Raw genomic sequence first — 56580 nt, 5'->3', positions numbered from 1 at the left:
GCTCCCGCCGGGCTGCGCGGCAGCCCCTGGATCAATCAAAGCAGCGTGGCTGCACACATACCCCTGTGGGAGCGAGCTTGCTCGCGATAGCGGAGTGTCAGTTAACGATGATGTCGACTGGTCCACCGCCATCGCGAGCAAGCTCGCTCCCACGGGGCGCTCAGCGCTTCATCCCATTGAAGACAGTCATCTCGCTCAAGCGCCCTTGATCACCCCTTTGAGCACTTGCTTGAAATGCTCGACCTGTTCCTCGCTGAACTGGCCGAACACTTTGTCCTGCTGCTCCTTGGCAATCGCCCAGAGCCCCTCAGTCTCATCGATTCCCTTGACCGTCAGGCGTACCCGCTCGCCTTCATCGCTCACCAGGCCCTTGCGCTTGAGGTTGGCCACGGCTTCTTCGATCTCGCGCACCGGCATTGCCACTTCCCGCTGCAGGTCGCACAGGTTCAGTCCGGCGTCGTTCTCCAGCACCATCAACATCCGCGCTTCGCTGGTGCGCAAGCCGGTGGACAACTGACGCGGCTGGTAGCTGGCCTGGTAGGCTCGCAGCGCCTGGGTCATCAGGTAATACAGATTGTGGCTCAAGCGGCCTTGGAAATGACTGCTGGGGGACTGCCCCTCTTCCCGTCTGGTCATGCGGGTGTGGGGCAGCACCATCGAGTAGGCGCCCTGGTGGTAGAGCAACGGCGAACGGCCGAAATCATCAAAGGCCACGACCTTGCCGATCATGATCCAGTGATCGCCACCATCGACCTGCTGGAATTTTTCGCAGTGAAAACGCGCCGAGCAGTCCACAAACACCGGGGCACCGCCTTCGCCGGCCTCGAATTCGATTTCAGCGAAGCGATCATCCTTGGGTCGGGCGAAGTTGTTTGACAGGTCGATCTGGTCGGCGGCCAACACGTTCACCGCGAAATGGCTGGCGGCCTCGAACACTTCGTGGCTGCTGGAGCGCTTATCGATGCTCCACAGGATCAACGGCGGATCCAGGGACACCGAGTTGAAACTGTTGGCCGTCACCCCGACCTTGCGGCCATCTTCAGTGGCGGCGGTGACCACGGTCACGCCGGTGGCGAAGTTACCCAGGGCCCGGCGGAACGCGCGGGTGTCGAAAGCGGTATCACAAAGACTGGACATGCAAGACTCCCGGCCGCCTCAAGGGGCGGCCTCGATTATTGTTCTAGGGACAGGCGGTCAAACCATGGAAGGATCGGGATCGAGCCCCATCAGCTCACGACCGAGGATCTGCGCGCAGACGTCGTAGTCGGTGTAGGCATGGGCCCCGGTCAGGTGGGCGTCGCGAAACAGCCGTTGCAACTCGTTGCTCTCGAACCAGGCGCCGCCGCCGGCCGCCTCCATCAAGCGGTCGACGGCCTGGATGCACATCTTGGTGGCGTAACCCTGGTTGGTCCGCCAGAACGCCAGGGTTTCCCGGCTGGGGTACTCGTGGCGCTCGCCGTGTTCGGCGTGCTCCTGCCAGGTTTTTTCCAGGAAAGCACGGGCTGCCGCCACCTGATGGGTAGACTCGGCCAAGCGCATCAACGCCGGGGTGGCGGCACCGACGGCCGCGCCGGTGTAGGCCCGCACGCGGTTGCGGGTTTTCTCGCGAAAGACTTCCAGCATGCGCTCGGCCACACCCAGGCTGACCGTGGAGAAACCACTGGCGAAGTACGGCCGGTACGGCGAGTAGAAAATCTTGCTGTCCGGGTAGAGGCCGAACCCACCGGACTTGCCTTCCATCATGTCCTTGGCTTTCTGGATCCGGTGTTCCGGCACGAAAGCGTTGTCGATTATCAAGGTCTTGCTGCCACTGCCGCGCATGCCCACCGCGAACCAGTCATCGCGAATGTCATAGTCGCTGCGCGGCAGCACCGCAAAGCAATAGTCCTGGGTGCCTTCGGTGTTTTTGCGGCGGAACCCCACGATCGCCCATTCGGCATGATCGCAGCCGCTGCTCCAGCCCATTTCACCGCTGAACATCACACCGCCGTCGGCCTCTTCGGTGCGGCCAAACGGTGCGATGCTGCTGCTGGCGGTGGCATCCGGGTCATCACCCCAGATTTCCTCCTGGGCCTTGGCCGGGAACATTGCCAACTGATGGCTGTGGGTGCACAACAGGCTCATGGCCCAGGCTGTGCTGGCACAGGCACCGGCCAGCAGCGCGATGCAATCGGCGAACTGCGGCAGGGAAACCTCCAGGCCACCGTAGGGTTTGGGCTGGAAGGCCCGGTGCATGCCGATGCTCTTGAGCAAGGCGATATTTTCGGCGGGCACGCTACGGTCTTTCTCCGCCTGGAAGGCGTTTGCGGCAATGGCCGGCAGGAGGGGCTTGAGGTCTTCGAGCAGCGGGTTTGGCTTTTTCATGGACGGGCTCTTTTATTATTGGCGTCTGCCGTTCCCGCCTTTGCCCGGCAACCCGGGGCGCACAAACAGCGGGATCAGTGATTAAGGCCGGTCCAGTATGGGCAATCGCGGGCAGGTGAAAAATGCACCTTCCAGATCCAAGATTGTACTTTTCATGGGGCAGGTTTCGGCTTCCGTGGCGCCCTCGGTCAAATCCCCCGGCACGGATGATCAAGACAAGCGCCTTGCCAAGGCTCTTAATAGGGCCATCCCTTGCCAAGCCTTGCGTAGACGTGGCAACGGCGTTTTCTTTCACTTTGTCAGGTTGCGTCATGATCACTATCGAAACGCCCACCTATTACACGGCCACCAAGAAATACAACCTCAGCTTCCCCACGTTGGAACAGGACGTGGACGCCGATGTCGTGATCATTGGCGGTGGTTTCTCCGGCATCAATACTGCGCTGGAACTTGCTGAAAAAGGCATCACCAACATCGTGGTGCTGGAGGCGCGTTACCTTGGGTTCGGCGGCACCGGGCGCAACGGCGGGCAGATCATGGCCGGCATCGGTCATGACCTGGAAAAGATCAAGAAGGACGTGGGTGAAGACGGCCTGCGCCAAGTCTTCGAGATCAGCGACCTGGGTGCCGACATCATCAAGGACCGCATCGCCAAGTACGCCATCGATGCCGATTTCTGCCACGGTTACGGCTACATGGGTTTCAACGCCCGCCAGGAAAAAACCCTGCGGGCCTGGGAAAAAGATTTCAAATCGATCAACAGCAAGCACGAGATCCGCTTCCTCGGCGGCTCCGACGTGCAGCAGATCATCGGTTCCAAAGCCTATGGCAGCGCCTTGCTGCACATGGGCGGCGGACACGTGCACTCGCTGAACCTGTTGCTGGGTGAAGCCAAGGCGGTGGTCAGCCACGGCGTGCGGATTTTCGAGAACAGCCCGGCCCTGGAAGTCAGCTATGGCGAGCGCATCACCGTGCGCACCGGGCGCGGCTCGGTCAGGGCCAGCAAGCTGCTTTGGGCCTGCGACAGTTTCCTCAACAAACTGGAACCGGAACTGCACCGCTCGACCATCAACACCTACGCCTTCCAGATGATGACCGAGCCGTTGTCGGACCAACTGATCCAGCGCATCAGCCCGATTCGCGGCGCCTACAGCGACATTCGCCCGGTGATCGACTATTACCGCGTCACCAACGAAAACCGCCTGCTGTTCGGTGCCGCGACGCCGTTGGTGGAACACATCCCCCAGGACCTCAAGGCCTGGAACCGGCGCCTGATGCTGAAAATCTTCCCGTACCTCAAGGACGTGAAGATCGACCTGGCGTGGGGTGGCCCGATGGCCTGCAGCCCGAACCTGTTCCCGCAGATCGGCACCCTGCCCGGGCGCAGCAACGCGTTTTTTGTCCAGGGCTACTCAGGCTTTGGCGTCACGCCGAGCCACATCATCTGCAAGGTGCTGGCCGAAGGCATGAGCGAAGGCTCGGCGCGCTACGACCTGGTCAGCTCGATCCACCGCCCGACCATTATTGGCAAAGACGCCATTCGCCCATTGTTGCTGACGGCCGGCAAGTCCTGGCACCAGCTGTCGGGCTACTGGAACGGCCGGCGCTGAAGGCCACGATGCCAGTCAGCCATGGGAAACCTTGTGGGAGCGAGCTTGCTCGCGAAGACGGTGCAACAGTCGACATCAATGCATCCTGGCCCACCGCTATCGCGAGCAAGCTCGCTCCCACAGGGTCCGGGGTTTGACTGACTGGTATTGGACACATCCACCTCTATTTTTTCAATCATCAGGAGTCACTGCCATGCCCCTTATCACCCTTGAAAAAGACATCCAGCTGTCCGACCTGGACGCCTGGGGCACCGTCGCCGATCTCGGCTCGCAGATTCTCGAAGGCGAGGTCAAGGCCTTCGGCAAGATGACCTTCGGCGCCCCCACCGACCCGGTCAGCAGCGCCTACTTCGGCACCACCCAAGGCAAGTTCCGGATGGTCTACCCCTTCGCCGAACAAGCCACCGTGGTCACCGGTGAAGTGGTCCTCACCGACGAGGCCACCGGCCAGAGCACCCGCTACAAGGCCGGCGACAGCTGGTTCGTGACCAAGGGCACGCCGGTGCTGTGGGAAGTGGTCAGCGAAAGTTTCGTCAAGCACTACTTCGCGGTAGCCTGACCGGACAGGGCTGCCGGCCCCACCGGCAGCCCATTTGCGAAGGTAGCGACCATGAACGTCATCCCGACCCAGGACATCGCCGGCCAGTGCCTGCACGCCTTCACCCAACTGGTCCCGGTCAGCCGGGCGGCGTTCTACTGCGTGGATCGACACCTGCAGGTCCATGACTTCAGCCTCCATGGGATGAGCGGCGAGATGCACCGCGACTACCTGGACAACTACCGCCAGTTCGACCCGCTGCACCCGCGCCGCTGTGCGCCCAGCGAACTGGCCGTGGTGCCGTTGGGCCTGGCGATGGCCCGCCAACCGCTGCGTGACAACCAGCGTTATCGCGACTTCCTGCAACGCTACGGCGTGGTCGACGTGGTGGAAGTCTTCGCCCATCGCGACGGTCAGCCGCAAGCGGCTATTTCGTTGCTGCGCACCGCCGAGCAAGGCGTCTTCACCCCTCAGCAGTTGAGCCAACTCAGCGCGTTGCAGGCCTTGCTGCAACTGGCCGTGGCCCATTTGCCGGCCCATGAGGATGCGCTGGCCGACCTGACACCCAAGGAGCGCCAGATCGCCTGGCTGCTGCGCCAAGGCGTCAGCAACAAACAATTGGCCCGGGAACTGGAAGTGGGTTTGCCGACCATCAAGACTCACCTGATCCACCTCTTCCGCAAAGTCGGCGTGAGCAGCCGCACCGAGTTGGTCAGCGCGCTGTTCCTCTGATCAACCATTCGGTTGATAGGCCGCCGTTGCCCGGCGCCTCATGATCCGAGTGGTCAATTCAACCACCGGAGCCTTGCAATGAGCACATCTTCAGACTGGATCACCGTCGGCGCCCTGGCCGATGGCTTTGCCCCCGAAGCCTTCATCCTGCCCAACCTGGCCGACCTGGACGGCAAGACCTTCACCCTGCATTTCGCCAATGGCTGGCAGATCGAGCATCGCTTCGAGCAGGACACCCTGACCTGGAACGCCGCCGATGGGCACTCCAGCGGCACCGCGCCCTACCGGGCCACTTCGGTGCGCCCGGGCCTGTACCTAGTGGACTTCATCAAGCGCGAAGGCGAGCTGACGTCGTCGATAAGCCTGGTGCTCGATACCGCCAACGCCGCGTTCACCGCCGTGATCGGCCGCATGCCCAGCCAGGAACAGACCGGCGAAGGCCTCTACCTCCGCGCGTTGGCCGGCAAGCCACTGACCTCGGTTCAAGCGCAGTTCCTCCACGGCAGCCTCGATCGTCCCTGGCAACCTGGCCTGTGCCCGCACGCGCCAACCACCGAACTGGTGGGGCTGCGCAACCTGTATCGCTACAGTCCGAGCGAAGTCTACGAACACATTTACCTCAACGACCAATTCTACTCCTGGCAGTGCCTGAAGGGCGTTGAACAAGGCCTGTGCGACACCGATCGCTGCGACACCTACAAGATCGCCGACCAGTTGTACCTCTTCGTCTGGCGGGAAAAGATCATCCCGACCCTGGGCCTGGTACTGATCGACCTGCAACAGCACCGCAGCGACGGCAAGATCTTCGGTTACGCCGGCGCGTCGTTCGATGAGTTTTCCAATTTCCCGGTCAGTTCCTACTGCCAAGTGCTCAATCAGACGGAGTATCCCGATGCCTGACTCACGCACCGTGGTGATCACCGGTGCCGGCACCGGCATCGGTGCCGCTTGCGCCCGGCTGTATGCCGGCGAAGGCGCCAACCTGGTGCTGATCGGCCGCCGCCGCGAGCCCCTGGAAGCACTCGCCGAGGACATTGGTGGCTTGGTATTGGTGGGCGATGCGGCCTGCCCGAGCACCTGGGACGGCTTCATCGAGCAGATTCATGCGCGTTACGGCCGACTCGACGTGTTGCTTGCCTGTGCCGGCGGCTTGGGTATGGGCAGCGCCACCGAGACTCAGCCATCGGCCTGGGAAGCCGCCCTGCGCAGCAATCTCGACAGCGCTTTCTATAGCGCCCGGGCGTGCCTGCCTCTGTTGCAGGAAAGTGCCGGCAACATCGTGCTGATCGCCTCCATCGCGTCATTGGCGGCAGGCCCCCACGTGTGCGGCTACACCACCGCCAAGCATGCGTTGCTCGGCCTCAATCGCTCCCTGGCCAGGGATTACGGGCCTCACGGCGTACGGGTCAATGCGGTCTGCCCAGGCTGGGTGCGCACGCCCATGGCCGATGAAGAAATGCAGGCATTGATGCAGTTCCATGGCGAAACGTTGCAGCAGGCCTACGACCGGGTCTGCGCCGACGTGCCGTTGCGCAGGCCGGCCAGCGCGGAGGAAATCGCCAACGTCTGCCGGTTCCTGGCCTCGCCTGATGCGTCGATCATCACCGGGGCGACGCTGGTGGCCGATGGCGGCTCCAGCATCGTCGACGTGCCGACCCTGGCCTTCAGCCGGATGGAGGCCCGCGATGCCTGACGATCTGGATTTCAGCGGCCAGACCGTACTGGTCACGGGCGGTGCCCAAGGTATAGGCCGGGCCATCGTTGAAGCGTTTGCCCTGCGCGGCGCTCGCGTGGTGATTGCCGACCTGGGCCTGGCCCGGGCCGAAGCAGTGGCCGGCGAATTGACCGCCGTGGGCTGTCAGGTACAAGCGGTGGCGGTTGACCTGGCCGACGCGACGGCGATCTTCGACATGATGACCGCGCTGGAACAACGCTTGGGGCGGCTGGATACCTTGGTGCACAACGCCGGGTATTTCCCGTTGACGCCGTTCGCCGAAATCACCCCGGCGATACTGGAACGAACGCTGGCGGTGAACCTGTCGGCGCTGTTCTGGCTGACCCAGGCCGCATTGCCGATGTTCCGGCGCCAGGGCCGAGGCTGCGTGCTGGTGACCTCCTCGGTCACCGGCCCGCGGGTGGCGTATCCGGGGCTCAGCCACTACGCGGCGTCCAAGGCCGGGGTCAATGGTTTCATTCGCAACGCCGCGCTGGAACTGGCGGCCGAGAATGTCCGCGTCAACGGGGTCGAACCGGGCATGATCGCCACACCGGCCATGGCCAACCTGGGCGACGACGAGGTCAACCAGGACATCGCCCGCCGGGTGCCGCTGGGTCGATTGGGCCAACCGAGCGACATCGCCGGGGCCATGTTGTACCTGGCGTCGAGCCTGGCTGGCTATGTGACAGGGCAGACGTTGGTGGTGGATGGGGGTTCGACTTTGCCGGAGGTTTGAACCTGTGGGAGCGGTACCTAGCTGACGAGGGTGGTGAATGTACTGCCGCCTTCGCGAGCAAGCCCGCTCCCACACTTTCCAATGTCATTCACAAATCCTGCTCATAACAACCCCCCTTGTGGGCGCGGGCTTGCTCGCGAAAGCGGTGGGTCAGACTGCAAAGCCATTGGATATATCCACTCAAGCCACCCCCTGCCCCACCTGCAAACGACTGGAACGAAACGCCTTGGGCGACTGCTCGAACTGCTTCTTGAACGAACGGCTGAAATGCGCCGAATCGGTGAAGCCCCACTTGTAGGCAATCGAGGTAATGGACTCGTCCCGCAGGAACGGGTTGATCAGGTCATCGGCGCTGCGCTTGAGCCGGGCTCGCTGGATGTAGCGGCACACGCTGTCATCCTGCTCTTCGAACAAACGATACAGATGCCGCACCGAAATATTCAGCCGATTGGCCAGGCCCACGGGGCTGAGGCCTGGCTGGGTAAGTGATTCGTCGATGACCTTCTGCACATAGCTGCGCAAATGGCTGCCCTGCAACGCCACCCCTTCGTCACGGCCATCGCTACCCTGTTCCAGGGCCGAGCCCAACAGCGAAACGAAGGCACTGTGCAAGGCTTCACCCTCGCCCGCCGCGCCCTCGCCGTCCGGTGTGTCCTTGCACAGTTGATCCATCAATACATGCAGCATCCGCCCACACGCCTTGCTGGACGAAACCTTGCCGAAGGTCTTGGTTTCCCCGCCCAGTTGCCGCGACACGTCCTGGCGAGACAAGGACAGCACCGCGTGCTCGATCAGGCCGAACGGGGTGATCTCAAGCGCGCCTGCCGAATCCATCAACAACAATTCACCGGGCGCCAACTGGATGCTCCGGCCGTTCTGGGTAATGCGGCAGTAGCCGCTGCGCTGGCTGACCAGGAGGCAATCCTGGTCATCATCATGATCGGCGTTGGGGGAGTGACGCTTGATGTTACCGGCATTGGTCCGCAGGTTGGCGAGGGCAAGGCCTCCCCGATGAAAATTCGACACTTCACCAATGAACAGCGCGCGATTGAAGGCCAGCTCGGTATCGAAGTGGCCGCAAGTCGCCCGCAGATCCCGGTTCCAGGTGTCCAGACCGTCCTGCCCAACCTGTTGCATGCTCATGGCATTCTCCGCAGTGGCTTTTTGTTTTTGTGCGGCAATAGTTAACATGTTATCTATATGCACGCAACAAGTACCTGATCGCCAGAGCCGTAGCAGGAATAATGCCAGGACAGCACAACAGAATCAGAGCGTTGCCAATACCCGCTGCAGGCCGCTCAAGGTCGCCAGCAGGACGCCGCGCTGCTCGCGGCTCAACGGGATATAACGACGAAAGGCCGGCATGCGATTGACCACTTCGCTACCGCCCATGTGTTCCAGGCGCACGCACCACCGGCGGCCCTGCAGATCGATGCGCAGCCGCTTGAAATCCAGCGGCATGAGGGCCTGATACAACACGCGGTCCTTCTCCACGGCCGCCTGCACCCTGGCCGCCAGGTCACTGCGCCCGTCTCGCTGCCGACAACGAATGCCGCTGCGCCGGACAGCCCCGCCGTGGTGCAACTCCAGGCGCGCAGTGCCCTCTCGGGAAGCAGGCACGCGTAGCACGAATTCGGTCATCACCAGGTGCATCAACAACTGCGATTCGGTGCGCTCGACAACTTCCAACTGCAAGCTGCCGTCGTCGGTGACTGCCGTGGCGACGGTCGGGCCTGTGACCTCGAATCGCGCCAATGCGAGGTTGCGCCGCACATGTTCCAAGGTCACCCCGGGCCGATAACCGGCCGGGGCGCGCTGGGCGCTGAATACCTCAGACAGCTTTTGCAGCAGGGTCGACAAACTCGCCCACAGGTTGCCCTGGCTCATGGGAAAACTCCTTGGCCAGTACGTCTTCCACCAACGCTGGCTTGAATGGATTGACCTTCTGCACCACCAGGGTCCAGAACAAGGCGTACGCCGCGGTGCCGCCGAGCATCACCGCGAAGGGCACGTAGATGTCCGCCGGATTCATGCCGGGCGGTGTGATGAACCACATCCCCAGCAGAATGCCGACACTGGACAGGATCTGCGGCAACGGGAACCACGGTGAGCGATAGGCCCGCGGCAGATCGGGGCGACGAATCCGCAGGCTGACCACCGACACGGTCACCAGCAGGTAGGCAAAACTCCAGGCGCACACCGCCGCCAACACCAGGTGCATGATGTTGTCGGGATTGCCGCCCAGCCACCACGCATGCAGGCAAGGAATCAGCATCGCCACCAAGATGCACAGCAACGGCGTCTTGAAGCGAGGATGCAAATAAGTGAAGACCTTCGGCAATGCGCCGTCCACCGCCATGCCGTAGAGAATCCGTGGCACGCCGGCCATCAGGGTGTTGATGGTCGCCGCACCGGCGAACAGAAAGCCGATGCCCAGCCACATCGGGCCGATATCGCCCATGACCTGTTCGGCGAACCGCGGAATCGCCATGGGGGTGTCCAGCAGATGCACGCCGCTGGTGGCATCGAGCAGCACGTTTTCCACCTGGCGCTTCATCGCCGCACCGTAGATGAACATGCAGGTGGCGACGCTGAACAAGCCCAGCATCATGGCCCGGGGCATGGTCCGGGCGGAATTGCGCAGGTCCGGTGCCAGGGGCGTGACGAATTCGCAGCCGACGAACATGAACATGGCCATGCCCACCAACGACAACACCGTGACCAGATCGGTGCCCACCACGGAGGCGCCGAACCAGCCCTCCAGCTCCACCGCCGGCGCGGCGATCAGGCCCAACACGCCGAACACCATCAGGGTGGTCCACATGCCGAATGTCAGGATGATCTCCGCCCGGCCAAAGGCGCTGACGCCGAACGCATTGAGCACCCCAAACACCACCACGAAGCCCACGCCCAGCAACCAGGAACCGCCCGCCGATTCGGCCAGGGTGTTGAGGTGCTCGAAGTTCACCAGGGCCATGACCCCGGCCAGGATGGTCTCGGCGGTGCCGGCGAACACATGGACAATCAGATAGGCCGACAAGGTGCCGGTAATCGCGAAGAAACGGCCCATGCCACAGTTGATGTAGTCATAGACCGAGCCGGTGGTGGGAAGAATCGACGCGGCCTCGGCGAACGTCGTCGCCTGGGCCAGCATCATCACCACGGCGATCAGCATCGCCATGGCAAAGGCGCTGCCGCCGATGCCAAAGCCCATGGTCGCGGTGAGAATCACGGGGCTTGCCATGATCAGGCCAATGGTGCTGGCCAACGCGGTGGGAAAACCCACCGAACCCCGGTTCAAGTGCTCGGTGAGCCTGTCATTGATCGACATGGTGCAAGGTCCTCGAAAGCGGATTTTTAGTATGGATGCCACAGCCGTCCAGGACCCGGCGATCATGCCTTCCCCAACCGGTCCCTGATCGAAACGGCGTTGCGTGCAGCCTTACTCTGCGCCGCCCCGCCCCAGGCGTCTTGCCCATGTCTGCCGGTGGTTTTGTTGCTGCCTGCCAACACCGCCACGCTGGCGGCCTGGGTCAACTCCTTGGCAGGCAGGTGAAAGACTTCCCCGGGGGCCGCTCCCTTTAATGCGCGCTCTGCTGTCCTATCACACTGGGGAATCCACCATGGAGCACACACGCCGTACACCTTTGCTGCGCAACGCCATCGGTTTGGGCATCGCCCTGCTGGTCGCCGACTCATCGGCCCAGGCCTATGAGCTTTACGCCGACGAAGACACTACCGTCACCGGTAACTTCCTGGCGGTCTACGGGCTGTTCAACAGCCGCAAGAACTATGACGGCACCACCGGTGGTTCGAGCTGGCGCGAAGGTTTCATCAAGTATGGCCTGAGTATCGACCAGACACTTGGCAGCCTGGGCAGTGTCTACGGGACGGCCAATCTGGTCAGCTCCGGCACTTGGGGCGATGGCGATGCGGCCGGCCTGAGCGACGGTTCCGAACGCACCACCAAGTTCGACGAAGCCTTTGCCGGCTGGCGCTCGGGGGACTTGTTCCCGGCATTGGGCAAGGACGGTGTCGATCTGTCCTACGGCCGCCAAGTGATTACCCTCGGCGACGGTTTCATCATCAATGACGATGGCCTGAACCTGGGCAAAGGCGTGGCCGATGGCGAACTCAACCGTGGCGGCGCCTATTACCTGGCGGCCCGGCATGCCTTCGACGAAACCGCCGTCGTACGCCTGGGCGGCAAGGACGGCGTGCATGGCAGCCTGATGTGGATCAAGTCCGACAACCGCGCCCAGGCCAACACTGAAATGGCCGCCGGCACCCTGGAATACACCGCCGCACCAGGCACCCTGGGACTGACCTATATCCATGGCCTCGATGTCGACGACCGCTACGCCAGCGATTTCCAGAAGCAACGCGACGGCATGGACATCTACAGCCTGCGTGGCGCCGGCAATGCCGGCATCGAAAATGCTCATTTCTCTTTCGAGTATGCCTGGCAGGACAAGGACGCGGGCCCGGAGAAGGCCTGGTACGCCGAAGCCGGCTACACCTTCGCCGACCTGCCCTGGACGCCGGACCTGACCTATCGCTACAGCCGCTATTCCAAGGATTGGGACTCGATGTTCAACGGCCAGAACCGTGGCTACGGCACCTGGTTCCAGGGTGAAGTGGCGGGCAACTACGCCGGGCCATTCAACAGCAACACCGCCATCCAGCACGTCGGCCTCAAGCTCAAGCCGGCGGAAAACGTGACCCTTGGCGCGCTGTTCTTCGACTACCAGACCCTGCACAGCCGCCATGCGCTGAACCTCGATGCCCGGGAGCTGGACCTGTACGTGGAATGGGCGGTGAATGAACACTTGATCGTCACGCCGCTGGTGGGTTTGTACACGCCTGAGAAGGATGCGGACAACGGGGGCAATCAGGTGGGCGGCAACGGCACCAACGTCTACAGCCAGTTGGTGGTGGCGGTTCCGTTCTAGACGACCGACGGTAGGAGCTGCCGTAGGCTGCGATCTTTTGATCTTTCGCTTTCGATGCAAGTGTCTTTGGGAAGATCGCAGCCTCGTTGCACTCGTCAGCTCCTACGGGATAGCGATTGGTCTGTTATCTGTGCTGATGCAACATGGTCTGGATCTGGTGGGTTGCCTGCCGGGTGCTTTGCGCCAGCTTGCGCACCTCATCGGCCACCACCGAGAAACCGCGCCCGACATCTCCGGCCCTGGCCGCCTCGATCGCGGCGTTCAAGGCGAGCAGATTGGTCTGGTCGGCAATGCCCTTGATCACCCCCACCACCGTGGCAATCTGGGCGTAGGTCACCTGGTTCTGTTCCAGCATGCGCTGGTGGGTGGACTGGGCCGAGCGCTCATCGCTGATATCACGCACCGCACCGATGACCCGCACCAGTTGCCCATGGGGGTCACGTACTGCCCGACCGCGCTCGCGGCACCAGATGTAATCCCGGCTCTTGTGACGCATGCGGTATTCGAAGACGTATTCGCCGCTGCCCTGGGAACCGAGAATCTCGCGGTCGAAAATGGCCATGATCTTCGGCAGGTCGTCCGGGTGGGTGATGCCGACCTGGGCATCCCAGCCGTCGGGCAGGTCGCCAGGACCGTACCCCAGCAGCGCACGGAACTGACTCGAAAAACGCATGCCACTGGCCGGGTGCTGGAGATCGCCGTCGACCACGGTAATGTCCCAGCAGCCTTCCGTCAGGGTCGACTGCAGCAGTTCCCAGATCTGCGTGTCCTGCCGATGCTGATGCAACCGCTGGCAGTGTTCGTCCAGGCGAACTTCAAGCACCTGCTCCCGCTCGCGGGCTTGCTCCAGTTGCTGGCGAGCCAGGTTCAACTCATGCTCGCTTTGCTGCCAGCGCAAGGTTTGCGCTTGCACTTGTGCCTCGGCCTGGTGCAACTGCGCGGCAACGCTCGCCATTTGCCCCGCATACTGTTCAAGGACCATCCGCAGTGGCGGATACGCGTCGAGCATCGGCGTGGCCTCCGTTTCGCCGGCCAGCACACGCTGCACCTGTTCGATCAGCGCCAATTTCTGTTTGTTGGTCTGGAGAAACATCGCCCACCCCTTTGCCCATCAATTCGAAACCGAATCTGATCGCAAACCGGCCAGGCTGGCTTGTCCCTGGCTGCACAGGGCCTTGCTCCTGGCTGCCAATCGCTCGGGCTGGCAGCCACAGACATACCGCGCGGCAGGCACAGTCAAGCCGGGCGGTGGCGCCGGGATTACCCTCGGGCTTTCCCTTGTTCGCGATCAGGAAACCCTCATGAGCGATATTGCCCTGCTGCCTCAGGTCGAAGCCTTCCTCGCTAGACATCACGCCCTGTTCATCGACGGTGGCTACGTCGAAAGCCAGAGCCGCCAGACGTTGGACGTCGTCAACCCCGCCACCGGCCAAGTCATCGCCCAGGTCAGCGACGCCGCCCCCGGCGACATCGATGGGGCGGTGGAATCGTCCCGTCGCGGCTTCAAGCAGTGGTCGCAAACCGCGCCAGCGGTCCGCGGCCATGTGCTGCTCAAGTTGGCGGACCTGTTGGAGCGCAACCGTGAGGAACTGGCGCAGATCGAAACCTGCCAGTCGGGGAAGATCATCCACATCTCCCGGGCCTTCGAAGTCGACCAGGCCGCGCACTTCCTGCGTTACTACGCCGGCTGGGCGACCAAGATCGGTGGCGAGACGATCACCCCCTCGTTGCCGTCCTTCGCCGGCGAACGCTACACCGCGTTCACCTTGCGTGAACCGGTCGGGGTGGTGGTCGGTATCGTGCCGTGGAATTTTTCCACCATGATCGCCATCTGGAAACTGGCCTCGGCCCTGGTCACCGGCTGCAGCATCATTATCAAGCCCAGCGAGTTCACCCCACTGACCATCCTGCGCATCGCTGAACTGGCCATGGAAGCCGGGCTGCCGGCCGGTGCCCTGAACGTGTTGACCGGTGGCGGCCAGGTGGGCAAAGGACTGATCGAACATCCTGGGACCAATAAGGTGTCATTCACCGGTTCCGTGCCCACCGGCCTGGCGGTGGGCCAGGCGGCCATGGGCGCCGGGTTGACCCGTGCGACCTTGGAACTGGGCGGGAAGAATGCCGCGGGGTTCCTGCGTGATATCGACCCCGAGGTGGCGGTCAACGGCATCATCGAGGCGGGCTTCCTGCATTCGGGACAAATCTGCGCGGCGGCGGAACGGTTCTTTGTCCATCGCTCGCAGATCGAGTCGATCATGGACAAACTGGCCCAGCGCTTGAGTAAGCTCACCATTGGCTCGCCCCTGGACGAACGCACCGAATTCGGCCCGGTGACCAACCGCCAGCACCAGCACAAACTCGGGGATTTCTTCGCCAAGGCCCGCGCGCAGAACAACACCATCGTCCACGGCGGCAAGCTGATCGAGGGGCCGGGTTGCTACGTCGAGCCGACCATCATCCTCGCCAACCGCCGCGACGACAGCCTGCTCAACGAAGAAACCTTCGGCCCGATCGCCACGTTTTTCCCTTACGACACAGAGGAAGAACTGCTGGAACTGATGAACGACACGCCCTACGGCCTCAGCGCCAGCCTCTGGACCAATGACCTGGGCAAGGCCCTGCGCATGGTTCCCGCCATCGAAGCCGGCACCGTATGGGTAAACATGCACACCCTGCTCGACCCGGCCGTGCCCTTTGGCGGCAGCAAATCTTCCGGGATGGGCCGTGAATTTGGCAGTGCATTCATCGATGACTACACCGAACTGAAATCGGTGATGATCCGCTACTGAGCAACAAAAGGGCTCTGGAGCAACATCCCAGAGCCCAACCCACCCAAAGCCCCTTAGCGGACTGTGTACTGCTACTTACTTAAGAAAAATGATGGGCCCGTGGCGAGGGAGCTTGCTCCCGCTTGAGTGCGAAGCGCTCACAAAGGGGCCGCTGCGCAGCCCTGCGGGAGCAAGCTCCCTCGCCACAGGTTTGTCGGCGGCCTTAAACAAACAGTCCCCCTGTGGGAGCAAGCTCGGCTCCCACAGGGTAATGGGCTGCACAAATTCCGGGGTTCGCCACAAATCCCCCCTGTGGGAGCAAGCTTGCTCGCGATGGCGGAGGGTCAGTCAATGATGAGCCCTCTGCCCCAACGCCTTCGCAAGCAAGCCCACTCCCACCGTTTCACCGCCGGCAGGCGTTGACCGGCGGTACTCGGCCGCGCCAGGGTTGGGCGCGTTCCAGTTGGGCGGCCAGGGCCAGCAAGGTGTTTTCTTCACCAAAGCGCCCGGCGAAATGCGCGCCCATCGGCAAGCCATTGGCGTTCCAGGACAATGGCACCGACATCGCCGGCTGGCCGCTGGCATTGAACAGTGCAGTGAATGGCGAATAGCTGTGGTAGCGCTCGATCAGTTGGTCCAGGCTCATGCACACATCCTGCAGGTCCAGCTCGCCAATCCGCACCGGCTCGCGGGTCAGCACCGGGCTCAGGATCACGTCGTAATCCTGCATGAATACCGCCAACTGCCGACCGAGGGCATGAATCCATCCCACCGCCGCGGCATATTGGGCGCCGCTGACGTTGCCCTTGTCCCGCAAGATGATCCGGGTACGCACCTCCAGCTCTTCCGCCTGCACGGCAAACCCGCGCATCTGGCCCAACAGGTCGACATAGTGCCGAGAGCTGGCGCCAATGATGGTGAACACATAGTCGAAAAACTCCAGCAACCCCACCGGCAGGCTCACCGGTTCGACACGATGCCCCAACGCCTCGCACAACCGTGCCGCCTCGCCCACCGCCTGGAGGCTTTGCGGCGCGGTAGGCCAAGGGCCGAGCTGTTCGACCAGGGCAATGCGCAGCGGCTTGGGATCCGCCTGCACCGCCATCACATACGGCAACGCCTGGACCGGCGCGGCATAGGGCGCGCCCAGGTCCATCCCGGCGGTAGCATCCAGCAGTGCCGCACTGTCGCGTACTGACAGCGTGATCGCATGCGGCGTGCCCATCCCCGCCCAGCCCTCGCCCATTACCGGTCCCGACGGCATCAGCCCACGGCTGGGCTTGAACCCGAACACGCCACAACAGGACGCCGGCACGCGCAATGAACCGCCGCCGTCGTTGCCATGGGCGAACGGCACCACGCGGGCCGCCACCAACGCGGCGGCACCGCCGCTGGAGCCACCGGCACTGTGTGCAAGGCTCCAGGGGTTGCGGGTGGCACCGAAGCGCGCGGACTCGGTGGAATACGACGTGCCGAACTCAGGCGAGGTGCTGGTGCCCATCACCTGGCATCCGGCACGGCGCAGACGCGTCACGACTTCCGATTCGAAATCCGCCCGACAGTCGCCCAGCGCGCGCGAGCCGTTGGTCATCGCCGCGCCAAGCACCGGCGAGAACAGATCCTTGATCAAGGTCGGCACACCGGCCAGCAGGCCTTGGCCAACCTGTGGCGTGCGCGCCGCCTGCCGGGCCGAATCGTACAAGCGCTCGGCCACCGCATTGAGCTGTGGCTCGACCCGTTCCAGGCGCTCGATGGCGGTTTCCAGCAGTTCGCCGGGCTGGACTTCGCCACGCCTGACCCACTCGGCCAGCGCCGTGGCATCTTCACTGTCCATCAGTTGGTGAATGTCTTGCATACCCATGTTTCAGGTTCCTTATGTCACGACGATTGATGTGAGCCGACGGTGCTTGCTTGTCCCTGAGCCCTTCTCCGCAGGCCGACAACGACCCAGAGCAGCGCCAAGGCAAAACTGCTCAGGGCCAGCCACTGGATGGCGTGACGCAGGTCGCCGGCGAAGACAATGACCAAGGCCACCACCAGCGGACTGACGAATTGGCCGATGTACAGGCACGAGGTAAACCCGCCCATGCCCCGGCCGCGGGTGCTGGCGGTCAAGGCATTCATCACCGGCGCCATCACGTTGGGCACCAGCAACCCCGCCCCCAGGCCTTGGACGAACACCGCCACCAGCACGTCGTTGTAACTTTGCCCGCGCATCAGCAGCCACAGCCCCAGGCCCATCAGGCCGAGCAGCAGTGCGTTGCAACCGGCGATGCCGAAGCGGCGGCGCAGCAACGGCCACATCATCGAACCGCCCAAAGTCGCCAGCAGGCTCAGCCCGGCGGCCAGGCCGATCATGGTGCTAGAGGTGATGCCCAGGCTGACCAACAGCGTCGGCGCCTGGATCGGCATGACGAACGTCAGGACCATGCCGCCCAGGATCATCAGGTAGCCGGCCAGCAGTGGCAGCACGGCGACCTTGGCCGGCCCCGACTCGTCGACGCGTGGCTCGGTCAGGTGTGGCTTCGCCACCGGCGGTTCCCAGAGCACTTTCAGCATCGCCGGCACCAGCAGCAACGGCAGCAGATACAGCAGGAACGGCGCACGCCATGAATGCTCGCCGAGCACACCGCCCACCACGAAGAACAGCGCGCCCACCAGGCCGATAGTCACCACCTGGCGATTGACGTAGCGCAGCCGCTCCTCGCCCTGCCAATAGTCGGCGATCAGCGTCGCGCAGCAGGTCATCACCGCCGCCTCCGTGCAGCCGAATAACAGCCGCGCCCCCACAATCGAAGGCAGGCTATCGAGCAGTGCCGGCAACGCGCCGAGCAAGGCGTAGAGCACCGTGGCAATTACCAGCAAGGCCTTGCGTCCAACCTTGTCGGCCAACCAGCCCGCCAAAGGCGCGCACACGGCAATCGCCAGGGCCGGGCCGGTGATCGCCAACGGCACCAGCAGATCGGCCCGAGGTTCCAAGGGGCCGAATTCGGCGCCCAGCCTGGGCAGGATGGGCGTGACCATCACCGCGCCCATGATCGTCAGGCTGCTGCCCAACATCAGCACCCCGCCTTCGCGCCAACCGGCCTGGCGCGACGGGGTGGCCGCCGGTGAAACGGAATTTGATTGGTTCATGGCGAGCCTCTTTTAGAAACTGTGAGAAATACGCAGCGCCGTGGTGTAGCCCTCGGCGCGGTTTCGCGCATCGAGCTCCTTGTAGACATGCAGCCACACCGGGGGTATGCCGGGCTTGAAGTAGCTCACCGCCGGCCCGACCGCCAACACCCGGGCGCGATTGCCCGCTTCCAGGCCCGGCGCATCGTCGTCAGTGAATTGCCGGTAGTAAAAACCGCCCACGCCGACGGTCCATGGGCCGACGTGTTGGCCCACGGCGAATTCGTGACGGTACTCGACGCCATTCTTGTAGTCGGTGGCGTGGTTGCGCGTATTGATGTCGGCTTCGAAGCTCGAAGACACCTCGAAACCGCTGTCGGAGATGTACGTGGCGTTGAGGATCGGTGAGAAGGTCCAGTGGTTGAGACCCGGTGAGATCAAGCGATCCTTGTCGTAGTCGCCCGTGGGGGCCTGGATCTGGAACTGGGCGTTGACGAACAGGTTCGGCGACAAGGTCCACTGCAGGATCACCGGCAGCACCTGTATATCGGCCATGCGGAACAGATCGGCGTCCAGGTCCAGCGGCCCGACAGGGGTCTGCACCCGTACCGAGGCGTCCATCTGGAAGAACGGCACGACGGCGCCGAAGCCATACTTGGCGCCCAGCACGGTGTGATCGGTCATGTGCATGTAGGCGACGCCGAGGGACAAGATATCCAGGGACAAATTGTTGTCCACGGACTTGCCGTGACGATCCTTCTGCACGTTGGCCGAGTAGAACGCGGTGCGCAGGCCGACGGTGCCAAAGGGCGTGGCCGGCGGCATCATCCCCGCGCCGAAGTCGTAGACCCCGAACGCCGTGGTCGGCGCACCGTTTTCGGTGCCATGGGCAGCGCCACACGCACCGATCAGCCCCAAACTCAACCCAATACAGCGCCAGGCGTTTGCTTTTTTATTTTGATTCATCGAATGCCCCTCCAACCCTGTGGTGTTGGGGCCATCCTAGGGAGCCGGCCAGATCAGCCGTTATCCGTTTTCAGCACAGTTGGGTACGGCGCAGGGTTTGCGAAGGTGTCTCGCCGAACAGCACCCGATAATCGCTGGAAAACCGGCTCAAGTGCCAGAACCCCCAGCGTGCCGCCACCTCCTGCACACCTTGGGCATGGCCGCCGCTGCGCAGCTCACGGCGCACGGCATTGAGGCGCAACGCCCGCAGATAGGCCACGGGGTTGATACCCAGGGTCTCCTGGAAGCAATACTGCAGTTTGCGCCGGCTGGCACCAATGTGGTTGCACAGGTCGAGGATCGACAGCGGCTCATCGACATGGGCCAAGGCGTACTCCCGGGCGCGGTCGACCATGCGTTTGCGCGCCGTGGGGTTGAGCGGCGGCGCCTCGTCCGGCGCCACCAGTTCCAACAGGTGCAACATCACCGTGTCGCGCAGGCCACGGCGAATCGACTCGTAGCCGAGCAATGAGTCACGCCCCTGCTCGCCCCCTTCAAGCTCATCGAACAACGCCGCAAGCTCGGCGGGCAGCGTCGAGTCGCCGAGACGGTAACACTTGGGAAGATCGGTAATTCGAAAGCGACTGCCTTGGCGCTCCAGCACATGCTCCAACGCCTGCTCGTCGACGGCGACACCGAGCAGGTCCAGATGTTGGGGCGTGCGCAACTCAGGCAGGTTATGGCCACGAGCAACCAACAGGCTCGACTCGACAATCGGGTGTCCGGAGCAAAAGACCGGCCCGTCCGCACTCAGCGGCACGCTGAAAGTGATGGAGCCCTCCCAGGCCATGCCTTGCTTGGTCAGGGCCTGGTTAGAGCGGTCGCGCACCAGCTGCATCCACTCCGAGCGGAACTCGATCAATTCGCCGTCGAAGCGCCCGGGGGTCAACTGGTCATAGCAAACCTGCCAACCGCCCATGTTCCGGGCGTGCTCGTCGATGTCCGTGGTGCGAAACCGATTGATCGGCAGCATCGGAAACCCATCCGACGAGACCACGGGCTGCACCATGTTGTCATTGTTCATTGACCCGACCTTTGATGATTCCAGGGCATACGGGTCAAAGCTCAGGCAAGTTCCATTCCGCCCCGTGGGCCGGTGGTGCAATTGTGCCGAAAACGGATAAGCGGCCCGGGTTCAGCTGCCAGCGTCGGCATGGGCCTCTTCGAAGAAATAGTCCTTCCAGCTGTCGGCCTTGTTTTTCAGCACGCCCAGTTCATGCAGTTTCTCGGCATAGATGTAGGTGCGTTGCGGAACGACGGTGAAGTCGATTTCAGGGTCAGTGACGATTTTTTCCACCAGCGCCAGCGGCAACTTGGACTGCTCTACACGGATATAGGTCTGGGCCGCGGCCGGCTTGTCGGCCTTGATGATGCGTTGCGCCTCCACCAGGGCGTCGTAGAACGCCTTGTAGGTCTTGGGATTTTCGTCGTGGAATTTTTCCGTGGTGTAGAGCACGTTGAACGTCGCCGGCCCGCCCAGCACGTCATAAGAGCTGAGCACCTTGTGCACGTTGGGGCTTTGCAGTGCCTGGTACTGGAACGGTGGGCTGGAGAAGTGCGAATTGATTTCCGACTGACCGGCGATCAGCGCCGCCGTTGCATCGGGGTGCGGAAGGCTGACCGAGATATCATCGAACTTCTTGAAGTGATCGTTCCCGAACACCTTGGCGGTTTCGATCTGCAACGTGCGCGACTGGAACCCGACGCCCGCCGCCGGGACGGCGATCCGGTCCTTGTCGGTGAAGTCCTTGAGGCTCTTCACGTTCGGGTTGTTGGTCAACAGATAGTTGGGCATCGACCCCAGCGAGGCGATGGCCTTGACGTTCTGCTTGCCGCGGCTCCGATCCCAGATCGTCAGCATCGGCGGAACGCCCGCCGACACCACATCCAGGGCGCCGGTCAGCAAGGCTTCGTTCATCGCCGTCGCGCCGGAAATGCTGTTCCAGTCCACTTTGATATCCAGGCCTTGAGCCTTGCCGTGCTTCTCGATGAGCTGCTGGTCGCGGACCACATCGAGGATCAGGTAGCCGATACCGAATTGCTGGGCGATGCTGATCTTGCCTTCGGCGTGGGCCAAGGGGTTGAGCAGCGCCGTCGCCGCCAGGGAAACCAACAAGGTGAGCGCAGAACGCTTGAAAGCCATGGTCTGGTGAACCTCACAGTAAATAGACAAGACGATCACGACTTTAAAGCTATAAGAATATTAATTTAAATACCTAAATAGCATATCAATAGCACCTGAATGTTCGACATGCGGCCCCATGAATTCGCACTCACGAGCGCGATCCCTTGATAACCTTGCAGACCTCCCTGACGAACACCCGGCGCGAAGCGATCATGAACGAGATGAGCCTGGACATCGGCATCGCCGCCGAGTCCATTACCCAACCGCGCACCGTGGTATTCCTCGCTTACCCGCAGATGGGCCTGCTGGACCTGACCGGCGCCCAGACCGTGTTCTGGGCCGCCACCAAAGCCATGACCGAACGCGGCCTGCCCGGCTACGCCATGCACACCGCCAGCCTGGCAGGCGGGTTGATGCAAAGCGCCGAGGGCCTGGTCGTGGACACCCGTGCCCTGCATGAACTCGATGGGACGCTCATCGACACCCTGATCGTCCCCGGTGCACCGGACATACAGCAAGCGATGATCGACTGTGTCGACCTGGTGCAATGGCTGCACGATGCTTCGGCCCACGCCAGGCGCACCGCATCGGTGTGCAGCGGCACCTTCCTCATGGCCCAGGCCGGGTTGCTGGACGGACGCCGGGCCGCCACCCATTGGGCCATGTGCGAGATGCTCAAGAGTGGGTTCCCGTTGATCGAGGTGGACCTCGATGCGATCTTCATCCAGCAGGGCAACGTGTGGACCTCGGCCGGGGTCAGCGCCGGCATCGACATGGCCCTGGCATTGGTCGAAGCCGACTGCGGTCGCGACGTGGCCTTGCAGGTAGCCCGTGAGTTGGTGGTGTTTCTCAAGCGCCCCGGCGGGCAGGCGCAGTTCAGCCAGTTGTTGCAATCCCAGACGCAGGACAGTGCCGGGTTCGACGAGTTGCACGCCTGGATGACCGAACACCTGGACGACAATGACCTCACCGTCGAACGGTTGGCCCGCCAAGCCAGGATGAGCCCACGCAATTTTGCCCGAGTCTACAAACGCCATACCGGACGAACCCCGGCCAAAGCCGTGGAAATGTTCCGCCTTGAAGCCGCGCGTCGAATGCTCGAAGACTCCCAGCGCAACATCGACCAGATTGCCCGCGCCTGTGGCTTCGGGGACGAGGAACGAATGCGCCACACGTTCCAGCGCCACCTGTCGATTTCCCCCCGGGAGTATCGCAACCGGTTTTCCCGCTGAGCGCGAGCCCTGCGGCGTCGTCCTGTCAGGCCACTCGCCTGGATCCCTCCTGCGACTCGCCCTGCTCGGCCAGGAGCGCGCTGCAACGGGAACGCAACCAACGCTCCCCCGGGTCATTGTGCGAGGCACCGCGCCAGACCATGGAAAGCGCGTGCTGGGGCAAGCAGATCGGGGCCGCTTGCGCGCGCATGCCGGTCGTCACCGCCATGGCCTGGGCAACGTAATCCGGCACAATGGCGATCATATCGCTCTCGGCCAACAGCATGGGCAAGGCGCTGAACTGCGGCACGGTCAAGACCACCCGGCGCTGGCGGCCCATCAGGCATAACGCGCGGTCCGAATCATCGATGACATTGCCCATGGACGACACCACGGCATGGGGCCGACGGCAGAATTCGTCCAAGGTCAGTTCGCCGGGCTGCGAGTCGGCGCGCAACAGCACCGGCCGAATTGGCCGCAGTGTCTTGCGCCGGGCATTGGCCGGCAGTTCCAGGGTCGGGCTGATGCCCAGGGAAATCTCGCCGCTGGCCAACAGTTGGGATACCTGCCATTGATCGGCCCGACGCACCACCAAGGTGGTGCCAGGTGCCTCGACCCGCAGGCGGCGCAACAGCTCCGGCAGCAGCGCGTACTCGACGTCGTCGCAAAGGCCGACATGGAAGGTCGCCTCGCTGGTGGCCGGCTCGAATGCCTGGCAACGGCTCAAGGCAGCGGCGATGCCGTCCAGGGCCGGTGACAGATTGGAGAAGATTTCCCGCGCCCGGGAGGTCGGCTCCATCAACCGTCCGGAACGGATGAACAAGGGGTCATCGAACATCAACCGCAGCCGCGCCAGGGCGCTGCTGATCGTTGGCTGACCGAGAAACAGCTTTTCGCTGACGCGGGTCACGTTTCGCTCGTGCATCATGGTTTCGAAGACCACCAGCAGGTTGATGTCAGCACGACGCAGGTCATTTCTGTTCATCATAGTCGTCGCCCCAGGCACCAGGCCATTGAGTCAGGAGTGGACACGTTCATCGCCTGCGTCCTCCATCAAGGCCTACGGCGACGAGGTGTTGAAAGCGTAATCCCCGCGGCGCACCCGGTCTGTTGTACGTGGGGACACTCGCCTCACCCTTTGGGCCATGCCATCAATACTTCGGTATACACCCAGGCCCGGACAAACCCTGCCTTTGTGGCGAGGGAGCTTGCTCCCGCTGGGCTGCGCAGCGGCCCCAACACTGTCAACGCGGTGTGCCAGGTTGATCCAGTCCGTTTGGATTGGGGGTGCTTCGCACCCCAGCGGGAGCAAGCTCCCTCGCCACAGGTTTGTGTTTTGTTGGCCGATGGCGTGGATTGTTCAAATCCCATTATTTGCGCCCCCAACCTGTGGCGAACCCTGCCTTTGTGGCGAGGGAGCTTGCTCCCGCTGGGCCGCGCAGCGGCCCCCTCTTTGTCACGGCCTGGCGGAATTTCAGGGTTTTATGTCCTACCTCAAGCAAAGCGGCGCTTCGTAAGATACGAACCGATGCTCTGCCCCCGACATCCCAGAGCGAGACCACGTAATAACAGAAGGTCTGCCAGCGTGCCCCTACCCTCCGCGATGCTCAAGCATGTCTATGACAGCCTGCGATACACGCCAAGCCAGGGCGGGTCTCGGCCGTCGATGGGCATCAGCACCCACCCACTGCTCAACGCCCTGGGCTGGGCGGTGGGCCTGGTGGTGGCCTGCGGGATTGTCATCATCAATTCCGAAACCCATTCCGACCTGGCCCCGACCCTGCTGTACATCACCTTGTTGTTGATGGCGGCCAACCTGTTTTCCATCAACCTGGTGATCACCGTCGCGCTGATGTGCATGGGCTTGCTCACCGCGATGTTCTTGTACAACGGCGGCTATCATCGCTGGGAATCGACCACCGGTTTCTTCCGCTGCCTGACTGCATTGTCGGCCATCGCCTTCCTGGCGCTGCGCAGCAAGCGGGCTTGCGACAATCTACGGCACAACGAGGCCTACCTGATCGGCGCACAGCGCCTGAGCCAGACCGGCAGCGTGGGTTTTCACGGCGATCGGCAAGCGATGTCCTGGTCGGCAGAGTCGGCGCGGATCTTCGAATACCCACCCAGCAGAATCCCCACGGTGTCGATGCTGCTAGAGCGCACCCATCCCGAAGACCTGGAGCTGGCGCGCGGGGTTTTCCAACAGGCCGCCGCTGGCGAACCGCAGATCGAGGTCAAGCTACGGCTGCTGATGCCTGATGGACGCATCAAGCACATCCACATGATCGCCAGCCCGCTGCTGGTCCAGCATGGCCGTTGCCAGTACCTCGGCGCACTCATGGACATCACCGCCAGCAAACAGGCCGAAGAAGCCTTGTTCCGCACCCAGAGCCAACTGGCCCATGTCACTCGCTTGACCTCCCTGGGGGAAATGGCCGCATCCATCGCCCACGAGGTCAACCAGCCGCTGACGGCCATCACCAGCAGCGGCGAGGCCTGCCGCCGGTGGCTCGAACGTCCCGAGCCGGACCTTGGAGAAGCCTTGGATTGCCTCGATCGGATCGTCGCCAACGGCTGTCGCGCCAGCGAGGTCATCAGCGGTATCAGGGCGCTGTCGCGCAAGTGCGACCCGCTGCGCCAGCCCGAGCGACTGGACGACATCGTCCGCGAGACCCTGAACCTGGTCCAGCAGCAACTGGCGCATCATAAAGTCCGGGCGAAGGTGGACCTGGCAGCGACCGACGGCGAAGTCAGCGCAGACCGGGTGCAACTGCAGCAAGTGATCATCAACCTGATCATCAATGCCTGCCACGCCATGGACGGGGTCAAGGTCCACGAACGAACCCTGCTCATACGCACCTGGACGGAGAATGACGAAGTGCTCCTGGAGGTGACCGACCACGGAACCGGCATTGCGCCCGAGGTCTTGCCATCGTTGTTCAATGCGTTTTTCACTACCAAGGAAAACGGCCTGGGCATGGGCCTTTCCATCTGCCGGTCCATCATCGATTTCCATGACGGCAGGATCTGGGCGACCAGCGAGGCCGGCCAGGGCACCTCGTTCAGGTTCGCGTTGCCGCAACTCACTGGCAGCGCCCTGTCGGGGAGCGGGCAATGAGCGTCACACACGCCACAGACCCGGTCAGCGACAACGACCCCATCGTCTATATCGTTGACGACGACGAACCGCTGCGCCAATCCCTCGGCAGCCTGCTGCGCTCCATCGGCTTGCAGGTGCATCTGTTCGGTTCGGTCGCGCAGTTCATGAACCATCCCAGGCCCGAGCAGCCCAGTTGCCTGGTCCTGGATGTGCGGCTGCAAGGCGCCAGCGGCCTGGATTGCCAACGGGAGCTGGCCGCGACCAACGTCCAACTGCCGATCGTGTTCATGACCGGTCACGGTGACATCGCCATGACCGTGCGGGCGATGAAAGCCGGTGCCGTGGACTTCCTCGCCAAACCGTTCCGCGAACAAGACCTGATCGACGCCGTGACCGCCGCCCATCACCAGGACCGCCAGCGGCGCGAGTCCGAACGCAGCCATCAGCAAGTGCTTGACCGCCACGCCACCTTGACGTCCCGGGAACAGCAGGTCATGGCGCTGGCGGTGTCGGGCCTGATGAACAAGCAGATCGCCGGGGAACTGGGCTTGAGTGAAATTACCGTAAAAATTCACCGCGGCCAGGCCATGCGCAAGATGTGCGCGCGCTCGTTCGCCGATCTGGTGCGCATGGCCCAGGTGTTGGAACTGCGCGGCGAGCATTAGAAAGTTCATACCCACGTATACTTGGCGGAACCATCGGACGGCGTATCTTGCAGTGACACGGGCGCCTTTATGGCTACCTGATATCACCTCCAGGTATCGACATGTCCAACACGGCAATTATTTCAATCATTGATGACGATGAGTCAGTTCGAATTGCATTGGATGGCTTGTTACGCTCCCACGGTTACCAAGTTAAAACATACGCCAGCGCCTTGGATTTTCTATCGTTCGGTGAACTTGAAAGCACGGCGTGCCTGATATCGGATATTCAAATGCCTGGCATGACCGGTATTCAAATGTACGATCGATTGGCGACCCTGGGCATTCTTATCCCGATCATCTTCATCACTGGATATCCCGGCGTCCCCCCTCGTGTCAGCGTTGCCGCACCCAAGCCAGTCGCATTTTTGCCGAAACCCTTCGACTGCGCTGAGTTGATCGCCTGCATCGAATCGGTATTTGCCCGGTCTGCTTGACCACTGCGCCCCCTCATACCTTTGTATAGATCACCCCTACCCAGGCATAGCCCCGATGACCTTATGTAGAAGTGTTAAACACAGGTCCTGCCAATAAGCTTTCCCACAGCGAACCGAAACTGAATGTGCTCGATATCAATTCATTGAAGCCAGGCGTTTTTGGAGTACTTCGCGACACGGTCACGCTGAAACAGTTAAACAAATCAACGTATCGATTTTGTCTTCGGGAGCTCATCATGAAACACCATATTCTGGTTGTTGGCGCAGGTTTCGGCGGGGTCTGGAGCGCATTGAGCGCCGCCCGGCTGCTGGACCAACACGATCGCAATGACGTGCAGATCAGCGTCCTGGCCCCCCAGGCTGAACTGCGCATCCGACCTCGCTTCTACGAGCCAGACGTCCATACCATGGCCGCACCGTTGGGTGACCTGTTCGACGCGGTGGGCGTGAAATTCGTCCAAGGCTCGGCGAGCAGTATCGATGTCGACAATAAGCGGGTTGGCTACGTGGATGCGTTCGGCACCCAGGGCACCCTGGGCTACGACCGCCTGGTGCTCGCGGCGGGCAGCCAACTGGTTCGCCCTGACCTCGAAGGCATGATCGAGCATGCGTTCGACGTTGATGAAATCGAACAGGCGGCCCGTCTCGAGGCCCACCTCAAATCCCTGAAAAATCTACCAGACAGCCCGGCCCGCAACACGGTGGTGGTGGCCGGCGGCGGCTTTACCGGGATCGAAACCGCCACCGAAATGCCCGCACGCCTGCGCGCAGTCCTCGGCGAGGACACCGACATCCGCGTCATCGTGGTGGATCGCGGGCCGCAGATCGGCGCAGCGTTGGGCGACGGTATTCGTCCATCCATCGTCGAGGCGTCGGAGCACCTGGGTATCGAATGGGTCCTCAACGCCTCGGTCGAGTCGGTGGATGCCGGTGGCGTTACCCTGTCGAGCGGCCAGCGTATCGAGTCCCAGACCGTGATCTGGACCGTGGGGTTCCGCGCCAGTCCGCTGACCCAGCAGGTACCCGGCACCCGTGATCGCCAGGGTCGCCTGCACGTCGATGCCAACCTGAAAGTCTTGGGCCAGAACGACATATTTGCCAGCGGTGACGTGGCCTACGCCGCCACCGACACCCTGGGCAACTACGCGGCGATGTCCTGCCAACACGCCATCGCCCTGGGCCGCTATGCCGGCAATAACGTCGCGGCCGACTTGCTGGGCGTCGCGCCGATGGCCTACAGCCAACCCAAGTACGTGACCTGCCTGGACCTCGGTGCCTGGGGCGCGGTGTATACCGAAGGCTGGGATCGCCAACTCAAATTGGTCGGGCAAGAAGCCAAGGAGCTCAAGACCCAGATCAACACCGTGTGGATCTATCCGCCGGCGGCTGATCGCGCGACCGCCCTGGCCGCGGCCGATCCATCGATTCCGGTGGCCTGAGCCCCGTATCCGACCCCGGCCAGTCCCTCCTTTCTGCGCCGGTCTTTCCCGAACGCCTGCCAACGATGCTTGGGCAGGCGTTTTTTTTTGGCGCTCGTTCCCAAACCAGGTTGAATATCGTCACTGCCCAGCAAAATCCGTATCAATGCCCGCCCCTTACGCCTTGTGCACAAGGTAAGGTAGGCAGAAATCATTCGGATCGAGGTGTGCCGTGGCGTCCTATTCCTTGCGTCAGCTGAAGTACTTCGTCACCACCGTCGAATGTGGCAGCGTCGCTGAAGCGTCCCGCAAGCTGTACATCGCCCAACCGTCGATCGCCACCGCCATCAAGGGCTTGGAAGACAGTTTCGGCGTGCAACTGCTCATTCGTCATCACGCCCAGGGCGTATCGTTGACGCCTGGTGGCGCGCGTTTCTACCGCAAGGCCCAGGAGCTGTTGCGCATGGCCCGGGAGTTCGAGCAGAACGCGCTGGCCGACAACGACGTGATCAGCGGGCAGATCGACATCGGTTGCTTCGAAACCGTCGCCCCGCTCTACCTGCCACGGCTGATCGCCGGTTTCCGCGAGCGCTTTCCCGGGGTGGAGATTCGCGTACAGGATGGCGAGCAACAAGAGTTGGTACAGGGCCTGACGGGGGGGCGTTTCGACCTGGCGATTTTCTATGAACACGACCTCGACAGCACCATCGAGACCGAAGCGCTGACGGCACCGCAACGCCCCTATGCGCTGTTGCCGGCGGGCCATCGTTTTGCCGATCAGGCCCAGGTGTCGCTGCGCGACCTGGCCCTCGAACCGATGATCCTGCTGGACGTGCAGCCCAGTCGCACCTACTTCGTGAGCATCTTCGAAGAGCTGGGCCTGACGCCCAACATTGTGTTCAGCTCACCGTCCATCGAGATGGTGCGTGGCATGGTCGGCCAGTCCTTCGGCTTCGCCGTACTGGTGACCCGCCCGCACTCCACCAGCACCTACGACGGGCAGCACCTGGTGTGCGTCGACATCGCCGAAGACGTGACCGGTTCGGCGCTGGTGGCCGGCTGGCTCAAGCGCGCCCACCTGACCAAACCCGCCCAATTGTTTGTCGATTACTGCAAAGAACAGTTCAAGCAATGGCTGGCCTGACGCCCCGTCAAACACCAGCCCCTGTGGCGAGGGAGCTTGCTCCCGCTGGGGTGCGAAGCGCCCCCATAAACAGGTTGCCCCAATCAACCTGGCACACCGCAGTGAACGCGTTGGGGCTGCTGCGCAACCCAGCGGGAGCAAGCTCCCTCGCCACAAAAAAACGGGGCTCGCCACAGGTTGGTGGTCGCCAAGAATGGATTTGAATAATCCCCACCACCGCCCAGTCAAACACCAGACCCTGTGGCGAGGGAGCTTGCTCCCGCTGGGGTGAGAAGCGCTCCCAAAACAAGCTGACCCAATCAACCTGGCACACCGCAGTGAACGCGTTGGGGCTGCTGCGCAGCCCAGCGGGAGCAAGCTCCCTCGCCACAAAAAACCGATGATCGCCACAGGTTCGGTCTTTGCAAGTGAATGGGGCTTAATGCCCCACCCACTCTCCAGCCATACAAAAAGCGGTGTTCATCACGAGCGCGGTTCACTGTCTAGCGAGCCGCCCAGGCGTTGAACCGTTGTTCCAGTTCCTCGCCATGGTCGACCCAGAACTCCGCGTCCACGGCTTGGGCTTCAGCCAGGTTGGTCTCGGCGGTGGGCAATTGTTCCTGTACCGCCGTCGGCAACAACGCCAGTGTCTTGCGGTGCACCGGCCCATAAGGGATGTTTTCCGAAAACACCTTCTGGGTCTGCGGCTGGCTGGCAAAGGCAATGAACTGCTCGGCGAGAGCCTTGTTTGGCGTGCCCTTGACCACGGCCCAGTATTCCGGGTCGTACAGGCTCTGGGGCCAGACAATGCTCAACTTCATGCCTTCCTTCTGCGCCGACGCGATACGCCCGTTGTAGGCCGCACTCATCGCCACGTCCCCCGCCACCAGCCATTGCGCCGGTTGGGCGCCGGCCTCCCACCATTGGATGTTCGGCTTGATCTGGTCCAGTTTGGCGAAGGCCCGGGATACGCCTTGGGGAGTGTTCAACACCTTGTACAAGTCCTGCGCCTTGACCCCATCGGCCAGCAAGGCGATCTCCAGGGTGTACTTGGCCCCCTTGCGCAGGCCGCGCTTGCCCGGGTACTCGGCGACGTTCCAGAAATCCGCCCAGGACCTGGGTGCCTTGGCGAGCTTGGTCTGGTCATAGGCCAGGACCATCGACCACACGTAGGTAGCGACACCACACTCGTTGAGCGCACCCGGCACATAGTTCGCCGGGTCGCCAAGGCCTGTCAGGTCGAGCTTTTCGAACAAGCCTTCCTCACAGCCCCGCAGCAGCTCCGGGCTTTCCACTTCGACCACGTCCCAACTGGTGTGACCGGCCGCTACCATCGCCTTGATCTTCGACAGCTCACCGTTGTATTCGCCGGCCACGATGCTTCCTGCACCGCTGGCGTTGAAGGGTTGGAAGTAGGCCTTGTCCTGGGCCTGCTTGGTGGCACCGCCAAAGGAAATCACGGTCAAGCTCTGGGGCGCGGCCATGACGCTGGAACTCAACAACGCCAATGCACACGCAATATTGCAACGCAAGGATCTGGACATGGAGCGGTTCCTCGAAAATGCCGGCTCGCCCGCACGAGCCGGCGACGGGACTCAAGGGTGGCCGTAAGCGCGGGCGGTGTGGTCTACAGCAATAAGGCTCTGGTCGGCCCATTCGTTGATGGCGGCATGACGGGCCGCCGGCATTTTCCTGCAAAGGAAATCGTTCACTTTTGGCACCTCCTGCTCACGGACCATTGGGTTCACTGAGATAGCTCGCCAACCGATCCATCAAGCGATCGCAGGCCGCCATTTGTTCAACGCTCACGTACTCGTCGGGCTTGTGCCCCTGGTCCATGCTGCCGGGGCCACAGACCACCGTCGGCACGCCGGCCTGGTGAAACAGGCCGCCTTCGGTGCCAAAGGCGACGGTGCTGAAAGCGTCGCTGCCGCACAATCGCGCAACCAGTTGGGCGGCCGTGCTTTCAGGCGAAGTGGCCAGGCCCGGGTAGGCCGACAGCGGCTCGAAACGGATCGCCGTATCCCCCGCCACCGCCTGCATCGCCGGCAGCAGGGTCTGTTGCGCATAACCTTGCAACTGCTCGACCACCACGTGCGGATTGAAATCCGGCAAGGCGCGCACTTCGAAGTCGAAACGGCAATCGGCCGGGACAATGTTCAATGCCGTACCGCCCTGGATCATCCCGACCTGCACCGTGGAAAACGCCGGGTCGAAGCGCGGGTCGTGCCGTGACGGCTCGGCCAGCTCCGCGCCGATCTCGCCCAGTCGACCCATCAGGCGCGCGGCCTGCTCGATGGCGTTGACACCGTAAGGGGCATAGGCCGAATGGCAGGCCGCGCCTCGAACATGGCAACGCATCGCCAACTTGCCTTTGTGCCCCAACACCGGTTGGAGTTGGGTGGGTTCGCCGATCAGGCACAAGGCTGGTTGAGGGATGCGTTGTGGCAACACCTCCAACAGGCTGCGCACGCCCAGGCAACCGATCTCTTCGTCATAGGAAAACGCCAGGTGCACCGGCCGGCTCAGCGGGCTGGACAGAAACATCGGCACCGCCGCCAGCACCGAAGCCAGATACCCCTTCATGTCCGCCGTACCGCGCCCGAACCATTTGCCGTCTATCTCGGTCAGTCGGAACGGATCGACCGTCCAGGCCTGCCCATCCACCGGCACCACATCGGTGTGCCCGGACAACACCACGCCACCGGGCACCGACGGACCAATGCTCGCCAGCAAGTTGGCCTTGGTTCCCTCGGCGTTGTAGATCAGCTCGCTAACCACGCCCAGCCCTTGCAAGTAGTCGCGCACAAACTCGATCAAGGCCAGGTTCGAATCGCGGCTGACCGTGGCAAAGCCCACCAACCGTTCGAGCAACGCCCGGCTGCGCAGCTCACTCATCACCCGGCACTCCATAACTCGGCGCCAAGGTCGGGTTGAGCGCACGGGTCAGGTAATCCTGCAGTTGCGGCTGATAGGCGAGCCAGAGCTTTTCCAGCTCGCCTATGGGGTTTTCCTCGGCCCAGTCCACCCGCAAATCGACGATGGGCCACGTCAGGTCATCGACCACCGACAGCGCTGCCGAATGCACCGCCCCGGCCTCCCCGCCCGCCGCCTGCCCGGCCTGCAACGCGCTCATCAAGCGTGATGCAAGGCAGCCACCGCCCTGCTCGAAGGCGGTGACCATGGCCTCGATCACCGCAGCGTTGGCCAATAGATTGCCGGCGGCCACGCATTGCTCACCGGCCACGGCGTTGTGAGTGCCCAAGGTATGTTCGCCGCTGAACATCGCCGTGCGGCCCTCGGCATCGATTACCGCCACCTGGCGGTATTGGCTGTAGCCGTTGCGCCCCAGGGTCCGCTCCAGCGCCGCTTGCGCCACCTGGCCGCCGGCCAGTTCATCGAGCACCTGCGGCCCCAGGGCCGGCAGGGTAATGTTCTGGCTCGACACCGCGCCGACACCCGCCCGCAACCAGGGGCACCGGGCGCCGACGGCAATGCTCGAGGAACTGATGGCGATGCCCAACTGGCCGGTTTCGGCACAGCGTCCAACGATGGAAAAGGTCATGCTCCGCTCCTTATTCAGGGATTACCGCGATCACGTCGATTTCCATCAGCCACTGCGGCTGGCCCAAGGCGCTGACCACCAACCCGGTGGAAATCGGAAACACGCCCTTGAGCCACTTGCCGACCTCCTGGTACACCGGCTCGCGATAACGTGGGTCGATCAGGTACGTCGTGGTCTTGACGATGTGGCTCAGGTCGCTGCCGGCCTCTTCCAGCAATTGCTTGACGTTGCGCATGGCCTGCTCGGCCTGGGCGCGAGGATCGCCAAGGCCCACCAGTTGACCGTTGAAGTCGGTGCCAACCTGGCCGCGCACGTAGACGGTGTTGCCGGCGCGCACGGCCTGGCACAGGTCGTTGTCCAACGTCTGGTTCGGGTAGGTGTCCTTGGTGTTGAACATGCGAATACGTGTATGAGTAGGCATCAGCGGACTCCCGAGAGACTGGTTTTCGAACGGTGCGAATCGCTGTTCAGGGCCGGGGCCTGGCGCTGGGCGGCATCTTGGTAGGCGAGGTAAATGCGTTGCTTCACGATGTGGTCGGCAATGTGCCGGGCGTCATGCCAGACACCCCAGATGAACGCCGAGCCTCGACGTGACAGCCAGGGCAAGCCGACGAAATACAGGCCCGGCTCGCTGGAAACGCCGCGCTGATGGCGAGGCTTGCCATTGGCGCCGAGGGCGTCAACCTTCAGCCAGCTGTAATCCACCGAGTAGCCGGTGGCCCAGATGACGCTGGTCACGCCGGCGGCCACCAGGTCCAGTTCCAGGATCGGCTGGGTCATGCATTGCGGGTCGGGCAGCAAGTGACGGGCCTCAGGTTCGAGGGGCAGGTCCAGGCCGTTGCGGGCAATGTAGGCGTCGGCGGCATCCAACAGCGCCAGGTAGTTTTCGTCGCCACGGGCGATGTTTTCAGCGAGATTCGGTTCGAAGGTCACCACGCTGCCGTTGAACGATTGGGTCAGCCCCACCAGGGTGATGCCCTCGTGGGCCAACCGGCGAAAATCCACGGTATGGCCGCCGCGGGCACCGCTCACCGCAATGGTGACGTGCTCCTTGCCCGGCTTGACCGCCTCCGCATCCCACTCGCCCAACACGCCCAGCCACCAGCAGAAATCGCGGTTGCGATAGGCCCGGGGCGGACGGTCATGGGCTCCCACCGAGAGATAGACTTGCTTGCCGGCGCGCTGCAGCTCATCGGCGATCTGCACACCGGACGACCCGGCACCCACCACCAACACGGCCCCTTCGGGCAATTGCCGAGGGTTGCGATACTGGGCCGAGTGAAGCTGGGTGACCGAGGTCAGATCCGGCGCAATCGGTGGAATCACCGGCCGTTGGAAAGGCCCGGTGGCGACCACCACATGGATCGCTTCGATCTGGCCTTCGGAGGTTTCGACAGTGAAGCCCGGCCGGCCGATATTGCGCTCGACGCCCCTGACCTCCACGCCGGTACGGATCGGTGCGTTGAACTTACGGGCATAGGCTTCGAAGTAATCGGCCACCTGGTCCTTGGTCGCGAACGCATCCGGGTCGAGCCCTTCGAATTCCAACCCTGGGAAGCGGTCATGCCAGGCCGGCCCGTTGGCCACCAGGGAATCCCAACGCGCCGTGCGCCAGGCCTCGGCAATGCGGCTTCGCTCCACGACGAGATGAGGCACGCCTTGACGGCTCAAGTGCTCACTCATGGCCACGCCGGCCTGGCCGGCGCCTATCACAAGCGTATCGATACGTAGGGTTTCATCGGGCATGTCTGTGCACTTCCGGCAGTAGGTTTGGTTCAGGCGGGCATGGCGCCGCCTCGGGTTTGGTTTTCTTGTTGTTCTGCGGTTGCGGTGATCGAGATGAGGTGTCGAGGCGATTGTGTTGGCAAGCGGGGATTTGCGAAACGAGGGTTTTTGTCGTTGCTGGGAAGGAAAAAAATGGGCTACTGCGCGGGAGCGATGGTCACGGCAACAAGGCGCGTCTCATTTGGACTTGATACCGGGCACCTGTGGCGAGGGAGCTTGCTCCCGCTGGGCTGCGCAGCGGCCCCAAACCCGTCACCGCGGCCAGTCAGACAGATAGCGTTCAGCTTTTTTAGGCTGCTGCGCAGCCAGCGGGAGCAAGCTCCCTCGCCACGGTATTCCGGTGCGGCAGACAATGGTTTATCCCGCCACGACGCCGGCCTGAGGGACTCACTCACTGCATCCGCGCCGGAAACGCCTTGAGCTCAAGCTTCTCCATCACCAACCCAATGAATGCCGAAACCGCCAGCGGCAACTGCCGCCGGCTCGGATAGAGCACATTCAGGCCGAAGCCGATGCGTTGGTATTGCGGCAGCACACGCACCAGCCTTCCGGCTTCCAGGTCGAGGCGGCTCAGCGCCCCTGGCAACACGGCGATGCCCAGGCCGGCGACGGTCGCCCGGCGCAACGCTTGGGCGGTGTTGGCGTGGAATCGGCTGGCGATCTGCACGTGCTGCTCGATGCCGCCCGGACCGACGAATCGCCAGTCGGTCAAGCCGCTGGGCTGGGCGAAGCTCACGCCGTCGTGGTGAGCCAGGTCCTGCAGCGAACGCGGTGCGCCACGTGCGGCAATGTAGGCGGGACTGGCAACCATGCCGTCGCCGTCATTGCTGAGCAGTTGGCGACCGACATACCCCGAGTCCTGCAACGGACCGCCGCGAAAGGCCACGTCGATGCGGTCGGCAATCAGGTCGACCCGGGCATCGCTGAGCACGAAATCAAGTTGCACTCGCGGATGCGCGGCTAAAAAGTCGGCCACCCACTCCATTGGGAAAAAGTCGAAGAAATCCGCCATCGCCGCAATGCGCACCAGGCCACCAGGCGCTTCGCCGCCCATCATCAGTTCCTGCCCTGCGTCCATCAAGCCGTCCACAGCGTCCACGCAACGCTCATAGAACGCCTGGCCCGCATGGGTCAACGTGAGCTTGCGGGTCGAGCGCTGCAGCAGGCGTGACGCCAACTGCGCCTCCAACTGCTGGACCCGTCGGCTGACCGTGTTCGAAGGCATGCCCAGCCGTCTGGCCGCTTCAGCGAAGCTGCCGCTGCGGACCACCTGGACGAACAGCGCAACATCGTTTAGATCGAGCATGGCGCCGACATTCCTTCGATTTATGGATGAGTTCAATCCGATTGTATCGACTAATCAAACCATTGGCAGGCCCTTATTCTTCGCCCATCGAGGCCCAACGCCCATGATTCGGAGGCAAGACCCATGAACAGCATCGTCGCAGCGCCACCCCGCGCCATCGTCCATCGCACTGCTGGCAGCAGTCATGGGCCAATCAACCGGCTCATGAGCCCCGGCGACCTGGGCCAACTCTGCAAGCCATTCGTGTTTCTCGATCACTTCGCCTTCAACGCCGATGCCCTGCAAAGAGGTTTCGGCATGCACCCGCATTCCGGGATCGCCACGCTGACCTACCTGATCGAAGGCCAAGTGATCTACGAAGACACCACCGGCCAGTCCGGCACCCTGCCCAGCGGCGGCATGGAGTGGATGCAAGCCGGCAACGGCGTATGGCACACCGCTCGACCGGTTGCGGGTTCGCCGATCCAAGGTTTCCAGCTCTGGGTTGCGCTGCCGGCGGCAGAAGAAAATGCCCCATCCCGCAGCGTCTACCTGGCCCCCTCCGAGATCCCCCGTGAAGGTCCGGCGCTGGTGTTGCTTGGCGAATACGGCGCAGCCCGCAGCAGCGTCGCCTCCCCGGCGGGCATGAATTACCTCGCCGTGCAGTTGCAGGACAACGAGCACTGGCGCTACACGCCGCCGGCCGGGCACACCGTCGCCTGGCTGGCGGTCAACAGTGGCAGCCTCAGCGCCAACGGCAACGTCAATGCCGGGGAAATGCTGGTGTTCGAAGAATCCGGCACGGCCATCGACATCGTTGCCCGGGGCGCGACCTCCTTCGTGCTCGGTTCGGCGGTCAAGCATCCCCATGACCTGGTGATGGGCTACTACTCGGTGCACACCAGCGAGGCCGCCCTGGAAAAAGGCGAGAAAGAAATCCAGCGCATCGGCGCCCTTTTGCAACAAGAGGGTCGGTTGGCCTGACCGACCCTCGACTCAATCCCTCATTCATACCCGATCCCTTAGAGGTGAATCATGACTGACACCGGTCTCGATCTTCTGTTGTCCCGTACTCAAGTCGGCAAGCTGTCCCTGAAAAACCGCATGGTCATGGCGCCGATGACCCGCAGCCGCGCAGGCGCGGGCGATGCCGCCACACCCTTGATGGCCGAGTACTACAGCCAACGGGCCAGCGCCGGCCTGATCATCAGCGAAGGCTCCCAGGTGTCGGCCCAGGGCAAGGGTTACCTGAGAACGCCGGGGATTTTTACTCCTGAGCAAGTCACCGGCTGGAAACAGGTGACCGATGCGGTCCATGGCGAGGGTGGGCAGATTTTTTTGCAGCTCTGGCATGTGGGTCGTCTTTCCCATCCTTTGGTGCAAGTCAACGGCGCCCAACCCGTCGCCCCTTCGGCGATCAAGGCCGATGGCGAGATCTATACCCCCGAAGGTCTCAAGCCCTACGAACTGCCACGGGCGCTGGCACTCGATGAAATCCCCGGCGTGGTCGCCGACTTCCGCCAGGCGGCCGTCAACGCGAAGGTCGCCGGTTTCGACGGCGTGGAGATCCACGGCGCCAATGGCTATTTGATCGATCAGTTCCTGCGTGACGGCACCAACCAACGCACTGATGCCTACGGTGGTTCGATCGAGCATCGCGCCCGTTTCCTCAAGGAAGTGGTCGAGTCGGTGATCGAGGTCTTCGGCGCCAGCCGTGTCGGCGTGCGCCTGTCGCCGATCTTCAGCTACTTCTCGATGAGCGACAGCAACCCGCAAGCAACATTTGACTACACGGCCAGGATGCTCAGCCGCTATGGCCTGGCTTACCTGCACATCGTGGAACTGGGCGAAGGCCCGTTCGACTTCCTGGAACTCAAGCGTCGCTTCGGCGGGACGTACATTGCCAATGGCGGCTACAGCGCCGAACGCGCCGCCACGGCCATCAGCCGTGGCGAAGCGGACCTGGTGGCGTTCGGCACGCCGTTCCTGGCGAACCCGGACCTGGTGGAACGGTTCAAACAGGGCCAGGCGCTGAACACCCCTGACGCCTCGACGTTCTATCAGGGCGACGAGCGTGGGTATACGGACTATCCGACTTTGGCCGGGGCTCAAGCAAGCCAAGAGGCGTAATGCCCGAGACCTATGGGAGCTTGCTCGCGAAAGCGGGATGTCAGTCAACGATGATGTTGAATTTGGAATTGCCTTCGCGAGCAGGCTCGCTCCCACAAGATCTCCGGTTGACCGCTATATCTGCATTCACCACCAATCCCCTGTGGGAGCGAGCCTGCTCGCGATAGCGGATTGTCAGTCGAGGATGATGTTGAATCTGATATTGCCTTCGCGAGCAGGCTCGCTCCCACAAGATCTCCGGTTGACCGCAAGACCTGCATTCACCACCAATCCCCTGTGGGAGCGAGCCTGCTCGCGAAAGCGGAATGTCAGTCAACGATGATGTTGAGATAGCGGTGGCTCAGAATGCAGCGGGCGCTCAAGTACTTTCCGACACATCAATCTGAAGCGGCACCACCCGTCTCGGCGCCGAGCCTGGTGGCGTGGCTGTCGCCGCCTCGACCAGTGCTTCGACCGCCTGTTCGGCCATTGCCCCGACGGGATGAGACAACACCGCCTGAACCAACCCCGTCTTCAACGCCTCGCGTGTCAACGGCGTCAGGTCGTGGCACACCACCACCGGCAGGCGAAGCTGCTGCTCCTGGAGACTGCGCAAGGCCCGCAACACCCCGGCGATGCCGCCACCAGCCACATACAGCCCGGCCAGGTCGGGCTCGGCCGTGAGCAAGTCCAGCGTATTGCCATACGCGAACTCATCGTCCTCCAGGGTCAGGCGCGAAGCGAGCAACTCCCATTCGTTGGAGTGCTCGGCCAGGTAACTGCGAAAGCTCAGTTCACAGAGTTCCTGGCACTGGAAACGCTGACTGCTGAGCATGACAGCCGCAGCGCCAGGTCGATCCGCCAGGCGGCTGATGAACCAGCCTGCCGTGCGACCGGTGAGTCGATTGTCCAACCCGACGTACCCCGTGCCGCTGGCGCTGGACAGCTCCGACAGCAACGCCACCACCGAAACGCCCGTCTCGCGCAATTGCGCAACCGCCTCCCGAACCCGTGGATGGTCCACTGCCACCACGCCCAGGCCATCCACCTGATCGCGCAGGGCCAGGATGCGTTGCGCGACGATGACCGGGTCGAGATCGTCCAGATAACCAATGACCACGCGGATCCGTGCTCGCGTGCAGGTCGCGGCGGCATTCGATAGCGCATGGGCGAGCCCCTGGTAAAAAGGCACGCCACTTTTCTGCAACAAGAAGCCAAGCCGCAAGGTCGGGCGGTCGTTGAGCACCCGTTGTTCGATCACGCCCTTGGCATGGAACCCCAACCGCGCAGCAGCCGCGGCGATGCGTTGGGCGGTATCGGCACGCACATCGGCGCGAAGGTTCAGCACCCGGTCGACGGTGGACAGGCTGACCCCCGCCTCCCGGGCGACATCGGCCATGGTGGGGCGCAGTTTACGGCGGCGTTCTTCTGACATGTTTTGACACCTCCATTCGGTATCATGAGGGGTTTTGACAGATTAAGCCATCGCCCCATGGCCCCCTTTCCGCCAACTCAATAGCATCAGGCCAAGCACATAAAAACAAACACAGCCGGAGTGCCCCATGACGATCCATATCTGCACCGCGCCCTGCTGCTGGGGCGTCGACGACGTCAAGAACCCTTTCCTGCCTCCGTGGCGGCGGGTGCTTGGGGAAGCGGCCGAGGCCGGCTATCGCGGGATCGAGCTGGGGCCGTACGGTTACCTGCCGCTAGACCCCGATACCATCAGTCCGGCCCTGTCCGAACAGGGTCTGCAGGTGGTCGCCGGGACGATCTTCGACGACCTCGTCAGCCCCGCCAACCTGCCCGAACTGCTGCGCCAGACCCATGAAATCTGCACGCTGCTCAAACAGCTGCCGCCCATGGAACAGCAAGCCGGCCAGCGCCATGCCGGGCCCTATCTGGTGATCATCGACTGGGGCCACGAAGTGCGCGACTACGCAGCCGGTCATTCGGACCGCGCCCCGCGCCTGGACGATGCACGCTGGAACGCAATGATGGCGCACATCCGCGCCATCGCCGACATCGCCTGGCATCAATACGGCATTCGCGCCGTCATCCACCCCCACGCGGGTGGATACATCGAGTTCGCCGACGAGTTGGCGCGCCTGGTGGAAGATATTCCCCATGAAGTCGCCGGGCTGTGCCTGGACACCGGGCATCTGTACTACGCCGGCATGGACCCGGTTGCGTCGCTGCGCACCTACGCCCATCGCCTGGATTACCTGCATTTCAAGGACATCGATCCGGTGGTGTTCGATCAGGTGCTGAATGAACACCTCCATTTTTTCGCGGCCTGCGCCCGGAGCGTGATGTGCCCTATCGGGCGCGGTGTCATCGACTACCCGGCGCTGTACGACCTCGTGCATGAACTCGGCTACGTCGGCTGCATCACCGTCGAACAGGAGCGCGACCCACGCAATGCGGGGAGCAGCCTCGACGACGTGGCCGCCAGTCGCGCCTACCTGGCCGGCATTGGTTTCTGATCACACAAGGACAACGACATGATCAACGGCAGCAAAACCCTCACGCGCCCCATCCGCTGGGCCATGGTCGGTGGCGGCGAACACAGCCAGATCGGCTACATCCATCGCTCGGCCGCCCTGCGCGACCGGAACTTCGAATTGGTCGCCGCGGCGTTGGATATCGACCCCACCCGGGGCCAAGTCTTTGGCCAACAACTGGGCATCGACCCCGAGCGCTGCTATCCGGATTACCTGAGTCTGTTCGAGCTGGAGGCGCAACGTCCCGATGGGATTGAAGCGGTGTCGATCGCCACGCCCAACGGCACCCACTACGCCATTACCCGCGCCGCCCTGGAAGCCGGGCTGCATGTGGTCTGCGAGAAACCGCTGTGCTTTACCCTCGAACAGGCCGAGACCCTGCGCAGCCTGGCGCACGTCAAGGGGCGCATCGTTGGCTTGACCTACGGCTACGCGGGGCACCAGTTGATCGAACAGGCCCGGGCGATGATCGCGGCCCAGGAACTGGGCGAGATCCGCATGGTGCACATGCAGTTCGCCCATGGTTTTCACAGCGCGCCGGTGGAGGCCCGGAACCAGGCGACCCAGTGGCGCGTCGACCCGCGCCAGGCCGGGCCCAGCTACGTATTGGGAGACGTCGGCACGCACCCGTTGTATTTGTCCAAGGTGATGCTGCCTGATCTGAAGATCAAACGCTTGATGTGCAGCCGGCAAAGCTTCGTCGCCAGCCGCGCGCCGTTGGAAGACAACGCCTACACCTTGATGGAATACGAAGGCGGCGCCATGGGCATGGTCTGGTCCAGCGCGGTGAATGCCGGTTCGATGCACGGGCAGAAGATCCGCGTGATCGGCGCCCGTGCCAGCCTGGAATGGTGGGACGAGCGGCCCAACCAACTGAGCGTCGAGATCCAGGGCCAACCCGCGCAGATCCTGGAGCGCGGCATGGGCTACCTGCACGCCGACGCGCTGCAAGACGACCGCATCGGTGGCGGCCATCCTGAAGGGCTGTTCGAAGCCTGGTCCAACCTCTATCGCCGCTTCGCCCTGGCCATGGATGCAGCCGACCGTGGCGACAGCCAAACGCTGGCCGCCCTGCGCTACCCCGACATCGATGCGGGTGTGGAAGGTGTGCGCTGGGTCGAGCGCTGCGTGGAGTCCGCTGACAACGATGCCGCCTGGGTCGCGTATTGATCCCGGTAATTCAGTCAACGCAATACCCCTGTGGCGAGGGAGCTTGCTCCCGCTGGACTGCGCAGCAGTCCCAAAAGGGGGCCGCTTCGCGCCCCAGCGGGAGCAAGCTCCCTCGCCACGGGCAATGAGTATTCCTCAATGGAGAACAACCATGAAAATCGCCCTCGACCCCTACATGCATCGCCACCTGAGCCTGCCGGACCTGTGCCGCAAGACCGCCGAGCTCGGCTTCGAGTACCTGGAGCTGTCGCCACGGGAGGACTTCCTGCCCTGGTGGGTACGCCCCCGCGCCCATAAGGAGCGCATCGCCGAGTTCAAGAAAGCCCTGCGCGACCACGACCTGCAACTGGCCTCGCTGCTGCCGATGTACCGCTGGGCCAGCCCCCATGAAGACGAACGCCGGGCAGCGGTGAACTACTGGAAGGAGGCGATCCAGGTCGCCGTGGACATGGGCTGCACGACGATGAACTCGGAGTTTGGCCGTGGGCCTTCGCCTGATCGTGGGCATACCGTCAGTTGCTGCGGTGGCGTGCACAGCCACGAGTCGAGCGAAGCGGCGTGGTGGCGCTCGATGGAGGAACTGGTGCCGATCCTGGAAAGCGAGGGGGTCACGCTGAACGTCGAGCCTCACCCGGAGGATTGGTGCGAGACCCTGCACCCGGCCCTCGACATGCTCAAGACTATCGGCTCGGATAACGTCAAGTTCCTGTACTGCACGCCGCACACCTTCTACTTCGGCGACGACATGCAGGCCATGATCGCCGAGGCCGGGTCGATGATCGCCCATGTCCACATCGCCGACACCTACAACCACAAGGCCTCGTCCGGCCTGCGCTACATCGTCAATCCCCCGGGCGCCAAGGTCACCGTCCACCAACACATGGACATGCACCAGGGCGAGATCGACTGGGACCTGTTCTTCAGCGAACTGGCCAAGACTGGCTTCGACGGCATCGTCACCGCATGCGTGTTCGGCTGGGAAGAACGGGCGGACGACTCCGGGCGTTTCATGCGCAAGGAAATCCAGGCCTACGTGGACAAGTATTTCAGGTAGATCGTCACGGGAGCAATGGCACGATCCGCGGCTCGATCGCCTGCTCGCTCACCTCCAGCAGCGCCAGCGTCACCGGCAACTTAAACCGTCGCCGGCCGGCGCTGCCTGGGTTGAGATAGAGCCGCTCGCCACGCCACTCGATCAGCGGCTTATGGGAGTGGCCGGTGATCACCAGCCGCACGCCTGGGTCGAGTGGCGCCGGCACGTCCGCGATGTCATGGACCAATAGGGCCTGCCATCCCATCAGGTCGAATTGCAGGCAATCGGCAAGGTACCCTGCCCATTCGGCGTCCAGATCGTTGTTCCCACGCACCACCTGCAGCTCGCCAATGGAAGCCAAGGCATCAAGGATTTCCGGGCTGCCGATATCACCCGCATGAATGATCCGCTCACAGCCTTGCAGCGCCGCAAGCGCTTCAGGGCGCAGCAGGCCGTGGGTATCCGAAATCACACCAATTTTCACGAAACCTTTCTCCTCAATCGTGTGTCGCCGGTTATACCTGCCTCGTCGCAGTTAGCTAACGTGCTGAAATCGAATAGGATAGGCTACGCCTGGAAAGGCGCAGACCCGTCGTGGAAAGGATATGTGAATGCTCGGACGCAAGCAGCCAGAGCCCAAGATCGAAAGCCCGGATGAAGCCTTCTCCCAGCAGGCTGTGCGGGCCGGAGCTGCATTTCGGCTGACCGTGAGTTTCATGCTGGTGGTGGTCATCGCCTTCCTGGCCGTCGAAGGCTGGCGAACCTGGCGCGATTACCGTGCCGCGTTTGCGTCTGCCCGGGACTCGGTGACGAACCTGGCACGGGCGACGGCCCAGCACGCCGAAGACACCATTCGACAAGTGGATGTGGTTACCGCCGCCCTCGCCGAACGGGTGGAGGGCGATGGCCTGCAGAACATGGACGTCCCGCGCATCCATAAGCTCTTGGTGCAACAGGCCGCGATCATGCCGCAGTTGCACGGGCTATTCATATACGGCCCGGACGGCCAATGGCTGGTGACGGACAAGGAAGTCATTCCGGAAATGGCGAACAACGCCGACCGCGACTACTTCCAATACCACCGCACCCATGAAGATCGAGGCGTGCGCATCGGTGACGTGGTCCAGAGCCGTTCCACCCACGACCTGATCATTCCCATTTCCCGCCGCCTGAACAACCCCGATGGCTCGTTTGCCGGCGTAATGCTGGGGACCGTGAAGGTCAGCTATTTCGTCGACTACTACGGCGACTTCAAAATCGATGGCAAAGGCGCGCTGGTCCTGGCCAAGCGCAGCGGAACGATCCTGGTCCGACGTCCCTTCGTCGCCTCGGTGATTGGCAAGAGCCTCGTCAACAGCGTGATCTTCAGGGAGCATTTACCCACCTCCAACCAAGGGGTTGCCGAAGCCAGGGCCGTCGTCGACGATACCGAGCGCCTGTATGGCTACCGGGCCTTGACCACGTATCCGCTGGTGGTGGAAACCGGCTTGTCCCGCGAGTCGATCATCGCGCCCTGGCGCCGGGACCTGCTCAAGACCGGCCTGGTGTTGATTTTCCTGATCGCGATACTGGTGGGCTTCGGGCTCATCGTGTTGAGCCAACTGCGCTACCGCATGACCATGGAAAAGCAGATTCGCAGCGCCCACCAGGCCATGCGCGACATGGCGCTGACCGACAGCCTGACCGGGCTGGGCAACCGCCGGCGGCTGGACATCACCCTGGCCGATGAGCTGCGCCTGGCCAGGCGCCAGGGCTCATCCCTGGCCCTGATCATGCTCGATGTGGATTACTTCAAGCGTTTCAACGACCGGTACGGCCATGCCGCCGGTGACGATTGCCTGCGGGCGATTGCGGGCGCGATCGGGCAGACCATCAAGCGGCCGGGCGACCTCGCGGTGCGCTACGGCGGTGAGGAGTTCACCGTGTTGTTGCCCAACACCGACAGTGCCGGGGCGGCCAGGGTCGCGCAGCAAATCCTCGAAGCCGTCAGGGCCTTGAACATTGAACATGGCGATCATCCCCTGGGCATCGTGACCATCAGCGCCGGCATCACCACCAGCCAGCCGAGCGACGAGGATGCAACCCCGGCGGTGCTGATCAAGGCCGCGGACGCCTTCTTGTACCTGGCGAAAAACACCGGGCGAAACCGTTGGTGCAGCGCTGGCGCAACGTCGGGGTGAACGCCGCGAGCGCGCCGCGCATCGGTCAGAATCGTGCAAACCCAAGTCCACAGGTGCCGGCGAGGCGCCTGGCGGCTACAATGCGCGCTTCGACCGTGACCAGCCTGACTAAAAACAAATGTCCTTGCCCAAACATCATCTGGAATTGCTCAGCCCCGCCCGCGACGTGACCATCGCCCGCGAGGCCATCCTGCATGGCGCCGACGCCGTGTACATCGGTGGCCCGAGTTTCGGCGCGCGTCACAACGCCTGCAACGAGGTGGGCGATATCGCCCGGCTGGTGGAATTCGCCCACCGCTACCACGCCCGTGTGTTCACGACCATCAACACCATCCTGCACGACAACGAGCTGGAGCCGGCCCGCCAGCTGATCCACCAGTTGTACGATGCCGGCGTAGACGCGTTGATCGTCCAGGACCTGGGGGTGATGGAGCTGGATATCCCGCCCATCGAGCTGCACGCCAGCACCCAGACCGACATCCGCACCCTGGCCCGGGCCAAGTTCCTCGACCAGGCCGGTTTCTCGCAACTGGTCCTGGCCCGTGAGCTGAACCTGCAGGAAATCCGCGCCATCGCCGACGAGACCGATGCGGCCATCGAGTTCTTCATCCACGGCGCGCTGTGCGTGGCCTTTTCCGGCCAGTGCAACATCTCCCACGCCCAGAACGGCCGCAGCGCCAACCGTGGCGACTGCTCCCAGGCCTGTCGCCTGCCCTACACCTTGAAGGACGACCAGGGCCGGGTGGTCGCCTATGAAAAACACCTGCTGTCGATGAAAGACAACAACCAGAGCGCCAACATCCGCGCCCTGGTGGAAGCCGGCGTGCGTTCGTTCAAGATCGAAGGGCGCTACAAGGACATGGGCTATGTGAAGAACATCACCGCCTATTACCGCCAGCGCCTGGACGATGTCCTTGAAGACCGCCCGGACCTGGCCCGCGCGTCCAGCGGCCGCACCGCACACTTCTTCGTTCCCGACCCGGACAAGACCTTCCACCGTGGCAGCACCGACTATTTCGTCAGCGAGCGCAAGATCGACATTGGCGCCTTCGACTCGCCAACCTTTACCGGCGTGCCGGTGGGCGTGGTGGAGAAAGTCGGCAAGCGCGACCTGCAAGTGGTGACCTTCGATCCGCTGTCCAACGGCGACGGCCTCAACGTGCTGGTCAAGCGCGAAGTCGTCGGTTTCCGCGCCAACATCGCCGAGCCCAAGGGTGAGTTCGAAGAGGACGGCCAGAAACGTTACCGCTACCGCGTCGAGCCTAACGAGATGCCGGCCGGTATGTACCAGTTGCGCCCCAACCACCCGTTGAGCCGCAACCTGGACCACAATTGGCAGCAAGCATTGCTCAAGACCTCTTCCGAGCGTCGGGTCGGCCTGGCCTGGGTGGCATGCCTGCGTGAAGAACGCCTGGAACTGACCGCCACCAGCGAAGAAGGCATCAGCGCCAGTGTTTCCCTGGATGGGCCGTTCGGCCTGGCGAACAAGCCGGAACAGGCCCTGGAGCAACTGCACGACCTGCTCGGCCAACTGGGCACCACCGAATACCACGCCACCGCTATCGAGCTGGATGCGCCCCAGGCGTTCTTCATCCCCAACTCGCAGCTCAAGGCGTTGCGCCGCGAAGCCATCGAAGCCCTGACCGCCGCCCGCATCAAGGCCCACCCACGCGGTGGCCGCAAGGCCGAGACCAGCCCGCCTCCGGTGTACCCGGAATCGCACCTGTCGTTCCTGGCCAACGTCTACAACCAGAAGGCCCGGGACTTCTACCATCGCCACGGGGTCAAGCTGATCGACGCGGCCTTCGAAGCCCACGAGGAAACCGGTGAAGTGCCGGTGATGATCACCAAGCACTGCCTGCGCTTCTCGTTCAACCTCTGCCCCAAGCAGGCCAAGGGCGTCACCGGCGTGCGCACCAAGGTCGCGCCGATGCAGCTGATCCACGGCGATGAAGTGCTGACGCTGAAGTTCGACTGCAAACCTTGCGAGATGCACGTGGTTGGCAAGATCAAGGGCCACATCCTCGACCTGCCATTGCCCGGCAGCACGGCGCAGCCCGTGGTAGGCCATATCAGCCCGGAAGACCTGCTCAAGACGATCCCGCGCGCACCGCATTAAGCAATAGCAAGCCCACATTGGGTTTCGGGCGTTCACAAAACATGCATCCACCACAGGTCCCTGTGGGAGCGGGGGGTGGGGGGGGGGGGGGGGAAAAAGGCACGCCTTGGGGGGGTTGTGGGGGGGGGGAGGGGGGAGCCCCCGGGCTTGCTCGCGAAGGCGGCATAACAGTCAACGATGATGTTGAATGTGCTGGCCTCTTCGCGAGCAAGCCCGCTCCCACACAGAGTATCGGGTGCTTGGAATGGATGTTTCATTTCTGCGTCGTTTTTGCTTTTCCGGGCGACAAATCCTGTTCGAGGGCTCCCCCGCCGCGCGCTCATGGTGTTAGGTTGTAAGTGATTGTTTCATCAAACGACACTTCTCCCCTGCAAAGGAATGCCTGCCACCATGAACTTCCCGTTCAAGCGTCTTGCCATTGCCACCCTCATACTGTCCAGCCTGTCGTCATTCGCGATGTCGGCCAGCGCCAACATCACCGCCCAACAGGGCTCAGCCATTGTCAAGACCTTCGCCGGAACATCGGTCAAGGATTTCAGGCAGTTCCTGGGAGAGGTCGCCAAGAGCGACCTGGCCAAAACCGCCAACCTCGGCCCGGCCATCAGCGCCTTCCAAGACAACAAGACGCTGTCCGCTGAACAACAGAACGAAATCCACCGTTTGCTGGGCCTTTACGCCCGGGTGAAATACGGCGAAGCCGCCACCGAGACGCTGAAGGAATTGGTCGCTATCCCGACCTATCGCAAGGACGGCGTTGCCCAGCACGAGAACCCGGAATTCCTCAAGATCGCCGACGAGATCAAGCGCCTCGCCGAATCCTTCAACCTGGACTTCCGCAACATCGACAACCGCGTCTATGAGATTTCCCTCGAAGGCAGCGGCGATGAAGTCGTTGGCATCCACGCCCATGCCGACGTGGTCCCGGTCACGCCGGAGAACTGGGTGTTGAAAGACGGTACACGCCTCGATCCGTTCAAGGTCACCCTGGTGGGCGACCGCATGTATGGCCGCGGTACCGAGGACGACAAGAACGGTATCGTCGTGACGCTCTACGCCATGAAAATCATCAAGGAAGAAAAACTGCCGCTGGCGCGCAACTTCAAGCTGCTGGTCGACACCACCGAAGAAACCACCGGCGACGCCATCCCCTATTATTTCGAACGCAACCCGACGCCCAACTACAACCTGGCGCTGGATGGTGGCTACCCCGTGGTGATCGCCGAGAAAGGCTACGGCACGGTCATGGCCAACTTCCCTCGCCGCGCGGCCCAGGGCAAGGGCGCCGAAATCATTGCGTTGACGGGGGGCATGGCGACCAACCAGATCCCGTCGACCTCGGTGGCGACCTTCGTGACCGACAAGCCCACAGATCTGGCAGCGAACCTGCTCAAGGCCGGCACCGAATTCGCCAAGGCCAATGGCGGCGACTTTGAGGTAAAAAGCGCAGTGGCCGACAACGCGGTCAAGCTGACCTTCACTGGCGTTTCGGCCCACTCCTCCGAGCCCGAGTCAGGCGTCAACCCGGTCGCCAGGATGCTGGTGTTCATCAACGGTCTCGACGGCAAGGTCGCCCTCAAGCACAACCACATCACCGACGCCGCCCGCTACGCCGCCGACAACTGGGGCCTGGACTACCTGGGCAACAAGCTGGGGATTGGCTTTTCCGATGCGTTCATGGGGCCGCTGACCGCGTCCCTGACCTACGTCGGCATGGATGAGCAAACCTTCAAGCTGGCGGTCAACCTGCGGGTGCCGGTGGGCAAGCCAACCGAAACGCTGAAGACTGAAATCAACGATAAGCTCTCCGCCTGGGCCAAGACGTCCCAGGTCGCCGTGGCCTTCGACAACACCATCGACGCACCGATGTACCGAAACCCCGAAGGTGAATGGGTCAAGGCGCTACTGGCCGTCGCCACGGAGAACCTGGGCATGGCACACACATTCGGCACTTCCGCCGGCGCCACCTCGGTCCATGACCTGCCCAACGGCGTGCAATTCGGCCTGGCGATGCCCAACGTCAAGTACACCGGGCACAACGACAACGAGTTCAAGACGGTGGAGCAGTTCCTGTTGGACTTGCAGATCGTGACCGAGATGATGGGGCGGATCGGGCAATTGCCGAAGCTCTGATCGGCCCTGCACGGGACAGTTCTTAAGGCTGTTGGTGTTCATTGTGGCGAGGGAGCGTGCTCCCGCGCGGTTGCGCAGCGACCGCAAGTTTTTTGGGACTGCTGCGCAGTCCAGCGGGAGCAAGCTCCCACGCCACAGGTTTACCCTGATTCCTTCACCTTATTCCTTCAGGTGAGTGGCGCTTGGATCGATGACCTTAGCGGTAACGTCGACCAACTCCAGCCCCCAATCCCCATGCAGGTACCAGTCCTCGCCGATCATCTCGGCCGGGTGCATCGTGCGATCGGCACCGTTGCCGCAGGCCAGCGCGCTGGTCGGACAGTAACGATCACACCCCCAGCAAATGCGCTCGGGATGCTTGGGACTGATGGGAAACGGCTTTGCCATGAGGCCCCCGTATAACCAATGGGTGTACCCGTACCCTACCCCGGCGGGCCACTGCCGCCCTTGATCCTGATCAAGAACAGCCGCACGGGAACGAACTGACGTTCACCGCTCAAGAATTCACGCTGAAAATTGACAAGAATCATTATTATTCGCAGCGAAGCTTCCTAGACTCGGCGCCATCCTTTAGCCAACCAGGAAGTCATCATGCGTACCCTTGCTCCGTTGTCCCTCGCCCTGCTGTTGCTGCCACCATTGGCCCAGGCCAAGGAATACCCCATCGGCGAACCGCAACTGTGCCCGGGGCTGGAAGTCGGTGCGGTGTACCTGCAGCCGATCGAAATGGCCCCCGCCGGGATGATGCGCGCCACGGCCGAGTCCGACGTGCACCTGGAAGCCGACATCCGCGCCACTGCGGACAACCAGCAAGGCTTCCAGGAAGGCAGCTTCGTGCCTTATCTGAACGTGTCGTTCCAACTGAAGAAACAAGGCATCGACACCGCGCTCAAGGGCGACTTCCACGCCATGGTCGCCAACGACGGGCCGCACTACGGCGACAACGTCAAGCTGCTCGGCCCTGGCAAATATCAATTGACCTTCACCGTCCTGCCACCGGGCGGCCACGCCTCCCTCGGTCGTCATACCGACAAGGAAACCGGCGTGGCGCCGTGGTTCGAACGCTGCGAACTGCACTACGAATTCGTCTACGCCGGTATCGGTAAAAAAGGCGGGTACTGAACATGAGCCGCCGATCCTGGCCGTCCTGCCTGGCCCGGCTGACGTTGGCCGGTCTGCTGCTGCCATCCATCGCCCAGGCCGAACTGCCCACTTATGAATTGAGCATCCGCGACGGGCATTTCACGCCGCCACAGTTGGAAGTACCGGCCGGGCAACGCTTCAAGATCGTGCTCAAAAATATCGGCCAGGGCCCGGCGGAGTTCGAAAGCACGCCCTTGCGCGTCGAGAAAGTGCTCTCGCCCGGCGTTACGACGTTCGTGGTCATTCATCCGCTGCGTCCTGGGCACTACCCGTTTTTTGACGAATTCAATCCGCAACTGCCCGAGGGCGGGATTCTCGCCCGGTAATCGGCCAGCAGGAGGCGTTTGCATGACTCAATCGATGTTTATTGTCTGGCGCGAAAGCGTCGAAGCATTGTTGGTGATCGGGATTCTCCAGGCCTGGGTCAGCCAGCAGCAACAGGCCAGCCAACTGCGACGTTATGTCTGGGCCGGCGCGGCGTTGGGCTTGCTGCTTTCCGGCGTGCTGGCCGGCCTGATCCTGCTCGCCGGCGAGGCCATGAGCGGTACCAACAGTGAATGGTTCCAGGCGGCGTTGGCCTTGGTCGCCAGCTTGCTGATCGTGCAGATGGTCGGCTGGATGCACCGAAACGCACGGACGCTCAAGCATGACCTGACACGCCACGCCGACCAGCGCCTGGGCCGCCAGGGTGGCCTGGGCCTGTTGGTCCTGGCCTTGCTCGCCGTCAGCCGCGAAGGCAGTGAGACCGTGGTCTTCCTGTATGGCGCCGGTGCGCGCCTGCACGGGCCGCCACTGGGCTTGTTCGCCGTAGGCGCACTGGCCGGGCTGGTGTTGTCGCTGCTGACCGTCTCCCTGCTGCACAGCAGTCGCCGGTTCATCTCGTGGTCGCGTTTTTTTGCCATCAGCGAAGCGATCCTGCTGCTGTTGGGCGCGGCGCTGCTGGTCAGCGCTTTCGAGCGGGTCGGCGGGCAATTGCTGGCGATGGATTGGCCCGAGGCGGTGTATCGCGGCATTGGCGACGCGCTGTGGGACAGCAGTGCGCTCCTCGACGACGGCCACGGTTTGGGTGGGTTCCTGGCGGATTTCGCCGGGTATCGGGCCAGTCCGAGTGCGATGACGTTGCTGGTGTGGCTGGGCTATTGGGGCGTCGTCGCCGGCTGGCTGCGACCACGCAAGGCGGAAACCCTGCCATGCCCGACCTGAACCCCTGGCTCCAACGCCTGGGCGACGGCATGCGTCGCCATGGCTCGGCAATTCGTGCGATGCAATGGGCGGTGGTGCTGTTCTACGCGGTGCTGTTGGTGGTGCCGGCCATGTTGCCATTGCCCACTAGTCAGGCGCGGCTGTTGGACAACCTGACGCTGCTGGCGCAGTTCCTGTTCTGGGGCATCTGGTGGCCGTTCGTGTTGCTGTCGATCGTGCTGTTCGGTCGCCTCTGGTGTGGCGTGTTGTGCCCGGAAGGCGCTTTGAGCGAATGGGCCAGCCAGTACGGCAAGGGCCTCGGGGTGCCGCGCGGGGTGCGCTGGGCTGGCTGGCCGACTTTGGCGTTCTGCCTGACCACGGTCTACGGCCAGTTGATCAGCGTGTACGACTATGCCCAGGCAGCGCTGTTGATCCTCGGCGGCTCGACCGTCGCCGCGGTGATCGTCGGCCTGTTGTTCGCCCGGGGCAAGCGGGTGTGGTGCCGTTACCTGTGCCCGGTCAGCGGTGTGTTTGCCCTGCTCGCTCGCCTGGCGCCGGTGCACTTTCAGGTGGATGAACAACGCTGGCTGGACAACCCGCCGCCCCGGCGCCCGCCCCCCAACTGCGCACCGCTGCTGGACATCCGTCGCCTGCGCGGCGCCGCCGATTGCCACGCCTGTGGTCGTTGCAGCGGCCAGCGCGGCGCGGTACGGCTGATTGCCCGCTCCAGCAACGCGGAAATCCTCCAGGCGACGGCCAACACACTTTCGCCCTGGGATTCTCGCCTGCTGCTGTTCGGTGTCATCGGCCTGGCCATGGGCGCGTTCCAGTGGACCGTCAGCCCTTGGTTCATCGACCTCAAGCAAAGCCTGGCCCAATGGCTGGTGAATCACGATTGGCTCTGGGCACTCCAGGACAACGCGCCTTGGTGGCTGCTGACCCACTACCCGCAACTCAATGACAGTTTCAGTTGGCTCGATGGCTTTTGCATCGTCGCGTACCTGGGCCTGAGTGCGCTGCTGATGGGCACTTCGTTGCTGTTTCTCATGCGCCTGGCCGCATGGCTCTCAGGCCACACGGCAAACTACCAGCCCCTGGCCCTCACCCTGACGCCCCTTGGCGGTGCCGGCTTGTTCCTCGGTTTGTCGGCGACCACGGTCAAGTTGTTGCGCTATGAAGGCCTGTTGCTGGAGTGGGTACCGCCGGCCCGGGCCGCGCTTTTAACGGCCGGGATCGCCTGGAGCCTATGGCTGGGCTGGAAGCGCCTGCAGGCGAGCGTGGCATCGCCGATCCGACGCGTGCCCGCCATGGCCTGCCTGGTGCTGGCCAGCAGCTGGGTGGGGTATGGCTGGTGGTTGCAATTCTGGGGCTGGTGATCGAGGGATTGCGGGGGATCACAAAAGCCATCCCCACCACAATTCCCCTGTGGGGGCTTGCTCGCGAATGCGTCGGGTCAGCTACATATACATTGACTGACAAACCGCCTTCGCGAGCAAGCCCGCTCCCACAATGGTTTCGGGGTGATTGTTGAATTTGTATTCACCACAGATCCCTGTGGGAGCGAGCTTGCTCGCGAAGACGGTGGCACAGTCGCACACTATGCAAACTGACCCACCGCTATCCGCCACTCAACTGCGCAACACAAATGAAGGAAACAGCTCGCGCATCGACGCCCACAGCTCAGGCTGCAAGGCCTGCGCCGAGACGCTGGAAAGATGGGGATCAAGCATCCGGGCAGTGCGCACCAGTTGCACGGCAAAGCGGCTGACGCCACGCTCGTTCAGCCGCCGGGCCAGGGTCAGCAACCGTTCGGGGTCGAACAAATGCCAGTGCACGGTCGTGCGACATTCATAATCCACGCCGCTGTCCAGCAAATGATCAAGACTGCGCCAGTTGGCGGCGCCGCTGCCTTCGACCCGGGTCACGTCCAGGGCATCTTCGGGCAAGGCCTTGACGTCGAAGCCCACCCAATCGGCTTGCCCAACCACCTTGGCGAAGGCTGCCGGCTTGATGCCAGCGCTGTGCAGGCCGATGCGAAAACCCATCTGCCGCACTTCTTCCATGGCCGGCCCCAGGCCGTCCTGCAAAGTTGGCTCGCCGCCGCTGAACACCACGGCGTCGAGCAGATCCTGGCGGCGTTGCAGGAACGCCAACACCCGGCACCAATCCACCTCCTCGCTACCGCGGGGCGGGATCAGTTGCGGGTTATGGCAATAACGACAACGCCAGGCACACCCCTGGCAAAACAGCACGCAGGCCAGTTGGCCCGGGTAATCGAGGGTGGTCAGGGGCACCATGCCCCCGACCCGTAGTACTCGACTCATGGACGCCCGGCCGCGCGTTCGGTGAAGTGCACCCGCTCGCGGTGCTCGGACTGCTTGCCCGGGTTGAAGGCCGCCACCGGGCGGTGATAACCCATCACTCGGGTCCAGACTTCGCAACGTTGACGCTGTGCCTGTGGAATCGTTTGTACTGCGCTCATGGATAAAGCTCCTAACGGTCGATGGATCGGATCAGTGAACGCTGCCTGCCAACTGCTGTTGCAGCAGCAAGGCCTCGTCGCATTTCGGGCAGAACTCGTGTTCGCCAGCCAGGTAGCCGTGCACCGGGCAGATGGAAAAGGTCGGCGTGATGGTCAGGTACGGCAGGCGGAAACGTCCCAGGGCCTTGCGCACCAGTTGCTTGCAGGCCTGGGTGGAGGAAATCTGCTCGGCCATGTACAGGTGCAACACGGTGCCGCCGGTGTATTTGCATTGCAGTTCGTCTTGCAGCTCCAGGGCTTCGAACGGATCCTCGGTGAAGCCCACCGGCAGTTGCGAGGAGTTGGTGTAGTACGGCGCAACCGGGCTGCCGGCCTGCAAGATATCCGGGTAACGCTTGAGGTCTTCCTTGGCGAAGCGGTACGTGGTGCCTTCGGCGGGCGTGGCCTCGAGGTTGTAGAGGTGACCGGTTTCCTCCTGGAAACGCAGCAATGTGGCCCGCACGTGATCCAGCAGTTTCAGCGCGAAGGCCCGGCCCTGTTCGGTGTGCAGGCCCTCCTGGTCATCGGTGAAATTGCGCAGCATTTCGTGCAGGCCATTCACGCCGATGGTGGAAAAGTGATTGCGCAAGGTGCCGAGGTAACGCTTGGTGTAGGGATACAAACCAGCATCCATGTGATGCTGGATGACCTTGCGCTTGACCTCCAGGCTCTCTTTCGCCAGTTCCATCAGGGTATCGATGCGTTGCAGCAAACCACTGGTGTTGCCTTTGTACAGGTAGCCCAGGCGCGCGCAGTTGATCGTCACCACGCCCAGGGAGCCGGTCTGCTCCGCAGAGCCGAACAAGCCGCCACCGCGCTTGAGCAGCTCGCGCACGTCCAGTTGCAGGCGGCAGCACATCGAGCGCACCTGGTTGGGTTGCATGTCCGAGTTGAGGAAGTTCTGGAAATACGGCAAGCCGTAGCGGGCGGTCATTTCGAACAACCGGTCGGCGTTCTCGCTGTCCCACGGGAAGTCGTGAGTGATGTTGTAGGTCGGAATCGGGAAAGTGAAGACCCGGCCTTTCGCATCGCCGGCCTGCATCACTTCGATGTAGGCGCGGTTGATCAACTCCATTTCCGCTTGCAGGTCACCGTAGGCGAACGGCATTTCTTCGCCGCCGATGATCGGGATCTGCTCACGCAGGTCCTGGGGACAGACCCAGTCGAATGTCAGGTTGGTGAACGGGGTTTGCGTGCCCCAGCGCGACGGTACGTTGAGGTTGTAGATGAACTCCTGCAACGACTGGCGGACCTCGTCGTAGCTGAGCTGGTCCTTGCGCACATAGGGCGCCAGGTAGGTGTCGAACGAGCTGAACGCCTGGGCGCCGGCCCATTCGTTTTGCAGGGTGCCGAGGAAATTCACCATCTGGCCCAGGGCACTGCTCAAGTGCTTGGGCGGCCCAGCCTCGACCCGCCCTGGCACGCCGTTGAGGCCTTCGTGCAACAGGGTGCGCAAGGACCAGCCGGCACAGTAGCCAGCGAGCATGTCCAGGTCATGGATATGCAGGTCAGCCTCACGGTGCGCCTCGCCTATGGCCTGGCTGTAGACTTCGTCGAGCCAGTAGTTGGCGGTGACCTTGCCCGAAACGTTGAGAATCAGCCCGCCGAGGGAATACCCCTGGTTGGCGTTGGCCTGCACGCGCCAGTCTTCGCGATCCAGGTATTCGTTCATCGACGTGGCGACTTCCACCAGCGTGCGGCGATCCCGACGCAGGCGTCCATGCTGCTCGCGGTAGACGATGTAGGCGCGCATGGACAGGAAGTACCCGGCGTCCATCAGCACACGTTCGACCCGGTCCTGGATCTGCTCGACGTTTAACCGCGTCTGCCCTTCCAACCGCGCCAATACCGCCTCAAGCAAGCCTTCGGCCTCGGCTTCGGCGTATTCGCCGGTGGCCTTGCCAGCGGCGATCAATGCCTGGCGGATCTTGTCCGCATCAAAGGCGACCACACTGCCATCGCGCTTGTGCAAGCGGTTACAGCCTACTGAGATCAACGTGCTCTGCATTTTGTCTCCAAATACTACATATAGGTTTTTTTAGATCTATAAACACAATATGCGGTGGAGAGTACGGACAAAAGGCAGAGTTGCAATTGATCGGCATCAAGAATCGGGAGCGACTGCCATCAGCCTTGAAAGGTCATTTTACGGGCACCAAAAATCTCCTGTGGGAGCGAGCTTGCTCGCGATAGCGGTGGA

At 62.8% G+C, this 56580-nt stretch carries 49 protein-coding genes and 2 pseudogenes; 26 read left to right on the top strand and 25 right to left on the bottom strand.

Annotated elements, in window-relative coordinates; translation table 11 throughout:
• Positions 1–195: 195 nt before the first annotated feature.
• Positions 196–1137: a p-hydroxyphenylacetate 3-hydroxylase reductase component gene (locus ACIPQ1_RS11655; RefSeq protein WP_446534124.1), complete on the bottom strand. Its 942-nt coding sequence runs from the start codon at positions 1135–1137 to the stop codon at positions 196–198.
• Between the two features lie 57 nt (positions 1138–1194).
• Positions 1195–2364 carry a p-hydroxyphenylacetate 3-hydroxylase oxygenase component gene (locus tag ACIPQ1_RS11650; protein ID WP_446534123.1) on the bottom strand — a complete coding sequence of 390 codons (1170 nt, stop codon included), beginning with the start codon at positions 2362–2364 and terminating at the stop codon, positions 1195–1197.
• A 311-nt stretch (positions 2365–2675) separates the two neighbouring features.
• Between ACIPQ1_RS11650 and ACIPQ1_RS11645 the strand changes: the two genes are divergently transcribed.
• The 6 genes from ACIPQ1_RS11645 to ACIPQ1_RS11620 all read left to right on the top strand — a co-directional run bounded on the left by ACIPQ1_RS11645 (position 2676) and on the right by ACIPQ1_RS11620 (position 7697).
• Positions 2676–3974 carry an NAD(P)/FAD-dependent oxidoreductase gene (locus ACIPQ1_RS11645; protein WP_411384565.1) on the top strand — a complete coding sequence of 433 codons (1299 nt, stop codon included), beginning with the start codon at positions 2676–2678 and terminating at the stop codon, positions 3972–3974.
• Between the two features lie 193 nt (positions 3975–4167).
• A complete protein-coding gene (locus ACIPQ1_RS11640) occupies positions 4168–4533 on the top strand; it encodes a cupin domain-containing protein (protein WP_046065473.1) in 366 nt (121 codons plus the stop codon).
• 51 nt (positions 4534–4584) lie between these two features.
• Positions 4585–5244, top strand: coding sequence for a helix-turn-helix transcriptional regulator (locus ACIPQ1_RS11635; protein WP_446534122.1), 660 nt, complete (start codon positions 4585–4587; stop codon positions 5242–5244).
• Positions 5245–5322: 78 nt separating this feature from the next.
• Positions 5323–6144: a molybdenum cofactor biosynthesis F family protein gene (locus tag ACIPQ1_RS11630; protein WP_446534121.1), complete on the top strand. Its 822-nt coding sequence runs from the start codon at positions 5323–5325 to the stop codon at positions 6142–6144.
• Positions 6137–6937: an SDR family NAD(P)-dependent oxidoreductase gene (locus ACIPQ1_RS11625; protein ID WP_250964134.1), complete on the top strand. Its 801-nt coding sequence runs from the start codon at positions 6137–6139 to the stop codon at positions 6935–6937. Before ACIPQ1_RS11630 ends, ACIPQ1_RS11625 begins: the two co-directional genes overlap by 8 nt.
• Positions 6930–7697 (top strand): SDR family oxidoreductase, encoded by a 768-nt coding sequence (locus ACIPQ1_RS11620; protein ID WP_250964135.1) that lies wholly within the window; start codon positions 6930–6932, stop codon positions 7695–7697. Before ACIPQ1_RS11625 ends, ACIPQ1_RS11620 begins: the two co-directional genes overlap by 8 nt.
• 180 nt (positions 7698–7877) lie before the next feature.
• On the opposite strand, the gene feaR is transcribed toward ACIPQ1_RS11620, so the two are convergent.
• The 3 genes from feaR to ACIPQ1_RS11605 all read right to left on the bottom strand — a co-directional run bounded on the left by feaR (position 7878) and on the right by ACIPQ1_RS11605 (position 11028).
• Entirely contained in the window at positions 7878–8840 is a 963-nt protein-coding gene (gene feaR, locus ACIPQ1_RS11615) for a transcriptional regulator FeaR (RefSeq protein ID WP_186707401.1), read from the bottom strand.
• Between the two features lie 123 nt (positions 8841–8963).
• Complete coding sequence (locus tag ACIPQ1_RS11610) at positions 8964–9584, bottom strand: DUF3156 family protein (protein ID WP_446534120.1); 621 nt, start codon at positions 9582–9584, stop codon at positions 8964–8966.
• Positions 9529–11028 (bottom strand): APC family permease, encoded by a 1500-nt coding sequence (locus ACIPQ1_RS11605; RefSeq protein WP_250964138.1) that lies wholly within the window; start codon positions 11026–11028, stop codon positions 9529–9531. Before ACIPQ1_RS11605 ends, ACIPQ1_RS11610 begins: the two co-directional genes overlap by 56 nt.
• 292 nt (positions 11029–11320) lie before the next feature.
• On the opposite strand from ACIPQ1_RS11605, the gene ACIPQ1_RS11600 reads away from it, so the two are divergent.
• Positions 11321–12649 carry an alginate export family protein gene (locus tag ACIPQ1_RS11600; RefSeq protein ID WP_411384560.1) on the top strand — a complete coding sequence of 443 codons (1329 nt, stop codon included), beginning with the start codon at positions 11321–11323 and terminating at the stop codon, positions 12647–12649.
• Positions 12650–12782: 133 nt separating this feature from the next.
• On the opposite strand, the pseudogene ACIPQ1_RS11595 reads toward ACIPQ1_RS11600, so the two are convergent.
• A pseudogene (locus ACIPQ1_RS11595) lies at positions 12783–12974 on the bottom strand (methyl-accepting chemotaxis protein); the annotation flags it as partial.
• 105 nt (positions 12975–13079) lie between these two features.
• Positions 13080–13322: pseudogene (locus tag ACIPQ1_RS11590) on the bottom strand (PAS domain-containing protein); the annotation flags it as partial.
• 628 nt (positions 13323–13950) lie between these two features.
• On the opposite strand from ACIPQ1_RS11590, the gene ACIPQ1_RS11585 reads away from it, so the two are divergent.
• Positions 13951–15438 (top strand): aldehyde dehydrogenase family protein, encoded by a 1488-nt coding sequence (locus ACIPQ1_RS11585; protein ID WP_411384559.1) that lies wholly within the window; start codon positions 13951–13953, stop codon positions 15436–15438.
• 382 nt (positions 15439–15820) lie between these two features.
• Here ACIPQ1_RS11585 and ACIPQ1_RS11580 read toward each other — a convergent pair whose 3' ends face one another.
• The 5 genes from ACIPQ1_RS11580 to ACIPQ1_RS11560 form a co-directional block, all read right to left on the bottom strand.
• Positions 15821–17278: an amidase gene (locus ACIPQ1_RS11580; protein ID WP_411384558.1), complete on the bottom strand. Its 1458-nt coding sequence runs from the start codon at positions 17276–17278 to the stop codon at positions 15821–15823.
• 17 nt (positions 17279–17295) lie between these two features.
• Positions 17296–18552: an MFS transporter gene (locus ACIPQ1_RS11575; protein WP_411384557.1), complete on the bottom strand. Its 1257-nt coding sequence runs from the start codon at positions 18550–18552 to the stop codon at positions 17296–17298.
• A 12-nt stretch (positions 18553–18564) separates the two neighbouring features.
• On the bottom strand, positions 18565–19497 hold the full coding sequence (locus ACIPQ1_RS11570; protein WP_411384556.1) for a SphA family protein: 933 nt from the start codon (positions 19495–19497) through the stop codon (positions 18565–18567).
• A gap of 70 nt (positions 19498–19567) precedes the next feature.
• Positions 19568–20560: a helix-turn-helix domain-containing protein gene (locus ACIPQ1_RS11565; protein WP_411384555.1), complete on the bottom strand. Its 993-nt coding sequence runs from the start codon at positions 20558–20560 to the stop codon at positions 19568–19570.
• A gap of 111 nt (positions 20561–20671) precedes the next feature.
• Positions 20672–21679, bottom strand: coding sequence for an ABC transporter substrate-binding protein (locus ACIPQ1_RS11560; RefSeq protein ID WP_411384554.1), 1008 nt, complete (start codon positions 21677–21679; stop codon positions 20672–20674).
• A 203-nt stretch (positions 21680–21882) separates the two neighbouring features.
• Between ACIPQ1_RS11560 and ACIPQ1_RS11555 the strand changes: the two genes are divergently transcribed.
• Positions 21883–22893 (top strand): GlxA family transcriptional regulator, encoded by a 1011-nt coding sequence (locus ACIPQ1_RS11555; RefSeq protein ID WP_411387506.1) that lies wholly within the window; start codon positions 21883–21885, stop codon positions 22891–22893.
• A 25-nt stretch (positions 22894–22918) separates the two neighbouring features.
• Here the strand turns inward: ACIPQ1_RS11555 and ACIPQ1_RS11550 are convergent, their stop codons facing one another.
• Entirely contained in the window at positions 22919–23860 is a 942-nt protein-coding gene (locus tag ACIPQ1_RS11550) for a LysR family transcriptional regulator (RefSeq protein ID WP_411384553.1), read from the bottom strand.
• Between the two features lie 678 nt (positions 23861–24538).
• Here ACIPQ1_RS11550 and ACIPQ1_RS11545 point away from each other — a divergent pair.
• The 5 genes from ACIPQ1_RS11545 (at position 24539) to ACIPQ1_RS11525 (ending at position 29675) form a co-directional block, all read left to right on the top strand.
• Positions 24539–25990 carry a sensor histidine kinase gene (locus ACIPQ1_RS11545; protein WP_411387505.1) on the top strand — a complete coding sequence of 484 codons (1452 nt, stop codon included), beginning with the start codon at positions 24539–24541 and terminating at the stop codon, positions 25988–25990.
• Entirely contained in the window at positions 25987–26637 is a 651-nt protein-coding gene (locus tag ACIPQ1_RS11540) for a response regulator transcription factor (protein ID WP_411384552.1), read from the top strand. The genes ACIPQ1_RS11545 and ACIPQ1_RS11540 overlap by 4 nt, the downstream gene beginning before the upstream one ends.
• Positions 26638–26738: 101 nt before the next feature.
• Entirely contained in the window at positions 26739–27113 is a 375-nt protein-coding gene (locus ACIPQ1_RS11535) for a response regulator transcription factor (RefSeq protein ID WP_411384551.1), read from the top strand.
• A gap of 236 nt (positions 27114–27349) precedes the next feature.
• Positions 27350–28552 carry an NAD(P)/FAD-dependent oxidoreductase gene (locus ACIPQ1_RS11530; protein ID WP_411384550.1) on the top strand — a complete coding sequence of 401 codons (1203 nt, stop codon included), beginning with the start codon at positions 27350–27352 and terminating at the stop codon, positions 28550–28552.
• 211 nt (positions 28553–28763) lie between these two features.
• A complete protein-coding gene (locus ACIPQ1_RS11525; protein ID WP_411384549.1) occupies positions 28764–29675 on the top strand; it encodes a LysR substrate-binding domain-containing protein in 912 nt (303 codons plus the stop codon).
• Between the two features lie 482 nt (positions 29676–30157).
• Here ACIPQ1_RS11525 and ACIPQ1_RS11520 read toward each other — a convergent pair whose 3' ends face one another.
• The 6 genes from ACIPQ1_RS11520 to ACIPQ1_RS11495 all read right to left on the bottom strand — a co-directional run bounded on the left by ACIPQ1_RS11520 (position 30158) and on the right by ACIPQ1_RS11495 (position 36310).
• The gene (locus tag ACIPQ1_RS11520) at positions 30158–31138 is read right to left on the bottom strand and encodes an ABC transporter substrate-binding protein (RefSeq protein ID WP_411387504.1); all 981 of its coding nucleotides are present in this window, start codon (positions 31136–31138) and stop codon (positions 30158–30160) included.
• Between the two features lie 244 nt (positions 31139–31382).
• Positions 31383–32552, bottom strand: a complete 1170-nt coding sequence (gene argE / locus ACIPQ1_RS11515; protein ID WP_411384548.1) for an acetylornithine deacetylase — start codon at positions 32550–32552, stop codon at positions 31383–31385.
• Positions 32545–33219 (bottom strand): DUF1028 domain-containing protein, encoded by a 675-nt coding sequence (locus ACIPQ1_RS11510; RefSeq protein ID WP_250964155.1) that lies wholly within the window; start codon positions 33217–33219, stop codon positions 32545–32547. The genes argE and ACIPQ1_RS11510 overlap by 8 nt, the downstream gene beginning before the upstream one ends.
• Positions 33220–33229: 10 nt before the next feature.
• The gene (locus ACIPQ1_RS11505) at positions 33230–33640 is read right to left on the bottom strand and encodes a RidA family protein (RefSeq protein ID WP_003201555.1); all 411 of its coding nucleotides are present in this window, start codon (positions 33638–33640) and stop codon (positions 33230–33232) included.
• A complete protein-coding gene (locus tag ACIPQ1_RS11500; protein WP_411384547.1) occupies positions 33640–34965 on the bottom strand; it encodes a flavin-containing monooxygenase in 1326 nt (441 codons plus the stop codon). Before ACIPQ1_RS11500 ends, ACIPQ1_RS11505 begins: the two co-directional genes overlap by 1 nt.
• Before the next feature lie 430 nt (positions 34966–35395).
• On the bottom strand, positions 35396–36310 hold the full coding sequence (locus ACIPQ1_RS11495; protein ID WP_411384546.1) for a LysR family transcriptional regulator: 915 nt from the start codon (positions 36308–36310) through the stop codon (positions 35396–35398).
• A gap of 123 nt (positions 36311–36433) precedes the next feature.
• Here ACIPQ1_RS11495 and ACIPQ1_RS11490 point away from each other — a divergent pair, with 123 nt between their 5' ends.
• Positions 36434–37273, top strand: coding sequence for a pirin family protein (locus ACIPQ1_RS11490; protein ID WP_411384545.1), 840 nt, complete (start codon positions 36434–36436; stop codon positions 37271–37273).
• A 51-nt stretch (positions 37274–37324) separates the two neighbouring features.
• Positions 37325–38419, top strand: a complete 1095-nt coding sequence (locus ACIPQ1_RS11485) for an alkene reductase (RefSeq protein ID WP_411384544.1) — start codon at positions 37325–37327, stop codon at positions 38417–38419.
• 358 nt (positions 38420–38777) lie between these two features.
• On the opposite strand, the gene ACIPQ1_RS11480 is transcribed toward ACIPQ1_RS11485, so the two are convergent.
• Complete coding sequence (locus tag ACIPQ1_RS11480; RefSeq protein WP_411384543.1) at positions 38778–39833, bottom strand: LacI family DNA-binding transcriptional regulator; 1056 nt, start codon at positions 39831–39833, stop codon at positions 38778–38780.
• A gap of 127 nt (positions 39834–39960) precedes the next feature.
• Here ACIPQ1_RS11480 and ACIPQ1_RS11475 point away from each other — a divergent pair, with 127 nt between their 5' ends.
• From ACIPQ1_RS11475 to ACIPQ1_RS11465, 3 genes are all read left to right on the top strand, one after another.
• Entirely contained in the window at positions 39961–40884 is a 924-nt protein-coding gene (locus ACIPQ1_RS11475; RefSeq protein WP_250964162.1) for a TIM barrel protein, read from the top strand.
• A gap of 18 nt (positions 40885–40902) precedes the next feature.
• Positions 40903–42072, top strand: a complete 1170-nt coding sequence (locus tag ACIPQ1_RS11470; protein WP_411384542.1) for a Gfo/Idh/MocA family protein — start codon at positions 40903–40905, stop codon at positions 42070–42072.
• Positions 42073–42223: 151 nt separating this feature from the next.
• Complete coding sequence (locus ACIPQ1_RS11465) at positions 42224–43126, top strand: sugar phosphate isomerase/epimerase family protein (RefSeq protein WP_411384541.1); 903 nt, start codon at positions 42224–42226, stop codon at positions 43124–43126.
• Positions 43127–43130: 4 nt separating this feature from the next.
• Here ACIPQ1_RS11465 and ACIPQ1_RS11460 read toward each other — a convergent pair whose 3' ends face one another.
• Positions 43131–43589 (bottom strand): metallophosphoesterase family protein, encoded by a 459-nt coding sequence (locus tag ACIPQ1_RS11460; protein WP_250964165.1) that lies wholly within the window; start codon positions 43587–43589, stop codon positions 43131–43133.
• A 127-nt stretch (positions 43590–43716) separates the two neighbouring features.
• Between ACIPQ1_RS11460 and ACIPQ1_RS11455 the strand changes: the two genes are divergently transcribed.
• The 3 genes from ACIPQ1_RS11455 to ACIPQ1_RS11445 all read left to right on the top strand — a co-directional run bounded on the left by ACIPQ1_RS11455 (position 43717) and on the right by ACIPQ1_RS11445 (position 49534).
• Positions 43717–45285: a sensor domain-containing diguanylate cyclase gene (locus tag ACIPQ1_RS11455; RefSeq protein ID WP_411384540.1), complete on the top strand. Its 1569-nt coding sequence runs from the start codon at positions 43717–43719 to the stop codon at positions 45283–45285.
• Between the two features lie 118 nt (positions 45286–45403).
• Positions 45404–47404: a peptidase U32 family protein gene (locus ACIPQ1_RS11450; protein WP_411384539.1), complete on the top strand. Its 2001-nt coding sequence runs from the start codon at positions 45404–45406 to the stop codon at positions 47402–47404.
• A 390-nt stretch (positions 47405–47794) separates the two neighbouring features.
• Positions 47795–49534: a dipeptidase gene (locus tag ACIPQ1_RS11445; RefSeq protein WP_411384538.1), complete on the top strand. Its 1740-nt coding sequence runs from the start codon at positions 47795–47797 to the stop codon at positions 49532–49534.
• A 159-nt stretch (positions 49535–49693) separates the two neighbouring features.
• Here the strand turns inward: ACIPQ1_RS11445 and ACIPQ1_RS11440 are convergent, their stop codons facing one another.
• Positions 49694–49921 (bottom strand): DUF3079 domain-containing protein, encoded by a 228-nt coding sequence (locus ACIPQ1_RS11440; protein ID WP_186705795.1) that lies wholly within the window; start codon positions 49919–49921, stop codon positions 49694–49696.
• 204 nt (positions 49922–50125) lie between these two features.
• Between ACIPQ1_RS11440 and ACIPQ1_RS11435 the strand changes: the two genes are divergently transcribed.
• From ACIPQ1_RS11435 to ACIPQ1_RS11420, 4 genes are read left to right on the top strand one after another with little or no spacing between them, the layout of a single operon-like run.
• Complete coding sequence (locus ACIPQ1_RS11435) at positions 50126–50656, top strand: iron transporter (RefSeq protein ID WP_411384537.1); 531 nt, start codon at positions 50126–50128, stop codon at positions 50654–50656.
• A 2-nt stretch (positions 50657–50658) separates the two neighbouring features.
• Positions 50659–51003: a cupredoxin domain-containing protein gene (locus ACIPQ1_RS11430; protein WP_250965392.1), complete on the top strand. Its 345-nt coding sequence runs from the start codon at positions 50659–50661 to the stop codon at positions 51001–51003.
• 22 nt (positions 51004–51025) lie between these two features.
• A complete protein-coding gene (locus ACIPQ1_RS11425) occupies positions 51026–51880 on the top strand; it encodes an FTR1 family iron permease (RefSeq protein WP_411384536.1) in 855 nt (284 codons plus the stop codon).
• Positions 51868–53235: a 4Fe-4S binding protein gene (locus tag ACIPQ1_RS11420; protein WP_411384535.1), complete on the top strand. Its 1368-nt coding sequence runs from the start codon at positions 51868–51870 to the stop codon at positions 53233–53235. The genes ACIPQ1_RS11425 and ACIPQ1_RS11420 overlap by 13 nt, the downstream gene beginning before the upstream one ends.
• Positions 53236–53487: 252 nt before the next feature.
• On the opposite strand, the gene ACIPQ1_RS11415 is transcribed toward ACIPQ1_RS11420, so the two are convergent.
• Genes ACIPQ1_RS11415 through ACIPQ1_RS11405 form a run of 3 tightly spaced genes read right to left on the bottom strand, consistent with a single transcriptional unit; the run spans position 53488 to position 56388 of the window.
• Positions 53488–54183: an anaerobic ribonucleoside-triphosphate reductase activating protein gene (locus tag ACIPQ1_RS11415; RefSeq protein WP_250965389.1), complete on the bottom strand. Its 696-nt coding sequence runs from the start codon at positions 54181–54183 to the stop codon at positions 53488–53490.
• Positions 54180–54341, bottom strand: a complete 162-nt coding sequence (gene nrdD / locus ACIPQ1_RS11410; RefSeq protein ID WP_030137643.1) for an anaerobic ribonucleoside-triphosphate reductase — start codon at positions 54339–54341, stop codon at positions 54180–54182. Before nrdD ends, ACIPQ1_RS11415 begins: the two co-directional genes overlap by 4 nt.
• A 31-nt stretch (positions 54342–54372) precedes the next feature.
• Positions 54373–56388 carry a ribonucleoside triphosphate reductase gene (locus ACIPQ1_RS11405; RefSeq protein ID WP_411384534.1) on the bottom strand — a complete coding sequence of 672 codons (2016 nt, stop codon included), beginning with the start codon at positions 56386–56388 and terminating at the stop codon, positions 54373–54375.
• Positions 56389–56580: the final 192 nt, after the last annotated feature.

Source organism: Pseudomonas sp. LARHCG127 (assembly GCF_052871455.1).
This window is presented reverse-complemented; position numbering and strand designations above follow the sequence as displayed.

Excerpts from the sequence above, each read along its gene's own strand:
- argE (WP_411384548.1), bottom strand. The coding sequence starts at position 32,552 with ATGAGTGAGCTGCGCAGCCGGGCGTTGCTCGAACGGTTGGTGGGCTTT.
- ACIPQ1_RS11445 (WP_411384538.1), top strand. The coding sequence starts at position 47,795 with ATGAACTTCCCGTTCAAGCGTCTTGCCATTGCCACCCTCATACTGTCC.
- ACIPQ1_RS11465 (WP_411384541.1), top strand. The coding sequence starts at position 42,224 with ATGAAAATCGCCCTCGACCCCTACATGCATCGCCACCTGAGCCTGCCG.
- nrdD (WP_030137643.1), bottom strand. The coding sequence starts at position 54,341 with ATGAGCGCAGTACAAACGATTCCACAGGCACAGCGTCAACGTTGCGAA.
- ACIPQ1_RS11570 (WP_411384556.1), bottom strand. The coding sequence starts at position 19,497 with ATGAATCAAAATAAAAAAGCAAACGCCTGGCGCTGTATTGGGTTGAGT.
- ACIPQ1_RS11405 (WP_411384534.1), bottom strand. The coding sequence starts at position 56,388 with ATGCAGAGCACGTTGATCTCAGTAGGCTGTAACCGCTTGCACAAGCGC.
- ACIPQ1_RS11535 (WP_411384551.1), top strand. The coding sequence starts at position 26,739 with ATGTCCAACACGGCAATTATTTCAATCATTGATGACGATGAGTCAGTT.
- ACIPQ1_RS11605 (WP_250964138.1), bottom strand. The coding sequence starts at position 11,028 with ATGTCGATCAATGACAGGCTCACCGAGCACTTGAACCGGGGTTCGGTG.
- ACIPQ1_RS11415 (WP_250965389.1), bottom strand. The coding sequence starts at position 54,183 with ATGAGTCGAGTACTACGGGTCGGGGGCATGGTGCCCCTGACCACCCTC.
- ACIPQ1_RS11550 (WP_411384553.1), bottom strand. The coding sequence starts at position 23,860 with ATGATGAACAGAAATGACCTGCGTCGTGCTGACATCAACCTGCTGGTG.
- ACIPQ1_RS11470 (WP_411384542.1), top strand. The coding sequence starts at position 40,903 with ATGATCAACGGCAGCAAAACCCTCACGCGCCCCATCCGCTGGGCCATG.
- ACIPQ1_RS11480 (WP_411384543.1), bottom strand. The coding sequence starts at position 39,833 with ATGTCAGAAGAACGCCGCCGTAAACTGCGCCCCACCATGGCCGATGTC.
- ACIPQ1_RS11625 (WP_250964134.1), top strand. The coding sequence starts at position 6,137 with ATGCCTGACTCACGCACCGTGGTGATCACCGGTGCCGGCACCGGCATC.
- ACIPQ1_RS11635 (WP_446534122.1), top strand. The coding sequence starts at position 4,585 with ATGAACGTCATCCCGACCCAGGACATCGCCGGCCAGTGCCTGCACGCC.
- ACIPQ1_RS11560 (WP_411384554.1), bottom strand. The coding sequence starts at position 21,679 with ATGGCTTTCAAGCGTTCTGCGCTCACCTTGTTGGTTTCCCTGGCGGCG.
- ACIPQ1_RS11645 (WP_411384565.1), top strand. The coding sequence starts at position 2,676 with ATGATCACTATCGAAACGCCCACCTATTACACGGCCACCAAGAAATAC.
- ACIPQ1_RS11610 (WP_446534120.1), bottom strand. The coding sequence starts at position 9,584 with ATGAGCCAGGGCAACCTGTGGGCGAGTTTGTCGACCCTGCTGCAAAAG.
- ACIPQ1_RS11425 (WP_411384536.1), top strand. The coding sequence starts at position 51,026 with ATGACTCAATCGATGTTTATTGTCTGGCGCGAAAGCGTCGAAGCATTG.
- ACIPQ1_RS11580 (WP_411384558.1), bottom strand. The coding sequence starts at position 17,278 with ATGGGTATGCAAGACATTCACCAACTGATGGACAGTGAAGATGCCACG.
- ACIPQ1_RS11490 (WP_411384545.1), top strand. The coding sequence starts at position 36,434 with ATGAACAGCATCGTCGCAGCGCCACCCCGCGCCATCGTCCATCGCACT.
- ACIPQ1_RS11440 (WP_186705795.1), bottom strand. The coding sequence starts at position 49,921 with ATGGCAAAGCCGTTTCCCATCAGTCCCAAGCATCCCGAGCGCATTTGC.
- ACIPQ1_RS11510 (WP_250964155.1), bottom strand. The coding sequence starts at position 33,219 with ATGACCTTTTCCATCGTTGGACGCTGTGCCGAAACCGGCCAGTTGGGC.
- ACIPQ1_RS11520 (WP_411387504.1), bottom strand. The coding sequence starts at position 31,138 with ATGGCCGCGCCCCAGAGCTTGACCGTGATTTCCTTTGGCGGTGCCACC.
- feaR (WP_186707401.1), bottom strand. The coding sequence starts at position 8,840 with ATGAGCATGCAACAGGTTGGGCAGGACGGTCTGGACACCTGGAACCGG.
- ACIPQ1_RS11455 (WP_411384540.1), top strand. The coding sequence starts at position 43,717 with ATGCTCGGACGCAAGCAGCCAGAGCCCAAGATCGAAAGCCCGGATGAA.
- ACIPQ1_RS11500 (WP_411384547.1), bottom strand. The coding sequence starts at position 34,965 with ATGCCCGATGAAACCCTACGTATCGATACGCTTGTGATAGGCGCCGGC.
- ACIPQ1_RS11600 (WP_411384560.1), top strand. The coding sequence starts at position 11,321 with ATGGAGCACACACGCCGTACACCTTTGCTGCGCAACGCCATCGGTTTG.
- ACIPQ1_RS11650 (WP_446534123.1), bottom strand. The coding sequence starts at position 2,364 with ATGAAAAAGCCAAACCCGCTGCTCGAAGACCTCAAGCCCCTCCTGCCG.
- ACIPQ1_RS11495 (WP_411384546.1), bottom strand. The coding sequence starts at position 36,310 with ATGCTCGATCTAAACGATGTTGCGCTGTTCGTCCAGGTGGTCCGCAGC.
- ACIPQ1_RS11505 (WP_003201555.1), bottom strand. The coding sequence starts at position 33,640 with ATGCCTACTCATACACGTATTCGCATGTTCAACACCAAGGACACCTAC.
- ACIPQ1_RS11585 (WP_411384559.1), top strand. The coding sequence starts at position 13,951 with ATGAGCGATATTGCCCTGCTGCCTCAGGTCGAAGCCTTCCTCGCTAGA.
- ACIPQ1_RS11435 (WP_411384537.1), top strand. The coding sequence starts at position 50,126 with ATGCGTACCCTTGCTCCGTTGTCCCTCGCCCTGCTGTTGCTGCCACCA.
- ACIPQ1_RS11620 (WP_250964135.1), top strand. The coding sequence starts at position 6,930 with ATGCCTGACGATCTGGATTTCAGCGGCCAGACCGTACTGGTCACGGGC.
- ACIPQ1_RS11540 (WP_411384552.1), top strand. The coding sequence starts at position 25,987 with ATGAGCGTCACACACGCCACAGACCCGGTCAGCGACAACGACCCCATC.
- ACIPQ1_RS11530 (WP_411384550.1), top strand. The coding sequence starts at position 27,350 with ATGAAACACCATATTCTGGTTGTTGGCGCAGGTTTCGGCGGGGTCTGG.
- ACIPQ1_RS11565 (WP_411384555.1), bottom strand. The coding sequence starts at position 20,560 with ATGAACAATGACAACATGGTGCAGCCCGTGGTCTCGTCGGATGGGTTT.
- ACIPQ1_RS11655 (WP_446534124.1), bottom strand. The coding sequence starts at position 1,137 with ATGTCCAGTCTTTGTGATACCGCTTTCGACACCCGCGCGTTCCGCCGG.
- ACIPQ1_RS11450 (WP_411384539.1), top strand. The coding sequence starts at position 45,404 with ATGTCCTTGCCCAAACATCATCTGGAATTGCTCAGCCCCGCCCGCGAC.
- ACIPQ1_RS11640 (WP_046065473.1), top strand. The coding sequence starts at position 4,168 with ATGCCCCTTATCACCCTTGAAAAAGACATCCAGCTGTCCGACCTGGAC.
- ACIPQ1_RS11555 (WP_411387506.1), top strand. The coding sequence starts at position 21,883 with ATGAGCCTGGACATCGGCATCGCCGCCGAGTCCATTACCCAACCGCGC.
- ACIPQ1_RS11420 (WP_411384535.1), top strand. The coding sequence starts at position 51,868 with ATGCCCGACCTGAACCCCTGGCTCCAACGCCTGGGCGACGGCATGCGT.
- ACIPQ1_RS11630 (WP_446534121.1), top strand. The coding sequence starts at position 5,323 with ATGAGCACATCTTCAGACTGGATCACCGTCGGCGCCCTGGCCGATGGC.
- ACIPQ1_RS11475 (WP_250964162.1), top strand. The coding sequence starts at position 39,961 with ATGACGATCCATATCTGCACCGCGCCCTGCTGCTGGGGCGTCGACGAC.
- ACIPQ1_RS11575 (WP_411384557.1), bottom strand. The coding sequence starts at position 18,552 with ATGAACCAATCAAATTCCGTTTCACCGGCGGCCACCCCGTCGCGCCAG.
- ACIPQ1_RS11430 (WP_250965392.1), top strand. The coding sequence starts at position 50,659 with ATGAGCCGCCGATCCTGGCCGTCCTGCCTGGCCCGGCTGACGTTGGCC.
- ACIPQ1_RS11545 (WP_411387505.1), top strand. The coding sequence starts at position 24,539 with ATGGGCATCAGCACCCACCCACTGCTCAACGCCCTGGGCTGGGCGGTG.
- ACIPQ1_RS11485 (WP_411384544.1), top strand. The coding sequence starts at position 37,325 with ATGACTGACACCGGTCTCGATCTTCTGTTGTCCCGTACTCAAGTCGGC.